Annotated in this window: 56 protein-coding genes, 1 tRNA gene, 1 pseudogene and 1 riboswitch (1 of these 59 running past the window's edge); of the genes and pseudogenes, 27 read left to right on the top strand and 31 right to left on the bottom strand. The window is 65.8% G+C overall.

Translation table 11 applies throughout. The features are described from left to right. Positions 1–338: 338 nt before the first annotated feature. The 4 genes from FHG66_RS12185 to FHG66_RS12200 all read left to right on the top strand — a co-directional run bounded on the left by FHG66_RS12185 (position 339) and on the right by FHG66_RS12200 (position 4,086). On the top strand, positions 339–1,565 hold the full coding sequence (locus tag FHG66_RS12185; protein ID WP_139077362.1) for a putative DNA modification/repair radical SAM protein: 1,227 nt from the start codon (positions 339–341) through the stop codon (positions 1,563–1,565). Positions 1,566–1,640: 75 nt separating this feature from the next. Then, the gene (locus FHG66_RS12190) at positions 1,641–3,089 is read left to right on the top strand and encodes a UdgX family uracil-DNA binding protein (RefSeq protein WP_139077363.1); all 1,449 of its coding nucleotides are present in this window, start codon (positions 1,641–1,643) and stop codon (positions 3,087–3,089) included. 77 nt (positions 3,090–3,166) lie between these two features. Beyond that, positions 3,167–3,466: an ATP-dependent Clp protease adapter ClpS gene (gene clpS, locus FHG66_RS12195; RefSeq protein WP_139077143.1), complete on the top strand. Its 300-nt coding sequence runs from the start codon at positions 3,167–3,169 to the stop codon at positions 3,464–3,466. A 56-nt stretch (positions 3,467–3,522) separates the two neighbouring features. After that, complete coding sequence (locus FHG66_RS12200; RefSeq protein ID WP_139077145.1) at positions 3,523–4,086, top strand: putative glycolipid-binding domain-containing protein; 564 nt, start codon at positions 3,523–3,525, stop codon at positions 4,084–4,086. Positions 4,087–4,110: 24 nt separating this feature from the next. Here FHG66_RS12200 and ychF read toward each other — a convergent pair whose 3' ends face one another. Both ychF and FHG66_RS12210 read right to left on the bottom strand, forming a co-directional pair. After that, positions 4,111–5,208 carry a redox-regulated ATPase YchF gene (gene ychF, locus FHG66_RS12205; protein ID WP_139077147.1) on the bottom strand — a complete coding sequence of 366 codons (1,098 nt, stop codon included), beginning with the start codon at positions 5,206–5,208 and terminating at the stop codon, positions 4,111–4,113. 59 nt (positions 5,209–5,267) lie between these two features. Continuing rightward, a complete protein-coding gene (locus tag FHG66_RS12210; RefSeq protein WP_139077149.1) occupies positions 5,268–5,459 on the bottom strand; it encodes a hypothetical protein in 192 nt (63 codons plus the stop codon). A 1,610-nt stretch (positions 5,460–7,069) separates the two neighbouring features. Between FHG66_RS12210 and FHG66_RS12215 the strand changes: the two genes are divergently transcribed. Continuing rightward, positions 7,070–8,050, top strand: a complete 981-nt coding sequence (locus FHG66_RS12215; RefSeq protein ID WP_139077151.1) for a sodium-dependent bicarbonate transport family permease — start codon at positions 7,070–7,072, stop codon at positions 8,048–8,050. After that, positions 8,050–8,358, top strand: coding sequence for a P-II family nitrogen regulator (locus tag FHG66_RS12220; RefSeq protein ID WP_139077366.1), 309 nt, complete (start codon positions 8,050–8,052; stop codon positions 8,356–8,358). Before FHG66_RS12215 ends, FHG66_RS12220 begins: the two co-directional genes overlap by 1 nt. Positions 8,359–8,492: 134 nt before the next feature. On the opposite strand, the gene FHG66_RS12225 is transcribed toward FHG66_RS12220, so the two are convergent. Together FHG66_RS12225 and FHG66_RS21900 are read right to left on the bottom strand one after the other, a co-directional pair. Then, the gene (locus tag FHG66_RS12225; protein WP_218013840.1) at positions 8,493–9,779 is read right to left on the bottom strand and encodes a methyl-accepting chemotaxis protein; all 1,287 of its coding nucleotides are present in this window, start codon (positions 9,777–9,779) and stop codon (positions 8,493–8,495) included. Beyond that, a complete protein-coding gene (locus FHG66_RS21900) occupies positions 9,776–10,087 on the bottom strand; it encodes a hypothetical protein (protein WP_218013841.1) in 312 nt (103 codons plus the stop codon). The genes FHG66_RS12225 and FHG66_RS21900 overlap by 4 nt, the downstream gene beginning before the upstream one ends. A gap of 434 nt (positions 10,088–10,521) precedes the next feature. On the opposite strand from FHG66_RS21900, the gene FHG66_RS12230 reads away from it, so the two are divergent. Next, positions 10,522–10,815: a hypothetical protein gene (locus FHG66_RS12230; RefSeq protein ID WP_139077155.1), complete on the top strand. Its 294-nt coding sequence runs from the start codon at positions 10,522–10,524 to the stop codon at positions 10,813–10,815. A 171-nt stretch (positions 10,816–10,986) separates the two neighbouring features. Here FHG66_RS12230 and FHG66_RS21605 read toward each other — a convergent pair whose 3' ends face one another. The 3 genes from FHG66_RS21605 to FHG66_RS12240 form a co-directional block, all read right to left on the bottom strand. Then, complete coding sequence (locus FHG66_RS21605; RefSeq protein ID WP_176556236.1) at positions 10,987–11,169, bottom strand: hypothetical protein; 183 nt, start codon at positions 11,167–11,169, stop codon at positions 10,987–10,989. A gap of 213 nt (positions 11,170–11,382) precedes the next feature. Beyond that, positions 11,383–11,589: a cold-shock protein gene (locus FHG66_RS12235; RefSeq protein ID WP_139077157.1), complete on the bottom strand. Its 207-nt coding sequence runs from the start codon at positions 11,587–11,589 to the stop codon at positions 11,383–11,385. Between the two features lie 284 nt (positions 11,590–11,873). After that, the gene (locus FHG66_RS12240) at positions 11,874–12,080 is read right to left on the bottom strand and encodes a cold-shock protein (RefSeq protein WP_139077159.1); all 207 of its coding nucleotides are present in this window, start codon (positions 12,078–12,080) and stop codon (positions 11,874–11,876) included. Between the two features lie 586 nt (positions 12,081–12,666). On the opposite strand from FHG66_RS12240, the gene FHG66_RS12245 reads away from it, so the two are divergent. From FHG66_RS12245 to trpA, 3 genes are read left to right on the top strand one after another with little or no spacing between them, the layout of a single operon-like run. Further along, on the top strand, positions 12,667–13,095 hold the full coding sequence (locus FHG66_RS12245; RefSeq protein WP_139077161.1) for a VOC family protein: 429 nt from the start codon (positions 12,667–12,669) through the stop codon (positions 13,093–13,095). Continuing rightward, positions 13,095–13,556: a VOC family protein gene (locus tag FHG66_RS12250; protein ID WP_139077163.1), complete on the top strand. Its 462-nt coding sequence runs from the start codon at positions 13,095–13,097 to the stop codon at positions 13,554–13,556. Before FHG66_RS12245 ends, FHG66_RS12250 begins: the two co-directional genes overlap by 1 nt. Positions 13,557–13,614: 58 nt before the next feature. Next, on the top strand, positions 13,615–14,406 hold the full coding sequence (gene trpA, locus FHG66_RS12255) for a tryptophan synthase subunit alpha (RefSeq protein ID WP_139077165.1): 792 nt from the start codon (positions 13,615–13,617) through the stop codon (positions 14,404–14,406). 16 nt (positions 14,407–14,422) lie between these two features. On the opposite strand, the gene FHG66_RS12260 is transcribed toward trpA, so the two are convergent. Then, positions 14,423–16,006, bottom strand: a complete 1,584-nt coding sequence (locus tag FHG66_RS12260; protein ID WP_139077167.1) for a putative bifunctional diguanylate cyclase/phosphodiesterase — start codon at positions 16,004–16,006, stop codon at positions 14,423–14,425. Positions 16,007–16,204: 198 nt separating this feature from the next. Here FHG66_RS12260 and FHG66_RS12265 point away from each other — a divergent pair, with 198 nt between their 5' ends. The 5 genes from FHG66_RS12265 to FHG66_RS12285 all read left to right on the top strand — a co-directional run bounded on the left by FHG66_RS12265 (position 16,205) and on the right by FHG66_RS12285 (position 21,523). Next, on the top strand, positions 16,205–17,377 hold the full coding sequence (locus FHG66_RS12265) for an alpha-hydroxy acid oxidase (RefSeq protein ID WP_139077169.1): 1,173 nt from the start codon (positions 16,205–16,207) through the stop codon (positions 17,375–17,377). A gap of 74 nt (positions 17,378–17,451) precedes the next feature. Next, positions 17,452–19,419 (top strand): amylosucrase, encoded by a 1,968-nt coding sequence (locus FHG66_RS12270; protein WP_139077171.1) that lies wholly within the window; start codon positions 17,452–17,454, stop codon positions 19,417–19,419. 185 nt (positions 19,420–19,604) lie between these two features. Continuing rightward, positions 19,605–20,213, top strand: a complete 609-nt coding sequence (locus tag FHG66_RS12275) for a 50S ribosomal protein L25/general stress protein Ctc (protein ID WP_139077173.1) — start codon at positions 19,605–19,607, stop codon at positions 20,211–20,213. Positions 20,214–20,368: 155 nt separating this feature from the next. Continuing rightward, positions 20,369–21,064 (top strand): aminoacyl-tRNA hydrolase, encoded by a 696-nt coding sequence (pth, locus tag FHG66_RS12280; protein WP_139077175.1) that lies wholly within the window; start codon positions 20,369–20,371, stop codon positions 21,062–21,064. Positions 21,065–21,151: 87 nt separating this feature from the next. Then, entirely contained in the window at positions 21,152–21,523 is a 372-nt protein-coding gene (locus tag FHG66_RS12285; RefSeq protein WP_139077177.1) for a DUF2237 family protein, read from the top strand. Here FHG66_RS12285 and FHG66_RS12290 read toward each other — a convergent pair. The 19 genes from FHG66_RS12290 to irr all read right to left on the bottom strand — a co-directional run bounded on the left by FHG66_RS12290 (position 21,508) and on the right by irr (position 41,027). Then, positions 21,508–22,005 carry a helix-turn-helix transcriptional regulator gene (locus tag FHG66_RS12290; protein ID WP_139077179.1) on the bottom strand — a complete coding sequence of 166 codons (498 nt, stop codon included), beginning with the start codon at positions 22,003–22,005 and terminating at the stop codon, positions 21,508–21,510. The genes FHG66_RS12285 and FHG66_RS12290 overlap by 16 nt on opposite strands. Positions 22,006–22,041: 36 nt before the next feature. Beyond that, complete coding sequence (locus FHG66_RS12295) at positions 22,042–22,851, bottom strand: hypothetical protein (protein ID WP_139077180.1); 810 nt, start codon at positions 22,849–22,851, stop codon at positions 22,042–22,044. A gap of 414 nt (positions 22,852–23,265) precedes the next feature. Then, the gene (gene trpB / locus FHG66_RS12300) at positions 23,266–24,492 is read right to left on the bottom strand and encodes a tryptophan synthase subunit beta (RefSeq protein ID WP_139077182.1); all 1,227 of its coding nucleotides are present in this window, start codon (positions 24,490–24,492) and stop codon (positions 23,266–23,268) included. A gap of 71 nt (positions 24,493–24,563) precedes the next feature. Beyond that, a complete protein-coding gene (locus FHG66_RS12305) occupies positions 24,564–25,238 on the bottom strand; it encodes a phosphoribosylanthranilate isomerase (RefSeq protein WP_139077185.1) in 675 nt (224 codons plus the stop codon). Continuing rightward, positions 25,238–25,600, bottom strand: coding sequence for a LapA family protein (locus tag FHG66_RS12310; protein WP_139077187.1), 363 nt, complete (start codon positions 25,598–25,600; stop codon positions 25,238–25,240). The genes FHG66_RS12305 and FHG66_RS12310 overlap by 1 nt, the downstream gene beginning before the upstream one ends. 87 nt (positions 25,601–25,687) lie before the next feature. Continuing rightward, positions 25,688–26,008: an integration host factor subunit beta gene (gene ihfB, locus FHG66_RS12315; RefSeq protein WP_139077189.1), complete on the bottom strand. Its 321-nt coding sequence runs from the start codon at positions 26,006–26,008 to the stop codon at positions 25,688–25,690. Between the two features lie 221 nt (positions 26,009–26,229). Further along, positions 26,230–27,897, bottom strand: coding sequence for a 30S ribosomal protein S1 (rpsA, locus tag FHG66_RS12320; protein WP_139077368.1), 1,668 nt, complete (start codon positions 27,895–27,897; stop codon positions 26,230–26,232). A gap of 694 nt (positions 27,898–28,591) precedes the next feature. Continuing rightward, complete coding sequence (locus FHG66_RS12330; protein WP_139077192.1) at positions 28,592–29,608, bottom strand: FUSC family protein; 1,017 nt, start codon at positions 29,606–29,608, stop codon at positions 28,592–28,594. Between the two features lie 17 nt (positions 29,609–29,625). Beyond that, entirely contained in the window at positions 29,626–30,240 is a 615-nt protein-coding gene (locus FHG66_RS12335) for a (d)CMP kinase (RefSeq protein ID WP_139077194.1), read from the bottom strand. A gap of 40 nt (positions 30,241–30,280) precedes the next feature. Further along, positions 30,281–31,624, bottom strand: a complete 1,344-nt coding sequence (aroA, locus tag FHG66_RS12340; protein WP_139077196.1) for a 3-phosphoshikimate 1-carboxyvinyltransferase — start codon at positions 31,622–31,624, stop codon at positions 30,281–30,283. 36 nt (positions 31,625–31,660) lie between these two features. After that, entirely contained in the window at positions 31,661–32,350 is a 690-nt protein-coding gene (trmB, locus tag FHG66_RS12345; RefSeq protein WP_139077198.1) for a tRNA (guanine(46)-N(7))-methyltransferase TrmB, read from the bottom strand. 39 nt (positions 32,351–32,389) lie between these two features. Continuing rightward, complete coding sequence (locus FHG66_RS12350) at positions 32,390–33,652, bottom strand: Gfo/Idh/MocA family protein (protein WP_139077200.1); 1,263 nt, start codon at positions 33,650–33,652, stop codon at positions 32,390–32,392. Positions 33,653–33,745: 93 nt separating this feature from the next. Further along, the gene (gene metK, locus FHG66_RS12355; protein ID WP_139077202.1) at positions 33,746–34,939 is read right to left on the bottom strand and encodes a methionine adenosyltransferase; all 1,194 of its coding nucleotides are present in this window, start codon (positions 34,937–34,939) and stop codon (positions 33,746–33,748) included. 6 nt (positions 34,940–34,945) lie between these two features. Then, a riboswitch (SAM-SAH riboswitch) is annotated at positions 34,946–34,993 on the bottom strand. A gap of 10 nt (positions 34,994–35,003) precedes the next feature. Beyond that, positions 35,004–36,521: an apolipoprotein N-acyltransferase gene (gene lnt, locus FHG66_RS12360; protein ID WP_246082578.1), complete on the bottom strand. Its 1,518-nt coding sequence runs from the start codon at positions 36,519–36,521 to the stop codon at positions 35,004–35,006. Continuing rightward, positions 36,518–37,384 carry a hemolysin family protein gene (locus FHG66_RS12365; protein WP_139077204.1) on the bottom strand — a complete coding sequence of 289 codons (867 nt, stop codon included), beginning with the start codon at positions 37,382–37,384 and terminating at the stop codon, positions 36,518–36,520. Before FHG66_RS12365 ends, lnt begins: the two co-directional genes overlap by 4 nt. Continuing rightward, entirely contained in the window at positions 37,377–37,928 is a 552-nt protein-coding gene (gene ybeY, locus FHG66_RS12370; protein WP_139077206.1) for an rRNA maturation RNase YbeY, read from the bottom strand. The genes FHG66_RS12365 and ybeY overlap by 8 nt, the downstream gene beginning before the upstream one ends. Positions 37,929–37,933: 5 nt before the next feature. After that, positions 37,934–39,043: a PhoH family protein gene (locus FHG66_RS12375; protein ID WP_139077208.1), complete on the bottom strand. Its 1,110-nt coding sequence runs from the start codon at positions 39,041–39,043 to the stop codon at positions 37,934–37,936. A 139-nt stretch (positions 39,044–39,182) separates the two neighbouring features. After that, the gene (gene miaB / locus FHG66_RS12380) at positions 39,183–40,481 is read right to left on the bottom strand and encodes a tRNA (N6-isopentenyl adenosine(37)-C2)-methylthiotransferase MiaB (protein WP_139077210.1); all 1,299 of its coding nucleotides are present in this window, start codon (positions 40,479–40,481) and stop codon (positions 39,183–39,185) included. 126 nt (positions 40,482–40,607) lie between these two features. After that, positions 40,608–41,027 carry a Fur family transcriptional regulator Irr gene (irr, locus tag FHG66_RS12385; RefSeq protein WP_176556237.1) on the bottom strand — a complete coding sequence of 140 codons (420 nt, stop codon included), beginning with the start codon at positions 41,025–41,027 and terminating at the stop codon, positions 40,608–40,610. A 164-nt stretch (positions 41,028–41,191) separates the two neighbouring features. Here irr and fabA point away from each other — a divergent pair, with 164 nt between their 5' ends. The 8 genes and pseudogenes from fabA to FHG66_RS12425 all read left to right on the top strand — a co-directional run bounded on the left by fabA (position 41,192) and on the right by FHG66_RS12425 (position 48,379). Then, positions 41,192–41,707, top strand: a complete 516-nt coding sequence (fabA, locus tag FHG66_RS12390) for a bifunctional 3-hydroxydecanoyl-ACP dehydratase/trans-2-decenoyl-ACP isomerase (RefSeq protein WP_139077214.1) — start codon at positions 41,192–41,194, stop codon at positions 41,705–41,707. A gap of 3 nt (positions 41,708–41,710) precedes the next feature. Beyond that, positions 41,711–42,937, top strand: a complete 1,227-nt coding sequence (fabB, locus tag FHG66_RS12395) for a beta-ketoacyl-ACP synthase I (RefSeq protein WP_139077216.1) — start codon at positions 41,711–41,713, stop codon at positions 42,935–42,937. A gap of 13 nt (positions 42,938–42,950) precedes the next feature. Then, positions 42,951–43,733, top strand: coding sequence for an enoyl-ACP reductase FabI (locus tag FHG66_RS12400; protein WP_139077219.1), 783 nt, complete (start codon positions 42,951–42,953; stop codon positions 43,731–43,733). A gap of 129 nt (positions 43,734–43,862) precedes the next feature. After that, on the top strand, positions 43,863–44,303 hold the full coding sequence (locus FHG66_RS12405; protein ID WP_139077221.1) for a VOC family protein: 441 nt from the start codon (positions 43,863–43,865) through the stop codon (positions 44,301–44,303). Further along, a complete protein-coding gene (locus tag FHG66_RS12410) occupies positions 44,303–44,977 on the top strand; it encodes a haloacid dehalogenase type II (protein ID WP_139077223.1) in 675 nt (224 codons plus the stop codon). Before FHG66_RS12405 ends, FHG66_RS12410 begins: the two co-directional genes overlap by 1 nt. Further along, complete coding sequence (locus tag FHG66_RS12415; RefSeq protein WP_139077225.1) at positions 44,974–45,816, top strand: alpha/beta fold hydrolase; 843 nt, start codon at positions 44,974–44,976, stop codon at positions 45,814–45,816. Before FHG66_RS12410 ends, FHG66_RS12415 begins: the two co-directional genes overlap by 4 nt. A gap of 66 nt (positions 45,817–45,882) precedes the next feature. Continuing rightward, positions 45,883–47,106, top strand: coding sequence for a TCR/Tet family MFS transporter (locus FHG66_RS12420; protein WP_139077227.1), 1,224 nt, complete (start codon positions 45,883–45,885; stop codon positions 47,104–47,106). Between the two features lie 49 nt (positions 47,107–47,155). Further along, positions 47,156–48,379 (top strand): annotated as a pseudogene (locus FHG66_RS12425) (mandelate racemase/muconate lactonizing enzyme family protein). Between the two features lie 197 nt (positions 48,380–48,576). On the opposite strand, the gene FHG66_RS12430 reads toward FHG66_RS12425, so the two are convergent. Then, positions 48,577–48,653 (bottom strand) — tRNA-Arg (locus FHG66_RS12430). Positions 48,654–48,752: 99 nt separating this feature from the next. On the opposite strand from FHG66_RS12430, the gene FHG66_RS12435 reads away from it, so the two are divergent. Continuing rightward, complete coding sequence (locus FHG66_RS12435) at positions 48,753–49,601, top strand: superoxide dismutase family protein (RefSeq protein ID WP_139077229.1); 849 nt, start codon at positions 48,753–48,755, stop codon at positions 49,599–49,601. Between the two features lie 48 nt (positions 49,602–49,649). Here FHG66_RS12435 and FHG66_RS12440 read toward each other — a convergent pair whose 3' ends face one another. Continuing rightward, a complete protein-coding gene (locus FHG66_RS12440) occupies positions 49,650–49,961 on the bottom strand; it encodes an NADH dehydrogenase ubiquinone Fe-S protein 4 (RefSeq protein WP_139077231.1) in 312 nt (103 codons plus the stop codon). A 149-nt stretch (positions 49,962–50,110) separates the two neighbouring features. Between FHG66_RS12440 and uvrB the strand changes: the two genes are divergently transcribed. Then, complete coding sequence (gene uvrB / locus FHG66_RS12445) at positions 50,111–52,288, top strand: excinuclease ABC subunit UvrB (protein WP_246082586.1); 2,178 nt, start codon at positions 50,111–50,113, stop codon at positions 52,286–52,288. Between the two features lie 90 nt (positions 52,289–52,378). Further along, complete coding sequence (locus FHG66_RS12450; RefSeq protein ID WP_176556238.1) at positions 52,379–53,131, top strand: S1 family peptidase; 753 nt, start codon at positions 52,379–52,381, stop codon at positions 53,129–53,131. Between the two features lie 518 nt (positions 53,132–53,649). Here the strand turns inward: FHG66_RS12450 and FHG66_RS12455 are convergent. Further along, the gene (locus tag FHG66_RS12455) at positions 53,650–53,967 is read right to left on the bottom strand and encodes an antibiotic biosynthesis monooxygenase family protein (protein ID WP_139077237.1); all 318 of its coding nucleotides are present in this window, start codon (positions 53,965–53,967) and stop codon (positions 53,650–53,652) included. 139 nt (positions 53,968–54,106) lie between these two features. Further along, a complete protein-coding gene (locus FHG66_RS12460) occupies positions 54,107–54,493 on the bottom strand; it encodes a DUF1801 domain-containing protein (protein ID WP_246082579.1) in 387 nt (128 codons plus the stop codon). 115 nt (positions 54,494–54,608) lie between these two features. On the opposite strand from FHG66_RS12460, the gene FHG66_RS12465 reads away from it, so the two are divergent. Continuing rightward, positions 54,609–54,686, top strand: partial view of a CsbD family protein gene (locus FHG66_RS12465; RefSeq protein WP_139077240.1) — the 5' end (the start) only. Its footprint extends 99 nt past the window's final position; 78 of the gene's 177 nt are visible here — the first part of the coding sequence; it begins with the start codon at positions 54,609–54,611; its stop codon lies off the right edge, out of view.

Raw genomic sequence — 54,686 nt, forward strand, 5'->3', positions numbered from 1 at the left:
CCCCAGTCGTAGCGCCCAAGCCGGTCATGCACTAAGTCTGAACCCGGACCACCCGATTGGGGCAGGCCACCGGAGCTTGGCCACGATCTCCTCGGGCTTGTGCTTCTTCTGGGGCATTCCTTCGTCCTCCTCAGGCCCGAAAGCCTACTTCAGGGAGGACCACTTTTCAGGGGGCAGACCAACTCTGCAGAACACCCAGCCTTACTAGCGGCTCCCACGAACACCCTGAGAGTGTGTCAGGGCAGGATCGGGCTGACACGTCAGAGATTAAGGATCTCTCAGAGAGGCTGGATGTCGCACCCATTGCCGCCCGGTTGTCTGAACATTACATGAACGTCATGCCAGCCCTGACCCTTCAAGAAAAGCTTGCCGTGCTGTCGGATGCAGCACGTTATGATGCGTCCTGCGCCTCCTCCGGCACGTCGCGGCGCGACTCCCGGGATGGCAAGGGCCTGGGCAGCACCGACGGCAACGGCATCTGCCACAGCTTCACGCCGGACGGCCGCTGCGTGTCGCTCCTCAAGATCCTGATGACGAACTTCTGCATCTTCGATTGTGCGTATTGCGTGAACCGCGTGTCGTCGAACGTGCAACGGGCGCGCTTCACGCCCGAGGAGGTCGTGGACCTGACGCTCGAGTTCTACCGGCGCAACTACATCGAAGGGCTGTTCCTGTCCTCGGGCATCATCAAGTCCCCGGACGACACGATGCGCGACATGGTCCGCATCGTTCGCACGCTGCGCGAGGTGCACGACTTCCGGGGCTACATCCACCTCAAGACCATTCCGGGCGCGGATCCCGATCTGGTGGCCGAGGCTGGCCGTCATGCCGATCGCTTGTCGGTCAACATCGAACTCCCCACCGAGGCCAGCCTTGCCGCATTCGCGCCCGAAAAGGACCCGGCCGAGATCCGCAAGCACATGGCCGACATCCGGCTCCGGCGCGAGGCCGCGGGCGATGCGTCGCACAAGGGCACGCAGGCGCCCAAGTTCGTACCCGCCGGCCAATCCACGCAGATGATCGTGGGCGCCGACGCGACCGACGATGCCACGATCCTGAAGCAGAGCGCGCGCTTGTACGGCTCCTACGGGCTCAAGCGGGTTTACTACTCCGCGTTCTCGCCCATCCCTGATGCCACCGCAAAACTGCCGCTGGTCAACCCACCCCTCCTGAGGGAGCACAGGCTTTATCAGGCTGACTGGCTCATGCGCTTCTACGAATTCTCTGCCGATGAGATCGCCTCCGACGGCAACCTCGATCTGGCCATCGACCCCAAGCTGGCTTGGGCGCTGCAGAACCGTCAGCACTTCCCGCTCGACGTCCAGCGTGCCCCGCGCGAGATGCTGCTTCGCGTTCCGGGCTTCGGCACCAAGACAGTGGAGCGCATCCTTTCCGCGCGCCGCCATCGCGGATTGCGCTACGACGATCTCTTGCGCATGGGCGCCTCGCTCAGGAAAGCGCAGCCTTTCATCACGCTGGCGGACTGGAGCCCGGGCGCCCTGACCGACAGCGACACCCTCAAGGCCAAGTTCGCGCCGGCTCCGACGCAACTGAGCCTGTTCTGACGCGCCGGACCCCGCGAAGGTCCGGGGCGTTATCTCCTTGTTGCGACTCAAGGCAGCGAACAATACATGAACACCATGCCCCATGTGACGCTTCCCAAGGTCGGCACCGATCAGGCCTGGCGCGAGGCCGCTCGTGCCTGTCTGTCCGCGCGCATTCCACCCGAGGCGATCACCTGGACGCGCGGCCCGGCGGAGGCCGTGCTTTGGGCCGAGGACGAGCCGCCGCCCGCGGCCAAGATCGGCGCCATCCGCGTCCCCGAAAGCTTTGTCCATCTCGCCGCACAGGTCGTCTGGCATAAGGACCCCGAGCGGTTCTCGCGCCTTTACGCCGTCCTTTGGCGCCTGCGGACCGAGCCTGCGCTGATGCAGGATGCCGCCGACAAGGATCTGGTGGGCCTTCGCCAAATGGAGCGGGCCGTCCACCGCGATCTGCACAAGCTCAAGGCGTTTGTCCGTTTTCGTGAGATTGGCGACCGCGGTGCCCCCCGCCGCCGCTTTGCCGCTTGGTTCGAGCCCGCGCATTTCACGCTTGAACCCGCCGCCCCGTTCTTTGCCCGGCGGTTTGCCGACATGGACTGGCTGATCGCCACGCCCGACCTCCTGGCCCGGTTCGATGATGGCGTGACGACCTTCGCCGAAGGGGTGGAGAAACCCGATCTCCCCGAGGATGCGGCCGAGGATCTCTGGCTCACCTACTTCCGCAACATCTTCAACCCGGCCCGCGTCAAGACCGCGCGCATGCTGGCCGAGATGCCCAAGCGCTATTGGAAGAACCTACCCGAAACGGCGGCGATCCCCGACCTCCTCGCCAATGCCGAGAGCCGTGTCCGCGCCATGGCCGAGGCTGCCCCCACCCGCGCGCCCTTTTATGCCAAAGCGATCGCAGCCCGCCCTGCCCCGCCCAAAGCCGTCGTCGCCGCCCCCGGCCTGATCTCGGCTCTCAGGGAGGAGGAGGACGCTTGCACCCGTTGCCCCCTTCATGCCCAGGCGACCCAAGCCGTTCCCGGCGAAGGCCCCCTGGATGCCGCGCTGATGATGGTGGGCGAGCAGCCGGGCGATCAGGAGGATCTGGCGGGCCGCCCCTTTGTCGGGCCTGCCGGCCAGCTCTTCGACCAGATCCTGCGCGACACTGGCATCGACCGCTCCAAGGTGTTCCTCACCAACGCGGTCAAGCACTTCAAGTACACGATCAAGGGCGTCCGTCGCATCCACGCCAGCCCCAACTCCGGCGAGATCAGCGCCTGCAAGTGGTGGCTGCAGCAGGAGGTATCGCTGGTGAAGCCCAAGCTCCTCGTTGCTTTGGGGGCCTCGGCAGCCGAGTCACTCACCGGCTCGCGGGACGGTATCCTGAAGCGCCGCGGTTCCATCGAGGCCGGACCCGACGACATCCCGGTCTTCCTGACGGTGCATCCGAGCTTCCTGCTTCGCCTGCCCGATCCCGTCGCCAAGGAGCTGGAGACGGAGAAGTTCCGACAGGACCTGACAGCCGCCCGCGAGCATCTGGAGCGGCTCGTGGCAGCGTGATCCCGGGGGACTTTCGCAGCGGCCGAAGCGTGCTATCCTTCCGCCCGACCGCCTCACGTCCAGGACCCGACGCGGCCATGCCAGACATTCTCCTGCTCCCCAAGCCCAAGACCCGGACCGAGCGTCCCCGCCTTTACAAGGTGATCCTGCTCAACGACGACTTCACCCCCCGCGACTTCGTGGTGAAGGTGTTGAAGGCCGTGTTCCGCATGTCGGAAGGCGAGGCTTTGGGTGTCATGATGACGGCACACCGCAAGGGGGCCTGCGTGGTGGCGGTCTACACGCAGGAGGTTGCGGAGACCAAGGCGAGGCAGGCCACCGACATGGGTGGTCAGGCAGGATATCCGCTGGCCTTCACCACGGAGAAGGAGGAGTGATCCGGCTTTCCCGTCCCCTCCATGCCGGGTGTGCCGGCGACAGAGGGTGACCTGACATGACCACGACCGTCCTGTTCTGGCGACGGCTCGACGTCCAGGGGCTTGAGCGGCTCGAACTGTCAATCGAGCCAGACGGCATCGTCGCCACCTCGACGGTGCTGTGCCTGGAGAACGGGGGCTTCCGCCTGGATCATCAGTGGCAGCTCGACCCCGAGTGGCAGGCGCGATCCGTCACGGTCGAACGATGGGGCCTTGCGGGTCACGGCGTCCTTCGGTTGCAGCGCACCAGACAGGGCTGGCAGGTGAACGGCTCTCCCCGGTCCGACCTCGACGGCGCGGAGGAGCCGGATCTTTCGGTCACCCCGTTCTGCAACACCTTTCCCATTCGCAGGACTCCGACGGTCGCAGGTCAAAGCCTGACGCTCGATACGGCATTCATCGATGGGTCTGCGTTGACGGTATCCCGCTCCCGCCAGCGCTATGATTGGCAAGGTCCCGGACGGGTGCGATTCGTGGACCTTGGTCTGTCCATGGGCTTCGAAGCCGACCTCGTGGTGGACGAGGCCGGGCTGGTGGTCCGCTACCAATACCTTTTCGAACGGATCGCGCTTCCCGCCTGAATGGCCGACGCGCCCCTGTCCTTGTCAAGTGTTGAACAGGAAATGCAGCACGTCGCCGTCCTTGACGACGTAGGTCTTGCCCTCGGCCCGTAGCTTGCCCGCATCCCGCGCGCCGGTCTCGCCGCCCAGGGCGACATAATCGTCATAGGCGATGGTCTCGGCCCGGATGAAGCCCTTCTCGAAGTCGCCATGGATCACGCCCGCCGCTTGCGGTGCGAGTGTTCCTTTAGCGATGGTCCAGGCCCGCGCCTCCTTGGGCCCGACCGTGAAATAGGTCTGGAGATGCAGCAGCTCGTAGCCCGCGCGGATCAGCCGGTCGAGACCCGCCTCTTCCAGTCCCATGGTTTCGAGGAACTCGGTCTGCTCCTCGTGCGGGAGTTGGGCGATCTCCTCCTCGATGCGGGCGGAAATGACGACATGGCTGTTGCCCTCGGCCTTCGCCATCTCGGCCACACGGGCCGAGAACGCGTTCCCCTCGGCCGCGTCTTCCTCGTTGACGTTGCAGACATAAAGGACGGGCTTGGCGGTCAGCAGTTGCAGCATCCGCCACTGACGCTGCTCGTCGTCCGACACCGTGACCGTCCGCGCGGGCTTGCCTTCGGAGAGCGCGGCCTGCGCGAGCTTGAGGAGCCGTTCCTGCTCCACGGCCTCCTTGTCGCCGCCCTTGATCTTGCGCTGGATGTTCTGGAGCCGCCGCTCGACGCTCTCCAGATCCGCGAGCATCAGTTCGGTCTCGATGGTTTGTGCGTCCGCGACCGGATCGACCCGCCCCTCGACATGGGTGATGTCCCCATCCTCGAAGCAGCGCAGCACATGGGCGATGGCGTCCGTTTCACGGATGTTGGCCAGGAACTGGTTCCCCAGCCCCTCCCCCTTGGACGCCCCCTTCACCAGCCCCGCGATATCGACAAAGGTCATCCGCGTCGGGATGATCTGCCGGGATTTGGCGAGGTCCGCAAGCTTCTCCAGCCGCGGGTCGGGCACCGCCACCTCGCCCACATTGGGCTCGATGGTGCAGAACGGAAAGTTGGCAGCCTGCGCCGCGGCGGTGCGCGTCAGCGCGTTGAACAGGGTGGATTTGCCCACGTTGGGCAACCCCACGATCCCCATGCGAAAGCCCATGCATCCCTCCGTGGCCGAACCGACCCGCCCTTAGCGGTGCGTGGTCCGGCCCGCAAGGCTCAGAGGCGACGACGCTCCTGCTGTCCCTGATAGATGATGATCCAGGCGAGCAAGATGAAGATCGGGTGGCCAAGACCACCCGAAAAGATGATGGCGGGCAGCCAGAACAGGAAGACCACGATGGCCAGGAACGGCCGACCCGCGAACAGGATCGACAGCGGCGGAAGGAGGAGAGCGAGAACGTAGTTCATGACCGATATGTAGGCAGGCCATGTCGTTCGTTCATCCCCTCTGACGGCGAGCAGTGAAACTTCTGACCCGGCGGCCTCCAGGCAGGAGCGGCACGCAGGAACGGGCGGGACCGGGGCGCGGGCCGGTCGCAGCGGAGCGCGGCATCGCCTGGATGGAACAGGGAGCCTGAGACCAGTGAAGATGTGGCGCGGCAACCACCAGAGGGGCTGAACGAAGCCACGACGCCCGAGTGCGACCCAAGGGCGGTCTGCCCAGAACAGCGCGATCCTGACCAGGATTCGCATGTTGCCGAGGGACGGAGCACAGTGTTCCACTCTGTGCTTTCAATCTGAGCGCCGAAGGGACGTCATTCTTCGGCTTATGCTGCACGTGCATAGCGGATCTGCAGCACTGTCCGTTGTGCACGTGCAGCATTAGCGCTAACTTCCACTCACACGATGTGATGGGCCATCCTCCTCCCGGCCTGATCACACACTGTATCGGATCGGTCGTTCTCTCCTCCTCCCTGAACGGTCTCTACCGAACCAAGGCGGCGCTCCTCCTCCCGGAGCTGCCGCCTTTTTTCTTGTTCCGTTTCAGGTTTTCTCACGGGTGGGATGCGAGTCTTCCCTGTCGCCAAGGGTTCAGCATTCGCTGCGCGGGGTTGTCCATCTGTATGCCCGAAGAACGGATCAGAGTACGGGCAGAGTCTCTTCCCCACCCATACCCGATCAGGATGGTCCTGCGGATGCGGGCCCGGGTCCATGATGGTCTACATAGAGCAGAGTCCCCACGCCATTCGGCGACTTGGCGCCTGACCCTGTGCTGCCCGACAACGCCGCCAGATAGGAAGCAGATAGCTGCAAGGCTGTCGCCAGCGCATCGAGTCGATCCCTCCACATCAGACACGACCCCCGGCCCGGGTCGACTGATGGGACGTGAGGGATTGGCTCTGAACCCGCTGGCCGCTCCCTTGGAGTAGAGCCACGACTCCGCGCGTTGAACTCCACTCGGCCGCCTCTCAGAATTTGAAGATATGGGCAACTGCTAGACAGCCGCGCACGGCTTCCATGACCGGTCCAGGTCTGACTTGGGAACTTTGAAAGGGGCGCCTCGTGGCTCGAGCCCTGCTTCTCAAGGAACAGCCCGCGGCTCAGCTACCATGGCCGAAAACTATTTCAACACGCTGGATGGTGGATTGGGGCGCTTGCTTCCAATTCCTAAGCGTGGGGCCAACCACTGACGTTCCAGGCGGGCTCCCCATAGAACTCGGTTCGCTTCGAGCCAAGGTGGACAGAACTTGAACGTCTGTGCCGATGCTCGCTCTCAAGATAGAGGCACGTGCCAGCCCAATCGATAGCATGCATGTCCGGGTCCATGCTGTTGGTCGCCCAAGACCACGGGCCACTCGCGACTTGGTCCTCGAACACGAACGTCGCGCCGCATGGCTGGGCCTGTCGGCTGAAATCTGTCGCGTCATCCGAGCTTCGGTGGCGACGCAAAATGCTGTTCATAGGGTACGCTGCGGCGGCAGGAACACGCGCCAGGCGCCGTTCAGCCACAAGATGTCGCCTTGCTGCTTCCCAAGGGTCAGGGCGCTTGCTAGGACCTTTCGAAACATAGGGAACAGATGGACGGCATCCTTTCGCTTGCGGCGGCCAACCTTGGCTCGCCTATCATCCTGAGCTTCGTTTTGGGCCTTTCGGCGGCTCTGGCGCGGTCGGACCTCTCGGTTCCCGAAGCGGCGGCCAAGACGCTCTCGCTGTATCTGCTGTTCTCCATCGGCTTCAAGGGCGGCGCGTCGGTTGCGGCGCACGGCCTGGATGTCCGGCTCGGCGCGGCGGTGCTGGCCGGGGTCGTGTTGTCCTTCGGGCTGCCTTTCGTGGCTTTTGGTCTGCTGCGTGTCATGACCACCCTGTCCCGGATCGATGCAGCGGCCGTTGCCGCTCATTATGGCTCGATCAGCATCGTGACTTTCGTGGCAGCGACCTCGGTCGTCGCCGGGCGTGGGCTCGAGGCCGAAGGCTACATGGTGGCCGTCGCCGCCGCCATGGAAGCGCCGGCGATCCTGTCGGCCCTTTGGATCGCTTCGCGTGGCGGAGAACGGACCGATGCCGAGCCTGACCTATGGCGGGAGATCCTGCTCAACGGGTCCATCGTCCTCCTGATCGGCTCTTTCGCGATCGGGACCATCACCGGAGAGGATGGCCTGGCCCGGATCGAAAGCTTCATCGTGGCACCGTTCCAGGGTGTGCTTTGCCTGTTCCTGCTCGACATGGGCCTGGTCGCCGGACGTGGCCTGCGGGACCAGCGGGCCGCATTGCGACCTGGGGCCGTGGCTTTCGGCGTGGCGATGCCGCTCATCGGGGGCACCCTCGGCTTGGGCTTCGCTCTGTTGATCGGGTTGTCGCAGGGCGGCGCGGCCTTGTTGGCGACGCTTGCCGCCTCGGCCAGCTACATCGCGGTACCGGCCGCCATGCGGGTGGCCCTGCCTGAGGCGAATCCATCGGTGTATCTGACCCTGTCGCTCGGGGTGACCTTTCCGTTCAACCTGACGGTGGGCATCCCCATATACGTGGCTGCCGCCACAACCCTTGTCGGAGCGTCATGATGCAGACCCACAGGGCCAAGCGTGTCGAGATCGTCATAGAAGCCCCACTGGAACGCCGGCTGACGGAAGCGCTCGAGAAAGCGGGCGTCACCGGCTATACGATCCTTCCCGTCCTGGGCGGAGGAGGCCGTTCGGGTCACTGGAGTCGCGAGGGGCAGGTCGGCCGCTCCGGCATGGTGGCGGTGATCTGCCTGATCCGGCCAGAGCGGCTGGAGCCCCTCTTGGAGGCGGCGTTCGCGGTGGTGGAGCGGCATATCGGCGTGGTCAGCATCACCGACTGCGAGGTGCTGCGGGCCGAGCGGTTCTGAGAAGGCCGCCGAGCGGACCGACCGCTACGCTGACCTTCTCGTTCCGGAGCTTGGGCTTACAGACGGGTTAGCTGAGACTGACCCTGCTCGGCAGAGCTAGCCTCCAATCGAGATGCCGGATCAGCCCCACGCCATCAGGCGGCGCGCCAGGTTCGATCCCTCGCGACGGACTTCTTGGACCAGGTGGCCATCGCAGGCTGCGCCGCGACCACAGCCCCCGTCTCTCCACCCTGGGCGATGTGATCGATATGGACGATGGCCGCGTTGACTTGGTCAAGGCCGATGGCTTGCTCTGCCGCGCCGGCGGCGATGGTGTTCATCAACCCGTTCAGATCGGAGACCGCAGCCACGATCCGGTCCAAGGCTTGGCCAGTGTCGCCCACCAGGCTTGTGCCTTGCCGAACCTGCTCGGACGAGGTCTTGACCAGCCCACGGATCTCCTTCGTGGCATCTGCAGATCGCTGCGCCAGTTTGCGCACTTCGCCGGCGACAACGGCAAAGCCTCGTCCCGCCTCCCCGGCCCGTGCCGATTCCACCGCCGCATTGAGGGCGAGCAGGTCGGTCTGCCGGGCAATCTCGTCGATGACAGCAACGATCTGGCCGATTTGAGCCGACGATCCTTCGATGGCGGTCATGGCGCTTGTCGCGCGATGGACGACCTCGCTCGACCGCTCCGCATCGGAGTTGGCGCGAGCCACCGCATCGCGGGCATGGGCGGCGCTCTCGGCGACGGCCTTGGCATTGGCCGCGATCTCCTCGACCGCAGCGGCTGCTTTCTGGCTTTCCCCCCGCGTCCGTTCGGACGCAGCCATCACGCGCTCCCGGGCGGCGTCGGCTTCGGCCCGCGCCGCGGCGGCCTCTTCCACCTGCTGCGCCAGTTCGGCGCGGCTGGCACTCACTGCGATACGGGCTTTGGCGCTCTGGACCATGGACCAGATCAATACGGCCGCCTCGAACACCACGATGCCGCCATGAAGCGCCGTCCGCCCGATATCCTCAGTGAGGCCGTTGGAAGGATAGACCAGCTCCGGCAGTACCAGGGCCAGCAGCAGATGATGAAGAGCGGTGACGACCACCGCGAGCACCACGGCCGGAATGCTTCCCATGGTGGACACGATGGCCAGCACGGCGAAGAACAGCATGTGCGAGTCGAGCTGCATCCCATGGCCGGTGAGGGCGGCCGTGAACGCGATACACTGGCCGATCAGGGCCACCGCCAGGAGCAAGGGCTGGAAGCCGGGCTTGAGGCTGCGCGATACGAAGGCCAGCATGACCATCATGAGAGAGGCCAGCAGCACCGGCAGCATCGGTCCACTGGCAAGGAAGGCTGCGCCCGGCGGAAAGACGGCCAGTCCCAGAACCACCATCCGCGCCATGCCCGTCCCGGACGTTAGCGCCGCGTCTTCGTGAACCGTCGTCATCCCTCGAACTCCCAGTCGCAGATTGCGTTCAGGGCTGCGGCATCCAACACCATCCAAGCGCCAGCTTGCCGGAAGACCTCGGGAGAGGCGCCCGTCGCGAGCACGGACAACGGAGCGGCGGTCGGCCCGATGATCTGGCCGCCGGCGATCTGGACCACGCCGGCCGCACCGCCGTCCCATGGCGGCGCGATCACGAGGACCGGGCCGTCGCCGGACGGGGACGCGCTCAGCGCAAACACCATCGGTCCGGTGACCAGACACATGAGCACGCCCAGGGTAATGAGGGAGTAGGATGCCACAGCCTTCATGCGACTGGCTTGCATCGAAACAGGTGTTCAAGCCGTGAAGGCCGAAGGGGGAAATACCGAAGGTTCGAGTCAACTGCGGTCCGAGCACCGGGTTGAGCCCATGCTCTGACAAGATGGAGGACCTCGCGGGCCAGCCTGCCAGTTCTCCTATCGGCGGTTGGATCTCGCGAAGGGAGCGGCAGATGACACTTAGGCCGACCGATGCTGGCTCCTACACTCCTTTCGGAGGTCGGTCACCCAGCGTCTCCCCGCTCGGACACTGTCCGTCGGCGCCTGCCATTTCCTGCTTCACCGATGGAAACATCGACTTCACAGGACACCCGGCTGGCTGCGAAGGCGCTTGAGGAGCTGGATAGGCTCTGCAATGGTCGAGGGGATACCCGCTGGGCTGACCGCGCAGCGCGGGACGAACGACTAGGCGTGAGGCGGAACTGATGAAGCAGCGCTTGCTTGAAGAGCTGGAGGCCCTCAGGGAGGCACACCGGACGGCGAAGACGCAGGACGACTTCGATGCCCTGCGGCAACGAGTGCAGGTGATCGAGGAACTTTCAGCATCGACCGCCGAGCGTTCGAAGGCCGAGAAGGCCTCCCTGGAACGGGTAAAGGGCGTCGTGTCCGAGGCCATCCGTGCCCGACAGCAGCAATCGGATCAGCCGAGCAACTTCTCCGCGACGGTGTTCGCCCTCATGCAGGCGGTCAGGCGCGGAACTTCGGGCTATGACGGCTGACCTGGTGAAGAGCTTTTAGCCTGCGAACTCTGCTGCTCGCCCGCCGCGCCCTTGCCGGATGGATGTCATCCCATGATCAGCGGGCCATGATGCCCTAGCGGCTCGGTGGCGCAGCGCCGCTGCTAGCGGGTCCAGAATCTCGGCTGGATTGCTGGCTTCCCCTTAAGGGGATCAGGACCGACCAGCCAGCGTTGCCAAGTCCTCGGGCGTCAGCCGCCGCCCTGCGTCGTCCTTGATCACCATGTTGGCAGCCTCTCGGTTATAGGTCGTCCACCATCGAAGCGCATCGGCCGGTGTTTCGGCCTTTTTGCGCACGGGACCAGTCGGCCCCTTCCATGATACTGTGAATGGCATTGCTGATCTCTTGAGTTCTTTGCAAAGGCAAGCTTAGGGCTGAGCTTCGGGAAGGGCATGCAAGCACAGCCAACGTCGTGTCGAGTTGCTGTCACACCTGACGCGGTCCGGCGCGGGTGCCCGAAAATGGGCAAGAGGGCGAACGGGCCGCCCCCTTGCCCCCTGGAGTTGCAGAGTCAAGCGGTTCCGCGAAGGGACCACCATGTCACCGGCTTACGCCAGTTGGAGGTTTTCCGCCGCTTCACGGCCATCGCGGCCGGAGACGATGTCGAAGGTGACCTTCTGGTTGTCGCTCAGGCCGGTCAGGCCCGCCCGCTCCACGGCCGAGATGTGCACAAACACATCTTTGCGGCCGCCATCGGGGGCGATGAAACCGAAACCCTTGGTGGTGTTGAACCATTTCACGGTGCCACTGGCCATCGTGATGTCTCCTGTCTGATCTGCTGCCCACAACATGCGGCAGCCCGGCTCGGTCAGCGTCACAACGAGAAACTGAAGCCGATGACGGAGACAGTGGATCGAGGGAGAATAACGTTCGCACAACAAAGATGGGGCGTGCGTCGCTGGAAAGCAAGGACCGGTCGTCTCAGTCCAGTCTGCTTGCCGGAGCGGTCGGGCCGTGCCGGACCTTGAACGGTCCGGCACATTGACGCACCGGCGGCCGGTCCGACCCTATTTGAGCCGCCCACCGCCTCTGCGCAAGTTCAGGACAATTTCAGGTTGGCTGCGGACTCTCGGCCGTCGCGGCCGGACTCGACGTCGAATGTGACCTTCTGGTTGTCCTGCAAGCCGGTCAGACCCGCGCGTTCAACGGCAGAGATGTGGACAAAGATGTCCTTGCCGCCGCTGTCGGGCGCGATGAAGCCGAAACCTTTGGTCGCGTTGAACCATTTCACGGTGCCACTGGCCATCGTGAAGTCTCCTCTCAGATTGCTGCCCGCAAGGTGCGGCAGCCCGGCGCCGTCAGTGTCACTTCGATGAACTGCAGCCGGTGAAGGAGAACAGCGGGTCGAGGTCGAATAACGTTCGCAGGCTGTGCACATGGGCCGGAGTCGGACCGAGGCAAGGGTCATGGCACGATTGCTTGTGCTTCTGCCGTCCTTAAGCGATCCGTCCTGCAGCCGCCTTGTCCCATTTCCCTGAAAGCCCACGGGGGTTCTGCCACTGTTCGACAATTTTCCTTCGGTCTTCGCTTGCTTAACGGCTGCGCATGCGTCCGGCGACCCGGCTCACGGATGCGAACTGCGGACAGCCTTCCAGGATCCGACTTGGCCGCGTTGCATGGTCTTCCCACGAACCTGATCCCTCTCGCCCTGTCGACCTGGTGCAAGCGGCCGGTGCATCGGCAGCCTTTTGGCTAAAGCGTCATGAGACTGTGGGTAAGCGTTTTGCTGCGCCCTTTGGACCTCGGCGGAAAATGGTGCATCCGGCAACGCGGCGCTTTGGAACAAAGCAAGAACATGTTAACCTTGCGTCATCCAAGCGGAGGAATCACCTATGCAACCTGTTCCCTATCTCTTCTTCAAGGGCACCTGCGAAGAGGCCCTGCGCACCTATGCCCGGATCTTCGGCGCTCCCGAGCCCGAGATCATGAGGTCGTCCGAGGCCCCCGAAGGCGAGACGATGGGCGATCCAAACAGCGTCATGCATGGATCGGTCAAGATCGGCGACGGGCTTCTCTATGCATCCGACTACTCCCAGGCGGTTCCCATGGCCGGCAATTCGATCTGCCTGTCGGTACCGAACACGACTGAAGGGCAGCGCCTGTTCGAAGCCTTGTCCGAGGGCGGCGCCATCGAGATGCCGTTCGAGCCGACCTTCTGGGGTCCGGGGTTCGGCAGCCTGACCGACCGTTTCGGCACCCGCTGGATGATCGACACCGAATCCGCCCCGGCCTCGGCCGAACCTGCGGAAGCGGTAGCCTGATGCCGACGATCCCATACCTCCACTTCCAGGGCCAGTGCGCCGAGGCGCTGGCCTTCTATGCCTCAGCCCTGGGCGGTTCGGATCTGGCCATCATGCGTTATTCCGAGAGCCCACAGGCTCCCGAGGATTGGAAGTCCCTGGACCGCGTCATGCATGGTCAGGTTCGGATCGGTGAAGGCATCCTCATGGCTTCGGACTTCCCGCCCGGGAGCGATGGTCATCCCCAGGCCGGTGTCAGCGTCATGCAGACCTTCGGAGATTCCGAATCCGCCCGCTCCACCTTCGAACGACTGTCCGAGGGTGGAGCAGTTATCCAAAGGTTTGCCCCGACCTTCTTCTCTCGCGGGTTCGGGATGCTGCGTGACCGGTTCGGCACGCACTGGATCATCTCGGCCGAGCCGGAGAACGGCACCGCGCGCGACCAGGCCGCCGATGCGGAGCCAGAGGCTCACCCCACCTGATCGTCTTGCATTTCCCGATCCCCTGTCGCATCCCCCGTGAAAACGGGGGATGAGGCCTATGACACGCATCGATGACACCTTCGCGCGGCTCAGGGCCGAGGGGAAAAAGGCCTTCGTGTCCTATATCATGGCCGGAGATCCCGACTTCGAGACCTCGCGCGAGATCGTGCTGGGCCTGCCCGGGGCCGGGGTCGACATCATCGAGCTCGGGCTGCCCTTCACTGATCCGATGGCGGACGGGCCCACGATCCAGTTGGCCGGGCAGCGGGCGCTGGCGAATGGCCAGACCCTGGACCGGACGCTGCAGATTGCCCGCGACCTTCGCGTCCGGGACGACCGTACCCCGATCGTGCTGATGGGCTACTACAACCCGATCCACTCGCGTGGCGTGCCTCTCTTTCTGGAGCAGGCTAAGGCGGCCGGGATTGACGGCCTCATCGTGGTGGACCTGCCGCCCGAGGAGGATGCGGAACTCTGCATTCCAGCACAGAAGGCCGGGCTGAACTTCATCCGTCTCGCCACGCCGACCACGGATGACCGCCGGCTGCCGACGGTGCTGCAGAACACGTCCGGTTTCGTCTATTATGTCTCCATCACCGGGATCACCGGGGCTGCTGCCGCGCAGGCGACCGATGTCGGACCCGAGGTGGCCCGGATCAAGGCTGCCACGAACCTTCCCGTGATCGTGGGCTTCGGCATCCGCACCCCCGAGTCAGCCCGCGCGATCGCCGAAGTGGCGGATGGCGCGGTCGTCGGGTCCGCCATCGTGTCCGAGGTCGCTCAGGGCCGGACCCCGGCCGAGATCCTTGCTTTCGTCAAATCCTTGGCCGACGGCGCTCACTCCGCCTGACAAGGCTGACCGGACCCTACCAGGCCACGCGCGTCAGAGAGGCGCCGATCGCCTGGTCAGCGCTTGCCTCGATCAGTTCCGCGATGCTCGGGGCGGGCTGGGGGCGGCCAAGAAGATAACCTTGCCCAAGAGCGCAGTTCTCCCGTGCGAGAAACGCGAGCTCTTCGTCCCGTTCGATCCCTTCGGCGGTAACATCAAGCCCGAGCGAGTCCGCGAGCGCGAGGACGCCCGAGACGATCTTGGCCTTGTGCGGCAGGAGATCGACCTCGTGGATGAAGCTTCGGTCAATCTTGAGCTTGTCGATGGGTAGTTGCGTCAGCAGCGCGAGGCTGGAAGTTCCGGTTCCGAAGTCGTCGAGCGAAATCCGCACCCCTGCGTCGGCCAGGTCGCCTATGATCCTGCGGGCGATGTCGAGGTCGGCCAGCACCGCCCGCTCCGTGATCTCGATCTCGAGCCGATAACCAGGAATGCCGTGCCGTTCCAGGATCCCGAGGATCCGGTGCGGAAGGCCAAGATCCGCGAATTGTCGCGGCGACAGGTTGAAGGACATGGGAAGATCGGTGCGCCAGCCGGCCAGCGCGGAACAGGCCTTGTCCAGCACAACGTCCGACAGCTGCTCGATCAGGCCGATCTCCTCGGCCAGGGCGACGAAAACATCGGGGGGAATGAAACCCCGCTCGGGGTGGCTCCAGCGGGCGAGCACCTCGAAGCCGCGCAGGCCACGGCCCGTGATATCGTAGATGGGCTGGAAATACGGGATGATCGCCCCTTGGAGGAGAGCGCGACGGAGATCCTGCTCCAGCGCGGCCTGTTCGCGCAGGGCTGCGCCGAACGCCTCGTCATAGTGCGTGTAGCCGCCCCGCCCGGCCTGCTTGGCGCGGTACATGGCCTGGTCGGCGCGGCGGAGCAATTCGGACGAGATCATGCCATCGGACCAGACGGCAATCCCGATCGAGCACGAGATGGTCGCCGACCAATCATCGAACTCGAACGGCTCGGACAAAGCCTGGACGATGCGGCGGGCCAGACTGCCGCCATGGTCCGGGCAGTCCCAGGCCCTGAGGACAACCGCGAACTCGTCGCCGCCGAGGCGGACGATCAGGGCGTCCTCCGGACAGATCCGCCGCAGGCGGGCGGCCGTCGCACAGAGCAGCAAGTCCCCGGCCTGGTGCCCGCGAAGATCGTTGACCGGCTTGAACCGGTCCAGATCGAGGAGAAGCAGGATCGGCCCTTCATTCCGGGTGTTCAAGCTGCCGGTACCTGTGGCCTCCTCCATGCGGAGATGGAAGCAGCGCCGGTTAGGAAGACCCGTCAGCGGGTCGTGCAATCCGACGTGCTGCGCCTCGGCTTCGGCTTCGCTCGTTTCCCTGTGTGCTCGGGCCAGCGCGCGGTTCCAACGGACAAGGAGGATGGGCACGGCCAGTGCGACAGCGATCAGGCCGGAGAACAGCTCATCCAAGCTCCACCCCTCGTAGGAGCGGGACACCTCGTAGAGCCACTCGAACAGGTCGATGCGGGCCAGCGCGGTGCCGGCAAGCGCCACCAGAACCAGCCCAGCCAGATTGGCCGGAACGAGCAAGGTTCGCAAAAGACGCCGCATGGCCAATTACTCGCGCTGGATCCTCGGACACCCTGCGCCGGGATGGCAAAGAGGGCGTTAACGCCTGAGTTTCAATGCCTAAAGTTGAACGGGACATGTCCGGCTCGCCCACTATCAAGCCTTGGCTGCCGCTGGCGAAGGGCTTTCCATGATGCGCTAAAGCGGGATACAGCAGGGCATACCCTTGCGAGAACTGCCATGCCCGTCATCACCAGCATCGACGACCTTAGGCACCTGCACCGCCGCCGCACACCGAAGATGTTCTTCGACTACTGTGAAAGCGGCTCATGGACCGAGCAGACGTTTCGCGAGAACAGCTCGGATTTCGACAAGATCCGCTTCCGCCAGCGCGTCGCAGTGGACATGTCAGGGCGCACGCTCAAGGGCACCATGCTGGGTCAGCCGGTGACCATGCCCGTGGCCCTTGCCCCCATCGGATCGCTCGGCATGCAGAACGCCGACGGCGAGATCAAGGCTGCCCGCGCGGCTGCCCGCTTCGGCGTGCCCTATACGCTCTCCACCATGTCGATTTGCTCGATCGAGGACGTCGCGCAGAACAGTGCCGACCCGTTCTGGTTCCAGCTTTACGTGATGCAGGACACGGGTTTCGTGGACGAGATCATCGAACGCGCCCGTGCAGCGAACTGTTCGGCTCTCGTCTTGACGCTCGACCTCCAGATCCTTGGGCAGCGGCACAAGGACATCAAGAACGGCCTGTCCGCACCGCCCAAGATCACGCCGCGCAACGCCTTCGACTTTGCCACCAAATGGCGTTGGTCCTTTGGCATGGCAGGCACCAAGAGGCGCACCTTCCGCAACATCGTGGGCCATGCGAGCAGCGTGGGCGACCTCACCTCCCTGTCCGCTTGGACGGCCGAGCAGTTCGATCCCCGCCTCGACTGGGCCAAGGTCGAGCGCATCCGCGAGCGTTGGGGGGGCAAGCTCATCCTCAAGGGCATTCTCGACGCCGAGGATGCCAAGCTGGCGGTGAAGGCCGGCGCCGACGCCATCGTGGTTTCGAACCACGGCGGGCGGCAGCTCGACGGGGCGCTGTCCTCGATCCGGATGCTTCCCTCCGTCGTGCGCGCCGTGAAGGGCGAGACGGAGATCTGGCTCGATTCGGGCATCCGCTCGGGCCAGGACATCCTCAAGGCCATCGCGCTGGGCGCGGACGCCACCATGGTCGGGCGGGCCTATGTCTACGGGCTGGGCGCCATGGGCGAGGCGGGCGTCACCCGCGCGCTGGAAATCCTGCAAAAGGAAATGGACGTCACCATGGCGCTTTGCGGCCGGCGCACCCTCCGCGAGGTCGCCCGCGACATCCTGCTGGTGCCCCGCGACTTTGAAGGCGACTGGGCCGAGAACGCCTGACTTCGCGCGGCTCGCTTGCCGGGCGGAGCGACCTACCCTAATCCCCGCGCGACATGCGAGACGGGAACCCCGCCATGGCGAGATCGACGAACCCACCCAAGAGCGCGGGTGCACCGAAGCGCAACGCTCCGTCATCCGCGTCGACCGGCTCAGCGCCGCCGAGCCTACGCCCAGACCCGCTCTTTGAGCTTCGCTGGCGCCGTGCCCTCCGTGACCTGCGCGGCCCCCTCGCTCGTCTCTATGGCGGCGAGCATGACGTGCCGGCCCTCCTCGGCCGCATCCGCGACATCGCGGCCCGCCATCACCGCGAGCGGCCCGAGGATCTGAAGGCCTTGGACCTGCTGCGCGACGTGGATCCCGAATGGTTCCTTTCGCAGGAGATGGTGGCCTATGTCGCCTACACCGACCGTTTCGCGGGGAGCCTCGCCGACCTGCCCGCGCGGGCGCCTTACCTCAAGGATTTGGGTGTCACCTATCTCCACCTGATGCCCTGCCTCATGCCTCGCCCGGGTCAGTCGGACGGCGGCTACGCGGTCATGGATTACCGCAGGATCGACCCGAAAGTCGGCACCATGGAGGATTTCGAGGTTGCTGCCCGCGCGCTGCGGGACCAGGGCATCTCGGTCTGCCTCGACCTCGTGCTCAACCATACCGCCAAGGAGCATGATTGGGCCGAACGGGCCAAGGATGGCGACCCTTACTTTCAAGCGTTCTACCTGATGTTCGAGGATGACGTTCTCCCCCGCGAGTACGAGGCGACGCTGATCGACATCTTCCCCGACCAGGCACCCGGCAGCTTCACCTTCTACCCCGACCTGGGAAAATGGGTCTGGACCACCTTCAACGAATACCAGTGGGACCTGAACTGGGCCAACCCGGAGGTGTTCCTCGCTGTCCTCGATACCATCCTCCACCTCGCCAACAAGGGGGTGGAGGTGTTCCGCCTCGACGCCGTGGCCTTCATGTGGAAGCGGCTTGGCACCAGTTGCCAGAACCTGCCCGAGGTGCACGACATCCTTCAGGCGATCGTGCAGGCCACCCGCGCCGCGGCGCCCGCGGTGATCCACAAGGCCGAGGCCATCGTCGGCCCCCGCGATCTGGTCCCCTACCTGGGCCAGGGCGGGCACGAAGGGAAGGTCGCCCAGCTCGCCTACCACAACAACCTCATGGTTCAGTTCTGGTCATCGCTGGCCAGCCGCGACACGCGCCTCATGACCCATGTCCTGCGGACGCACTTTCCCGAGCGCTTCTCCCGCGCGAGCTTCGCCACCTACATCCGCTGCCACGACGATATCGGCTGGGCCATCACCGAGGAGGACGCGGCCCAGATCCCCCACATGCTGGCCCACGCCCACCGCAACTTCCTCGCCGACTTCTACAACGGCAACTTCCCCGGCAGCTTCGCACGGGGCGCGGACTTCCAGTCCAACGCGGAGACCGGCGACCGCCGCACCAACGGCAGCTTCGCCTCCCTGGCGGGGCTCGAACAAGCCTTGGAGGCCGGCGACCCTGCTCTTGTCGACCATGCCATTGACCGGACCCTCATGGGCCACGCGCTGATCGCCAGCTTCGGAGGCATTCCCCTGCTCTACATGGGGGACGAGATCGGCCTCCTGAACGACCATGGCTACCGCGACGACCCGGACCGCGCCTCCGATGGCCGCTGGATGCACCGGCCGCGCATGAACTGGTCCCTTGTTGCTTCGCTTCAGGACCAGCCGGACAGCCCGGCCGCCCGCCTGCACGATGGAACTCGCGCCATCCTTGCGGCTCGAAAACGGATCGATGCCTTCGCGGCCTATGTTCCGACACGCATCCTGGATACAGGGCACCCGGCGCTTTTCGCCTTTCTGCGCGCGGACGAGCAGACGCCGGTGACTTGCGTCCTCAACTTCACCGAGCATCCCCAGCGCATCGCGACTTGGGCTCTTCGTCTGGAGGACGGCTTGGAAGATGCCCTGTCCGGCCGCCGGGTAGGAGTGGTGGAGGGCGAGTTGTGGCTTTCCCCGTACCAGACGCTCTGGCTCAGGCGGGCGACGTAGCGCCTGGACCCGTGGCGAATTTCAGGGAAGCACGAATAGCCAAGACCCGCGCCTCGCTAACGGAGAGAAACGACAGGACTCGGCCAGCCCCCTTCCCATCGGCTCGTGCCTGCGCTAAGGGAACGCCCTCGGAACCGGGCCGCACACCCTTGGAGGGCGGCCCCTTTTATATTTGGAGAATACCCATGGCTGGTGAGGTCATCGATCTCGTGGCCCAGGTTCGCGCGGGGACGGGCAAGGGGGCCGCTCGCGCTGCTCGCCGTGAAGGCGCAGTACCTGGGATCATCTATGGCGGCGGGCAAGAGCCGCTGCCCATCAATCTCGAATTCAACGCGCTGATGAAGCGCCTGAAGGCGGGGCACTTCCTGTCCACGATGTTCAACCTCAAGATCGAGGGTCAGGTCGACCAGCGCGTTGTTTGCCGTGGCGTCCAGCGCCACGTGGTCAAGGACCTGCCGACGCATGTCGACTTCCTGCGCATCTCGCCCACGACCCGGATCAACCTTCTGATCGACGTGGTCTTCACGAACCACGGGGCCTCCCCGGGCCTGAAGCGCGGCGGCACCCTTGTGGCCGTGCGCCCGCAGGTGCAGCTCGAAGTTACCGCCGGCGAGATCCCCGACCATATCGAAGTGGACCTGACGGGCCGCAACGTGGGCGATGTCATCCACATCAACGACATCCCTCTCCCGGCCGGCGTCAAGCCGACCATCGAGCGGAACTTCGTGATTGCCAATATCTCGGCGCCCTCGGGCCTGCGCTCGGCGGACAACGTGGAAGAAGCCGCCTCCTGAGCGGCAGTCCATGACGCGACCGGACGGGGCCTTTCGGGGCCCCGTTTTCGTTTCCGCCCCTGTTCAGCAGGTTGCGATCAGCACGGCCCGGGCTTCTGACCCACTGGCAACCGATCTGGTTGGCCCCGGACGCAGGGGGCGCTAGAACTGCGCTCATGAAACTCCTCGTGGGCCTTGGAAATCCCGGCGCGAAGTACGCCGGTCATCGTCACAACATCGGCTTCATGGCCGTGGACCGCATCGCGGAGGGTCATGGCTTCGGCCCTTGGCGGTCGCGCTTCCAGGGCATGACCTCCGAAGGCGTGCTTGGCGGCGAGAAGGTCCTTCTTCTCAAGCCGCAGACCTTCATGAATGAGTCCGGCCGCTCGGTTGGAGAGGCCATGCGCTTCCTCAAGATCGCCCCAGCCGAGTTGTGCGTCTTTCATGACGAGATCGACCTTGCACCCGCCAAGCTCAAGGTGAAGACCGGCGGCGGTCACGCGGGGCACAACGGCCTGCGCTCCCTTCATGCCCATATCGGCGACGCCTATCATCGCGTTCGCATGGGCGTGGGCCATCCGGGTCACAAGGACGCCGTGCCCGGATACGTGCTCCATGACTTCGCCAAGGCCGACGCGGCTTGGCTCGATGACATGCTGCGTGGCATCGAGGATGGGGCCCCAGCCCTCGCCCAAGGGGATTTCGCGACGTTCCAAAACCGGGTCGCCCTTCGCCTCAATCCACCCCGGCCCTCGAAACCAGCCCTAGGCGCCATACTGCCTGATGCAACCGCGCCTGCTCGCGCGGCACCGTCCAAGGCACAGGACGATCAACGCTCACCTCTTCAGAAACTCGCTGATCGCTTTCGATGACGAGGGTTCGGGCCCTGACGCGAGCATGACCCCCTTGGCCGCATGGTTTGCGGCAATTCCACAGGACGTTCACCCACGGAGGCCAGGATGCAGAAAGACCCATCCATCAATGTCCTGGGCGCAGCACTGGTCCCTTGCTCGGCGGATCCGCTGACCGGGTTCTTCCGCAACAGCGCCTGTGACACATGCCCGGAAGACCGTGGATCCCACACGGTCTGCGCGGTCATGACGGCCGAGTTCCTGGCCTACTCCAAGTATGTCGGGAACGACCTCAGCACGGCGCGCCCGGCATCCAGATTTCCCGGCCTCAAACCGGGCGATTCGTGGTGCCTTTGCGCCGGCCGGTTCCTGCAGGCCCATGAAGAAGGCTGCGCTCCTCGCGTCAACCTGGCCGCCACCCATCGGCAGGCCCTGGAGGTCGTTCCCTTGGATATCCTCCGCTCTCACGCCCTGGAGTGACGGCTGTCCAGCGGACCGGCCATCAGATCCTCGATGAACAGCGACAGGAGCTGGGGCCGACCCGTAACCCCCGCCTTTCGATAGATCGCGGCGGTCTGGGCCTTGACCGTCCCTTCGCTCGTCTGGCGAATCCGTGCGATGTCCTGGGTAGACATTCCCTTGATGGCGAACAGCGCCACGTCCCGTTCGGCAGGGGTCAGCCCCCAAGCCGCGAACTTTTCGTCCAGAAGCTCCATGAAGGCACCAGAGGCGGCGCGCAGCTTGGCCTCGGCCTCGCGGGTGCGGATCTGGCTCCGGCGCAGGGCCAGCCCGCCCAGCACCGTCCCCAGGACAAGCCCCACAGCCGCCCCGATTTCCGTGATCTCGTGCACGACCCAGGCCACGGGTGCCACGCCCAGAACGGAAAAACCTATGTTGGCAACGAACAGAACGGCCGACACCGCCTGCACCGCCAGAATGGCGACAACACCCGACTGCTTCACGGCGCTCCTCCCGCCCCTTGACCTAGCGGTCAAGGATCAGTCGTCACCTTTGTCCGGGCCGCGGTTCCCATTGGAACCCTGTCCTCTTCCGGAACGACCTGAACCGCCCTCAGAGTCCGAACCGTCTCCGCCACCCTGACCACGACCCTGGCCGTTCCCGCCGCCATTGCCATTCCCGCCACCATTGCCGTTCGAGCCCTGGCCCTGGTTCTGACCTCGCCCTTGTCCGTTCCCGCCGGAACTCCGATCCTCGTCGTTCGCGCCCGAGTTGGAGCCATCGTCCGAACCGGCAGATCCCTGGTCGCCGTTCTCCTCTTGATCCCCTGCATCATCAGCGCCCGCATCGGCTCCGCTGTCGCGATCCTGGTCAGCATCGGGTTCAGCATCCACGCTGTCCTGCCCCTCCCCTCCCGGGTCGGCGCCGGGATCCTCCGGATCGCTGCGGTCGGGCTTGGTTGCCGGTTGCTCCATTGCCGGTTCATTGGAGGGGACAGCCGACGCTTCGGGTTCCTCTGGTTCACCACCGTCCGATGCCACGACGTCTTCTGCCGCTGCAGGATCAGAAGGCGGCGCAGGCTCTGCAGCATCCAGCTGGGGATCAAAGATCCTCGGTGTCCCGGCATCATCCGGGGCCTCAACATAGTCGCGGAGGATCTCGCCCGTCGAAGGGTTGAACACGATTTCCCGGCGGCCGTCAGGGCTGACAGCCACCACGCGGATGCGGCCAAGCAGGGTGCGGGATACCTCGAACTCGCGATAACCCTGGGCTTTGAGCTGGTCCACGACCCCGTCTGCCGCGGACTGCGCCAAGGCCGCGCCCCCGAGCATGGTCAGAGCGGCGGCCATCAGGATGCATCTCCGCTTCGGCGACATCATCGTCTCCACGCCCCAGGCTCTGGCGCCTCCAGGCGCGAGCCCTGTCCCATACCGAGGCAGACGGCACCTGCCCCATTGAGCCTTACCTTGGACACGACTGTGGCGGTTGTCACTCCGACCCATTCGTAGGGTGTTCGCTTTCGCCGCGTAATCGTCACCGGTGCCATGGTGTTGGGCAAGGCTCGGGCATCCTCCTGCTGTCAGTCTGTCCTGCTCTGCCGCCCAGCCGAAGCATGCAACCGTGTACGGCACCATAGGGCCATGGGTTAGCCACGCCGTAGGTACGGCTGTACGACGGTCCAGCCCAAAGTTTAGGGCCAGCACGACGATGCTGACCCAAGCCAGAACGACAGAAGACTGGGGTTCCTCCGCCGCCCGTCCGTGTCAGGCCGAGACTTCGACTCCCAAGTGCCGCGCCACCGTGAAGATGTCCTTATCGCCTCGTCCGCACAAATTCATGATGATCAGGTGATCCTTGGGCAGGTCCGGCGCGATCTTCATGACATGGGCCAGCGCGTGGCTGGGCTCCAGCGCCGGGATGATCCCCTCCAGCGCGCAGCAAAGCTGGAACGCCTCCAGCGCTTCCTTGTCGGTGATCGCCACGTACTCCGCCCGGCCGATGTCATGCAGCCACGCATGTTCCGGCCCGATGCCCGGATAATCGAGCCCCGCCGAGATCGAGTACCCTTCCAGGATCTGCCCGTCGTCGTCCTGGAGCAGATAGGTCTTGTTCCCGTGCAGCACCCCTGGCCGTCCGCCGGTCAGGGAAGCGCAATGTTCCATCTTCTCATCCACACCCTTGCCGCCGGCTTCCACGCCGATGACCCGCACGGATGGATCGTCGAGGAATGGATAGAACAACCCCATGGCGTTCGAGCCGCCGCCGATGGCTGCGATGATCGTGTCTGGCAGCCGTCCCTCGGCTTCCATCATCTGCGCCTTGGCTTCCTTGCCGATGATGGACTGGAAGTCGCGCACCATCGCCGGATAGGGATGCGGCCCCGCCACTGTGCCAATGCAGTAGAAGGTGTCACGCACGTTGGTCACCCAGTCGCGCAGTGCGTCGTTCATGGCGTCCTTGAGCGTGCCACGCCCCGACGTGACCGGGACCACCGTCGCCCCAAGCAGCCGCATGCGGAACACGTTGGGCGCCTGACGCTCCACGTCGTGCGCGCCCATGTAGACCACGCATTGCAGCCCGAACTTGGCGCAGACCGTCGCCGTCGCCACGCCGTGCTGGCCCGCCCCGGTCTCGGCGATGATACGGGTCTTGCCCATGCGCCGCGCGAGGATGATCTGCCCCAGCACGTTGTTGATCTTGTGCGCGCCGGTGTGGTTCAACTCGTCGCGCTTGAGGTAGATCTTGGCCCCGCCTAGATGCTCGGTCAGCCGCGGCGCATAATACAGCGGCGAGGGGCGGCCCACGTAGTTCGTCCAAAGGTCGTACATCTCGGCCCAGAAGGACGGGTCCGTCTTGGCCCTCTCGTACTCGGCTTCGAGGTCGAGGATGAGCGGCATCAGCGTCTCGGAAACGAAGCGGCCTCCGAACTGACCGAAACGCCCAGCCTCGTCCGGCCCAGTCATGAAGCTGTTCTGGCGTGTATCCGGCATCGCGCGCCCTCCCCTTCTATCAGGAAGCGCTTCTACCCCGATCCCCTGTCAGGCGAAAGCCGCAACGGCTGTTATCGTGCGGACGCGACGGCGCCCACAAACGCACGGATCAGATCGGAATCCTTGATGCCGGGCGCGCTTTCGACCCCGGAGGAGACATCGACCTGCCGCGCCCCGGACACGCGCACGGCCTCGGCCACGTTTCGAGGCCCCAATCCGCCGGCCAGCATCCAGGGACGGCTCCAGGACAGGCCAGACAGCAACCCCCAGTCAAAGGAAACCCCATTGCCACCCGGCAGGGTCGAACCGGCCGGGGCTTTGGCATCCAGGAGAAGCTGGTCAGCGACAGCTTCATAGGCTCGCGCCCGTGCCACATCCTCCGGACCCGAGATGCCGACGGCCTTCATGACGGGAAGACCCCACCGCTCACGGATCTCCGCCACGCGGTCGGGCGGTTCATGACCGTGCAGTTGCACCATGTCGATGGGCACAGTGTCCAGCACCGCATCCACCTCCGCATCGCTCGGATCAACGAACAGGGCGACCTTGGCCACCCCTACAGGCGCAGCCAGCGCGAGGTCACGCGCGACGGGCAGGGCCAGCGACCGAGGTGAGCGGGAATAGAAGACGAGACCGATATACGCCGCCCCGGCGCTGGCCGCGGCCTCGACCTGCGCCTCGGTGGTGAGCCCGCAGACCTTGACGCGCACAGGTCCGGTCGGGCGCGGGTTCACGCGAAAGGCCATCAGCGCCGCGCAGGGATGGTCGGTGCATCCAACACCGCAAGCACGTCGTTCTTGGGGGCCGCTGCAGCCCGTTGCTGAACGACTTCACGGCGCAGGCGCTCCAGTTCCCGCGCGGTAGCGCGCCCTTGGGCGCGCTCCGGAATCTCGCGGATCCATTCCCAGACGAACCCCACGAGAAGGCCCAACGCAAAACCCAGCAGGATCACCAGGAACAGCGGGAGGTCGATATCGGGGGACACTCCGAGCCATCCGCTGATCGCCTCGGGTAGCACGCGCAGGGTCACGATTCCCCGGTTGGCCAAACCCATCGTAACAAGGGCAATGGCCACGAGGCCCCAGAAAGCGGTCTTGAGAAGTCCCATGGAACGAGCCTCGTGGTTGCGGACGACGTTGGCGCCCGGAGCTATAGCCGCCCACGCGCGCCTTCCGCAACCGGTCCCGGTCGGCGATCAGAGGCCTTCGGCCGGGAGGTCCTCCTCGGGAACGATGCCCTTGTCGTTCAGCCGATCCCGCAGGAGCTTGCCGGTCTTGAAGAAGGGAACGTGCTTTTCGTCGACATCCACCGCTTCGCCGGTACGGGGATTGCGCCCGGTGCGGCCGTCCCGCTTCTTGACGGAGAAGGCCCCGAACCCACGCAGCTCGACACGGTTGCCCTGGGCCATGGCCTCGACGATCCGGTCGAAGATCACGTTCACGATCTTCTCGACGTCCCTTTGGTACAGATGCGGGTTCTCTTCCGCGATCTTCTGGATCAGTTCGGACCGGATCATCTCACCCCCAAGACAGTTGATCGAACACGCAGGTTGGCCCTGCTTTACCGGGAACTATAGGGGGTTAACACGTTCCGACAAAGAATTTCAAAGCATTCCGGGACGGCAACTGCGCGCTTCGGACGGCAGGATCGCCGCCGTTTGCGGCCGTGGTCCATGCAACGAAAAGGGCCCTGCCTTTCGGCAGGGCCCTTTCCATCGTTTTCGTCACAGCCCGAGGCTTAGCCGCGGTCACCGCCACGAAGCGCCGCGCCCAGGATGTCGCCCAACGATGCACCCGAGTCGGACGAGCCATACTGTTCGACGGCCTCCTTCTCTTCGGCGATCTCGCGGGCCTTGATCGACAGGCCGAGCTTGCGGGTCTTGGCGTCCACGGAAACCACGCGCACGTCGACCTTGTCGCCGACCTGGAAGCGCTCGGGGCGCTGTTCCGCACGGTCACGGGACAGATCCGAGCGGCGGATGAAAGACTTCATCCCCTCGTACTCGACCTCGATGCCGCCATCCTCGATCTTCGTGACCGCGACGGTGATGATGCCGCCCCGCTTCACGCCACCGATGGCTTCGGCATAGGGATCGTTCTCCATCGCCTTGACGGAGAGCGAGATGCGCTCCTTCTCGACGTCGACCTCGATAACCTTGGCCTTGACGTGATCGCCCTTGCGGTAGTTCTGGATCGCATCCTCGCCACGGGCATCCCAGCTCAGGTCCGACAGGTGGACCATGCCGTCGATGTCGCCCGGAAGGCCCACGAACAGACCGAACTCGGTGATGTTCTTGACCTCGCCCTCGACGTTCGCACCCTCGGGGAACTGCTCGGCAAAGACTTCCCACGGGTTGCGCTGGGTCTGCTTGAGGCCCAGGGACACGCGGCGCTTCTGGCTGTCGATCTCGAGCACCATGACCTCGACCTCCTGGGAGGTGGAGACGATCTTGCCGGGGTGCACGTTCTTCTTGGTCCAGGACATTTCCGAGACGTGCACGAGGCCCTCGATCCCCGGCTCCAGCTCCACAAAGGCGCCGTAGTCGGTGATGTTGGTGACGCGGCCGGTGTGGACGGACCCGTAGGGGTACTTGCGTTCCACGGTGTCCCACGGATCCTCCTGGAGCTGCTTCATGCCCAGGCTGATACGGTGGGTTTCCTTGTTGATCTTGATGACCTGGACCTTGATGGTCTCGCCGATCGACAGGATCTCGCTCGGGTGGTTCACGCGGCGCCACGCCATGTCGGTGACGTGCAGCAGGCCGTCAACGCCGCCCAGATCGACGAACGCACCGTATTCGGTAATGTTCTTGACCACGCCTTCGATCGTCTGGCCCTCGAAGAGGTTGCCGATGACCTCGGCGCGCTGCTCGGCGCGGGATTCTTCCAGGATGGCGCGGCGCGACACGACGATGTTGCCGCGGCGACGGTCCATCTTGAGGATCTGGAACGGCTGCTTGAGGCCCATGAGGGGGCCGGCGTCGCGCACGGGGCGCACATCGACCTGCGAGCCCGGCAGGAACGCCACGGCGCCGCCCAGGTCTACGGTGAAGCCGCCCTTGACGCGGCCGAAGATGGCGCCGTCGACACGCTCTTCACGCTCGTAGGCTTTCTCGAGACGGTCCCAAGCCTCTTCGCGCTTCGCCATCTCGCGCGAGATGACGGCTTCGCCACGCGCGTTCTCGACGTTGCGGAGGAACACCTCCACCTCATCGCCGATGTTCACGCTGGGCTGTTCGCCGGGCTGGGCAAATTCCTTGAGATCGACGCGGCCTTCCATCTTGTAGCCGACGTCGATGATGGCCTGGCCCGCCTCGATGGCGATGACCTTGCCCTTCACGACAGTCCCTTCGGAGGGGGTGTCGAGGTCGAAACTTTCCTGAAGGAGTTCCTCGAACTCCGCCATGCTAGTGCTGGCTGCCAAATGCGTATCCTTTTGCACGGTTTTCGGGCCTGGCGGTTGTATCCGCCGGTCTGTGGGGGAATTTGTCCCATATGGGACGTGCCCCCCTACCGCACAAGGGCCGCGGGGGCAAGGCTCGGCTTGCCCCCTGACTAGCTGGTTCCATCTGCGATGCTACCACGGGCGGCTTCTGACCGAAGCCGAAACCGATCAGCGCCCGCTGTTTCCAGGACTGGAGAGACCTCATGACCACAATGACACGCGTCCTTGTCACCAGAGCCTCCGCCGGCATCGGCCAAAGCTATGCCGAGCAACTCGCAAAGGCTGGCGCGGCGCTCGTGCTCGTTGCCCGTCGGGCCGACCGGGGGAGCCCGTGTGCATCCCCTCCCTGCCCGACATCCAAGACTGGGAGGCCTACGTCGTCGCCGAACAGGCTGCGGCAGCGAATGCGTCGCGCGACCGCGCAGCCGACCGATACCAACTTGGCCAATGATCTGTCCAGCGGACCTTCAGCGGCATTGAGCTCTGCCCGGGAAAGGCCTCTGAGGATACCGGCATGGGCGCAGAGCAGCACTGGTCCGAGCTGCTTTTGAACGTGTCACGGTGGTGCCGATCGGCTCAGGCCTTGCAGCTGCACGGCTCAGGCTGCGGAACGTCATGCGCCGATGAAGATGTCTTGCAAGGTCGGCCGGACCAGTCAGGCGGTGACGTCCTTCCGAGCCTCGATCAGCGCGGCGAGGTTGCGCCGCACCTCTCTCAGGCCAAAGGCGACCGCGCTGTGGACCTCGTGCTCCGGAGAGGCGGGGTCTTCTGCCTCCAACGCCGAACGCAGCTTTTCCAAGGTGGCGTCGATGGCGTCGATGCGGCGGCCAGCCCGCCGTCCTTCGGCCATGCCGTTCAGGACATGGCAGGCGTCCTGCCGCAGCACGTCCACCTGCCCTCGCATGATCTCGACGGACAAGGGCGGGTCCTGCACCTCGGCGGCCCGATCCAGGATGATGACCGAGTCATGAAGTTCGCGGAGTGCGTCGAGCTGCCGCTGCATCTTTTCCCGGTTCACGAATTTTGCGTCGGACAGCGCCTCCTGCGTCAGCCAGACCGACTCGTTCCAAGCGCTCACATGCTCCTGGATGCGAGGCGTGTGACCGCTCTCGACGGTGGCCTTGATCGCGTCCGACAGTCGCGTTGCCGTGGCGCGCAGGGCGCGGCTGTAATGCCGCTCGAAGCGCCACTCGGCCCGTTCAGGCCAGACCAGCAGAGAGACGAGGGTTCCGATCGCCGCCCCGAGAAGGATGCCCGAGCTGGTCACCAAGGCCGTGTTGACGAGATCCTCCTTGCCCTCCAGCGACATCCCGACCGCCGGGACCACGGCAAGTTGCCAGGAGGACCGAAACGTGGTGGCCGCTCCTACCGCGAAAAGGGCAACGGACAGGGCGACTGCCGTGCCCCAGCCGGACGGCAGCAGTGCAAGGCACAGGAACCCGATCAGGCTTCCGGCGATCGCCGACTGGAGACGGATCAGGGCCTGTCCCATCGTGCCGCCGATTGACCGCTGGAGGCTGGTGACGGCCATCATGATGACAAGGAAATGCTCGAGATCGCCGATCCTTTCAGCCGCGACATAAGCGAGGCATGCAGCCACGCCAGACTGGAGCCCCAGCCGTCCAGCATCGCGCCAGTCATCGGGATGGATCGATCTCAGCGCTTGGAACATCGCCCGGCATCCCTGCTTCAGGCGCCTGCGAGACGCCTCCTGACCACTGACAAGGCCGCCGCCACGGCATCGTCCACCTTCAGATCGGAGGTGTCGATCGCCACGGCGTCGGACGCGGCGCGCAGAGGAGCGGTCGCGCGGGCCCCATCGCGGGCATCGCGCGCGCGCACCTCCTCCAGGGTCCCGTCAAGGGTGACTTCCTGACCTGCCGCACGCAGTTCGTCGTAACGCCGCGAGGCACGGGCAAGGTCCGAGGCGGTGACGAAAAGCTTCACTTCAGCCTCGGGACAGATCACCGTGCCGATGTCGCGCCCGTCCAGGACCGCGCCGCCTTCCCGCCGGGCGAAGGTCCGCTGAAACTCCAGAAGAGCCGCCCGAACCTCGGGGAGGACGGCCACCCGGCTCGCGGTCTGCGCGACGTCGGCATGCCGCAGGCGAGGGTCGTCGAGGCTCGTGGGATCCAGGCTCCGGGCGGCCCGTACGGGATCGTCACCCTCCAAGACGCGTAAGCCGACGGCCCGGTACAGAAGCCCGGTGTCGAGATGCGCGAACCCCGTTTCGCGGGCGATCGCGCGGGCGATGGTGCCCTTGCCCGCCGCTGCCGGGCCGTCGATGGCCACCGTGAAGATCATGCGCCCGCCCCGGCCGCCACGCCAGAATAGTCCTTGCGGCTCATGCCCGTACCAGATCCGCGCCAAGGTTCCGCATCAGCGTCTCGAAGATCGGAAAGCTCGTGGCGATAGGCGATCCATCGTCCACCTGCATGGCCTGCCGAGAGGCGAGACCCAGGATGAGGCAGGACATGGCGATCCGGTGATCGAGACGACTTTCTGCCGTGACGCCGCCCTGCACCCCATCCGCGCCACGTCCATGGACGATCCACCAGTCGGGGCCTTCCTCAACCTCCACGCCCGCCGCGCGCAGGGCCTGGGCCATGGCGTCAATGCGGTCGCTTTCCTTGACCCGCAACTCCTTGACGCCACGCATGACGGTCGGACCTTCGGCGAATGCCGCGACGACCGACAGGATCGGGTATTCGTCGATCATGGAGGCTGCGCGTTCTGGCGGAACCTCGATCCCCTTGAGGCTGCCGCTGAACCGCGCCCGAAGATCGGCAACGGGTTCGCCGCCCTCCTCGCGCTGGTTCTCGTAGGACAGGTCCGCGCCCATCTCCCGCAAGGTGGTGAACAGCCCGGCGCGCGTGGGGTTGAGGCCGATGTTCGGCACCAGCACATCCGATCCCGGCACGATGATCCCGGCGCAGACCGGGAACGCCGCCGAGGACGGATCGCGCGGCACGACGATGGTCTGGGCCCGCAGTTCCGGTTGACCAGTCAGGGTGATAACGCGCCCCTCTGCGGCATCCTCCACCCGCACCGTCGCGCCGAACCCGGCCAGCATCCGCTCCGTATGGTCGCGGGTGGCCTCCTTCTCGATCACTACGGTCTCACCGGGGGCGTTCAGCCCGGCAAGCAGGATCGCCGACTTGACCTGAGCCGAGGGCACGGGCAGCACATAACGGACCGGCACCGGATCCTTTGCGCCGACGATGGTCATGGGAAGCCGCCCGCCCTGGCGCCCATAGGCGCGGGTTCCGAACAGCGACAACGGATCGGTCACGCGTCCCATGGGGCGGCCACGGAGGCTGGCATCGCCTGTGAAGGTCGCCGTGACCGGCGAGGTCGCCATCGTCCCCATGATCAGCCGGACGCCGGTCCCCGAGTTCCCGCAGTCGATCACGTCCGACGGCTCGGCAAAGCCGCCGACCCCGACGCCATGGACGATCCAAGTGCCGTCCTGCCGCTCCACCGTCGCGCCAAAGGCCCGCATGGCTTCGGCCGTATCCAGCACGTCCTCGCCCTCAAGGAGCCCCGTGACCCGCGTCTCACCGACCGACAACGCGCCCAGGATCAACGACCGGTGCGAGATGGACTTGTCCCCCGGAACATCGGCGATGCCCTTCAAGGGATTGCCCGCCCGGGCGGTCATGGGAATGGGTGTGCCGTGGCCGGACATGGAGCCTCCTTGGTTCGGAGGCCTTCTAGCCCGGCGTCACAGGCGACGGAAGGTCATGTAATAGGGCCGGCGCCCCTCGCGCAGGGCCTTCTGCTCGTAACGGGTGGACAGCCAGTCCGGCCATGCCTCGTCGGTTGGGCCCTTTTCAAGGGCAAAGCCAGCCGGGGGTACCTCCTCCAGGGTCTGCCGCACATAATCCTCGATGTCCGTGGCAACACGAAGCTCTGCGCCGGACGCCATGGCCCGAGCCAGCAGCGCCAGCGGCTCGGGCGTCACGAAGCGGCGGCGGTGGTGGCGCGCCTTGGGCCAGGGATCGGGGTAGTTGAGGAACACCTTCTCCAGCCGGCCTTCGGGCAGCAGTTCCAGCAGGTCTCGCGCGTCGCCGGGGTGAAGGCGAATGTTGCCCACCGGATCCTTGGCCAGCTTGCCCAGGAACTGCGCAATCCCGTTCACGAAGGGCTCCGCCCCCAGGATGGTGACCCCCGGATAGGTTCGCGCCATATGCACCAGATGCTCGCCACCACCAAAGCCGATCTCCAGCCACAGCGGGACGCCCAGCCCCGGCAGACGCAGCGGCGTCCGTTCCGGGTTCTCCTCCCGTGTCACGCCGCGCAGCACCAGCGCCGGGAGGTCGCCCTCCAGCCGGGTCTTCTGGAGCGGGCGGAGCGTCTTGCCGCGCACGCGGCCATAGAAGTTGCGCCAGGGGCGTTCAGGGGTGTCGGTCATGGGACCGGGCGGATAGGAGCCGCCCGCGTCCCCGTCAAGTCAGCCCGCGACCGAGCCGTCCGCGTTCAGTTCAATCCACCGCCCCGTTTCGGCCGCCGCTTGGTAGATCGCCTGGATCAGCCGCACGTCGCGCAGCCCCATCTCCCCAGGGGTCAGCACATCCGTGTCATTCATGATGGCCTGAGACAGGTGATCGATCTCGCGGGTGAACTGCTCCTGGCTGCCGAACTCGGACTGCCGGTCCTCCGTCCCCTCGCTGGTCGAGACCCGGAGTTGGTTGCCCATGTACTCCGTGGCCGGGTCAAGCACCGCCACAGCCTGTGATCCCCAGGCGTCGATGCGCTTCTTGTCGGCGATGTAGCCCGAGCTGAGCGTGGCAAGCCGCCCCGACGGAAAGCGAAGCTGCACCGTGCAGACGGCCTCCACCTCGGCAAAGCGCTCGTCGCCTTCAGGGCTCCAGGTCCGGGCGGACAGGGCAGAAGGCACCTCGTCCATGAACCAGATCGTGCCGTTCAGGGCATAGATCCCGATGTCGATGAATGACCCGCCCCCCGACAACTCGCGCCGCATCCGCCACTGGTCCTTGGGGGTCGAAGGATCAAGGGGCCGGTGGTGGTCCGAGGACATGAAGGTGAGGTCCCCGAGCTGCCCCTCACGGATCATGGTCGCGGCCATGAGGTTCACGGGCTCGAAATGCGCGCGGTACGCGACCATGAGCTTCTTGCCCGCCGCGTCCCGCGCCGCGATCATCGCCTCGCAGTCCTCGGGCGTGGTCGCCATGGGCTTCTCGACCATGACGTGCTTCCCGGCCTCGAAGGCCCTCACCACGAGGTCGCGGTGCAAGGAGTTCGGCGTGATGACATAGACCACGTCGATCTCCGGATTGTCGGCGATCTGGTCGAAGGTCTCGTAGGAATAGACGCTGCCCTGATCCACCCCGGTGCGCCGTGCGATCTCGGCCGCCTTCTCCGGGTTGCCGGACACGAGGCCCTTTAGCTCCGAATACCGCGTCCGGCCCAGAGCCGGGATCTGGTAGCTGGTCGCGAAGTGGCCGAGGCCCGCCACCGCCCAGCCCAGGCGTCGCGCCTCGGGCTGGCGCAATTCGTTCTGGATCTCGGCGGGGCGGCCGACCAATTCATTCGGGACATTGGCATCGCGCACCACGCTACCAGCCGGCGCCTGCCCCTCCTGCGCGGTGGCCGGGCCGCTGGCCCCTGCCAGAACGGCTCCGGCCGCAAGCCCGCTGGCCCCGACCATGAAGCCGCGCCGCGACACGTCCGCCGTCCAGATCTGTTCTGCCATTGCCCTGATCTCCGCGTGAAACAACACGCGGTGAACAAGGGCGGCTGGACCATTCGGCAACGCACGCCGTCGTGAACGGTGTGCGTTGCCGCCTCAGGCCGCGAGGCTTGCCGCAGTCCGGCGCAAGGCGTCCGCCAGATCGGTCCTCTCCCACGAGAATCCCCCATCGGCTTCGGGCGAGCGTCCGAAATGGCCGTAGGCCGCCGTGCGCGCGTAGATTGGACGGTTCAGCCCCAGATGTTCGCGGATGCCGCGAGGGGTGAGGTCCATGACCTGCGGGATCGCCCGCTCGATCTCGGAAGCATCCACCGCTCCCGTTCCATGCAGGTCGGCATAGATCGTGAGGGGCCGGGCCACGCCGATGGCATAGGATAACTGGATCGTGCAGCGATCCGCGAGCCCGGCCGCCACGACGTTCTTGGCCAGGTAGCGCGCCGCATAGGCGGCCGAGCGGTCCACCTTGCTCGGGTCCTTGCCACTGAAGGCCCCACCGCCATGCGGCGCCGCGCCCCCATAGGTGTCCACGATGATCTTGCGCCCTGTAAGGCCCGCATCCCCGTCGGGCCCGCCGATGACGAAGGTGCCCGTGGGATTGACCCACCAACGGGTCGCGTCGTTGATCCAGCCATCCGGCAGGACCTCATGGATGTAGGGCTCCACGATGGCGCGGATGTCGGCGCTGGTCTGCGCCTCGCTTTCGTGCTGCGTGGACAGGACGATGGAGCTCACCTCCACGGGCCGCCCGCCCGCGTAGCGCAGCGAAATTTGGGACTTTGCATCGGGCCGCAGCAGCGGCTCGGCCCCCGTCTTCCGCGCTTCGGCCAGACGGCGCAGGATCGCGTGGGCATAGTGGATGGGCGCGGGCATGAACTCGGGCGTCTCGCGGGTGGCATAGCCGAACATGATGCCCTGGTCGCCGGCCCCCTCCTCGCCCCGTTCGCCGGTAACACCCTGGGCGATGTGGGCAGACTGCTCGTGGAGCAGGTTCGTGACCTCGCAAGAGTTCCAGTGGAACTTCTCCTGCTCGTAGCCGATGTCGCGGATGCATTCACGCGCGATCCCTTCGACCCCGTCCTTGAAGGCCCGCAGGCGGCTCTGGTCGGTCAGGCCCACCTCGCCGCCGATGACCACGCGATTGGTGGTGGCGAAGGTCTCGCAGGCGACGCGCGCCAGGGGATCCTCGGTCAGGAAGGCATCGAGGACGGCATCCGAGATGCGGTCGCACAGCTTGTCGGGATGCCCCTCGGACACGGACTCCGAAGTGAACACATAGTCGAGGCGGGACATGGGGGTTGCTCCATTAAGGTCGCCCGTCACGCCAGGAAGCCGTTGTGACGAGGGTCCGTCTTGGCTAAGCCCCCCTGCCCTTTGGGTCAATCCCCCGCTGCCAGAATGCCACGGCAGCCAACCCCACCAACAACGTAAAAAGCGGGATATCGCCCCAGCGGGCATAGGGTGTGGGCGCCAGTGCCGGTGGGAGCGGCACATCCAGGGCACCGGCCTGATGCAGCGGCAGCGAAGCGAGGATGCGTCCCTTGCCGTCGATCATGGCCGAGATGCCGGTGTTCGCTGCCCGTATCAGTGGCAGTCCCAGTTCGATGGCGCGCAACCGGCCCAGCGCAAAGTGCTGCTCGGGCCCGGCGCGGCGGCCGAACCAGGCGTCGTTGGTGACAAGGAGGAAAAAGCGTGGTCGGTCCGGGCCGATCTCCTCGGGAAAGATCCCTTCGTAGCAGATCAGCGGGCGCGCGGTGCCGATGCCGGGGATGTCGATAAGCCGGCCGCTCGTTCCCGTGGCGAAGCCCTGGCCCTGGATCTCGGCCAGGGCGCGCAGGCCCAAGCGCGACAGGACGTCGCGATAAGGCATGTACTCACCAAAGGGAACGAGGTGGACTTTGTCGTAGAGGTCCGTCACCGCACCCTGCCCGTCCGTGACCACCAGGCTGTTGAAGTACCGGCCCTGCTCGTCCTGCCGCACGACCCCGGTCGCCAGAGGCGCGCCACCTGCGGCTTCAGCTCCCATGGCGAGCGTCGGTCCGGCCCAGTCCAGGAGGTCCGCCACCGCCGTCTCGGGCCAGACCACGAGGCTGACCGGCCTTGAGCCGCCCGTCGCCGGCCCAGACAAGGAAAGGAGCCGCCGCAGATGACCGGGTTGCAGGACCGGGTCCCACTTCTCGTTCTGGGGCACATTCGGCTGGACGATGCGGACCAACAGAGCGTCTGGCGCGACCGGAGGCGCCGGGCCGGGATCGAGCAGCACAGCCCCGCCCACGAGACCGAGGATCACCGCGCCACGCAAAAGCCCGGCGACCGGAGCGGCGATCAGCGCCGCCACCCCGAGCGTGAGAAGGGTCAGGCCATGAACCCCCATGACGGAGGCGAGCTGGATCAACGGAGTGCCGCTCCAGACATGACCGATCATGACCCACGGAAAACCCGTCAGGGCCAGCGCACGCAACACCTCGGCCGCCGTCCATAAGGCTACCAGTCCCAGGACCCCCAGGCGGAGCCGTCGCGCAAGGCCGAACGCAGCCCCCCAGAACAGCGCAAGTCCCCCGGCCATGAGGACCAAGGCGAAGGGGGCCATCCAGCCGGTCCGCTCGGGCTCCACGAGGAAGGGCTCCACGATCCAGCGGAGCGACAGGGCAAAATGCCCCATCCCAAAGGCCCAGCCGTCCCAGAACCGCGGACCCGACCGGCGCACCAAGGCGAACAGGAGTACCAGCGCTGCCAGGGTGGCCACCGGCCAGGATGCAGGCACCTGGCCCAACGCCGCGATCGCCCCAAGCGAGGCAAGGCCGGCCAGCCGCACGGGCCAGGGCCAAGCCGCGACGCGCGCGGGGCTCCTCGCGATCGCCTCGACGAATGTCACCGGGCTTCGACGGGCAGACGGATCCGAAGCCGTTTCACGCGGCGGCTGTCGGCATCCAGCACCTCGAATATCGGCCCGTCGGGGTGAACGATGACCTCGCCAGTCTTGGCGACGTGGCCGGCCAGCAGGAAGACGAGCCCGCCCAGCGTGTCGACCTCCTCGGCGTCGATCTCCTCATGGGCCGTGAGGTCCATGCCAAGGACTTCCTCGAATTCCTCGATTGGAGTGGTGCCGTCCACGACCCAGACCCCTTCGGATTCGCGCGACACATGCTCGGGCTCGGCGATGTCGTGCTCGTCGTCGATCTCTCCGACGACGGTCTCGAGAAGATCCTCGATGGTGCACAGACCATCGGTGCCGCCGTATTCGTCGATGATCAGCGCCATGTGGATCCGCTCGGCCTGCATCTTCTGAAGGAGGGTGGCCAGCGGCATGGACGGCGGTACGTAAAGCAGGGGGCGCAGCAGTTCGCGCAGGTTGAAGTCGCCGCCGCGCCCGAAGCCGTGCCGCAGCGCCACGTCCTTGAGATTCACGATTCCCAGGGGCTGGTCGAGGGTTCCCTCATAGACCGGTATGCGCGTCCGACCGGACTCGCGGAACTCCTCCACGAGGTCGGGGAGCGGGATCGTCACCGGTACGGCCACGATCTCGGAAGTCGGGACGGCGACATCCTCGGCCCGCATCCGCCGGAGGTTGAGGATGCCTGGCACCGACGCAAGCCGAGGGAACGCCGGCTTGTCCTTGTCGTCCTCGGAGGAACTCAGCGCCTCGATGATACGCGAAAAGAAGCCGCGACTCTGGCCCTCGGTCGTATCATCGCTACCCTCGTCGCGGCGCGGCGCGGGGTTGCTCGCGTCAGCCATCGCTCATCCTCGTCATGGCGGCCCCTTCTGCCCCAGGAGCATAGGGGTCCGCAAGTCCGAGTTCCCTCAGGATCTCGGTCTCCAGGCCTTCCATCAGATCGGCATCGCCGTCCCGCTCATGGTCGAAACCCAGCAAGTGCAACGTGCCATGCACAAGGAGGTGCGCTGCATGGTCCTCCAGCGACTTGCCGGCCTCCCTAGCCTCTCGGGCACAGGTCTCGTAGGCGATGGCGATGTCGCCCAGACCCACGGGCATCGGGGGCTCGGGCGGGGGGAGATGCGGCATCTCGCCCGCCTTGTCCGCGCCCCGCTCGTCCGAAGGCCAGGACAGGACGTTAGTCGGCTGCGGCTTGCCGCGGAAATCTTCGTTCAACTCCGCGATGCGCTTGTCGTTGCAGGCTAGAAGGCTGATCTCGTAGGCGGCAGGCTCCAACCCCAGCCGCACGAGAGTGGCCCGGCAGGACCGTTCCGCAAGGTCCTCAAGGCCGAGAACCTCCCAGCGGTGGTCCTCGGCCAAGGTCTCGACAAGAGGATCGTCCGTCATCTGTGTCAGCCAGAGGCCTCTGACCTGTCGGTGGCGCGCGCATCGGCGTCATAGGCCTCGATGATGGCGGCGACCAGCGGGTGCCGGACCACGTCGCGGGCCGTGAAGCGGGTGAAGCTGATCTTGGACACGTTGTGGAGCAGCCGTTCGGCCTCGATCAGACCCGAGGGTACGCCGCGCGGGAGGTCGATCTGGGTGCGATCGCCCGTCACCACCATCCGCGATCCCTCGCCCAAGCGGGTGAGGAACATCTTCATCTGCATGGAGGTGGCGTTCTGCGCCTCGTCCAGCACGATGAAGGCGTTGGACAGCGTCCGACCCCGCATGAAGGCGAGCGGCGCGATCTCGATGATCTTTTCCTCGATCATCTTCTGCACCTGCTTCTGCGGCAGGAAGTCGTTCAGCGCGTCGTAAAGCGGCTGCATGTACGGATCGACTTTTTCCTTCGCGTCACCGGGAAGGAAACCCAGTCGTTCGCCAGCCTCAACGGCGGGGCGCGACAGGATGATCTTGTCCACATGGCCGCCCAGGAACATGCTGACGCCCACGGCCACGGCAAGGTAGGTCTTGCCGGTGCCGGCAGGGCCTATGCCGAAGGCCAGCTCGTGGTCGAACAGCGCGCGGACATAGGCCTTCTGCGCCTCGGTCCGGGGCTCCACGACCTTGCGGCGGGTGCGGATCTCGACGCGGTCGGACGGTCCGCCGCGGCCGAACATCTCGGTCTGGTCACCCGCCTGGGGGCCCGTCTCGCGCAGGGCGGGGCCCATGCGCAGTTCGCGGTCGATGTCGCCCAAGTCCAGACCTTTCCCCGATTCGAGCCGCTGATACAGCGCACGCATCACCTCGGCGGCACGGCCGCGCGCCTCCGCCTCGCCCATGATGGCCAAGCGGTTGCCCCGTCTCAGGATCTGCACGCCGATCCGGTCCTCGATCACGGCGAGATTGCGGTCATGTTCGCCGCAAAGATCGATCAGGAGGTAGTTGTCTGGGAACTCAAGCAGGGTCTCGCCATTCGCGGATGCAGCGGCGGACGCGTTCAGCGCGGTCACGGGCAGGGTCGTTTCTCCTTCCTGCGTTCGGCGCCTCCCAGCGCCGGGCGGGCAAAGGCGCCACATGGGTCCATGGTGACGCGGCCCGGACCATGGCGCAAGCATTCCGAGGGGCCGCCGTGTTATTGAACGCACGAGGAGGCCAGAGGGTCCGGCCACAACCGCGACGGATGCACAAATCCTGCTCACCCCTCCGTCAACACGCTCAGGACGCCAACTCGCCCCCCAGCGAGTTCGTCAGGGCCGCCGTCACGCGCACGGGCCGGATCTGCCCACGCAGGTCGTCGGGGGCCGTTACGGCCACGGCCATCAGATGCCCGGATTTGCCGGTCATCTGTCCGGGCATCCGGCCCGGCTTCTCGAACAGCACGGGCAGGATGCGGCCGACCATGGCCTTCTGCGTCTCGCGCTGCTGCCGGGTGATGAGGGCCTGCAGCCGCAGCAGACGGTCGTGCGCCTCGGGCTCCGGCACGCCAGTTCGTTCGGCGGCCGGCGTTCCCGGACGGGGCGAATAGGTGAAGCTGAAGGCCGAGCCGAACCCCACGGCCTCGATCAAGGCCAGCGTTGCCTGGAAATCCTCCTCGGTCTCGCCGGGGAAGCCTACGATAAAGTCCGAGGACAGGACGAGGTCCGGTTGTGCCGCCCGCAGCCGTTCGACCAGCCTCAGGTAGTCCTCGGCTCGGTGCTTGCGGTTCATGGCCTTGAGGATGCGGTCCGACCCCGACTGCACGGGCAGATGCAGGAACGGCATGAGCTTGGGTTCTTCCCCATGGGCGGCGATCAGCGCATCATCCATGTCGTTGGGATGCGAGGTCGTGTAGCGGATGCGATCCAGCCCATCGATGCCAGCCAGATCGCGCACCAGTGCCGCAAGGCCGCCCTCGGCCCCGTGCCACGCGTTGACGTTCTGGCCCAGCAGCGTGATCTCGCGCACGCCCTGCTCCACAAGACCCCGCGCCTCGGTCAGGATCCGCTGGGCGGGGCGGCTCACTTCGGCCCCGCGGGTATAGGGGACGACGCAGAAGGCGCAGAACTTGTCGCACCCTTCCTGCACCGTCAGAAAGGCGGTGGGCGCGCGAAGCTTGCGCGGCGGCAGGTGAGCGAACTTGTCCTCGGCCGGGAACTCGGTTTCCACGACTTTCTCGCCCGCGTCGACGCGCGCCATCAGCGCGGGAAGGGTGTGGTAGCTCTGTGGGCCCACCACGAGGTCCACGATCGGCGCCCGCGCCAGGATCTCCTCGCCTTCGGCCTGCGCGACACAGCCTGCGACCGCGATCCGCAGGTCGGGCTTGGCGGCACGCAGCGGCTTCAGCCGCCCGATGTCGGAATAGACCTTCTCTGCCGCCTTCTCGCGGATGTGGCAGGTATTGAGAAGGACCATGTCGGCCTCCTCCGCCTTGTCCGTCGCTTCATAGCCCTGCCCGGCCAAAAGCTCGGCCATGCGCTCGCCGTCATGAACGTTCATCTGGCAGCCGTAGGTCTTGACGAACAGCTTCTTGGTCATGGGACGGGCCTTGCGCTGGGGCGTGTCGGGCATAGGCGCTCGGCCACGGTCTTGCAATGCCGGGACCCGCTCCCCCCGGGCCAGGGCGCATCACGTTCGACGGATGCGGATGGGCCCGTCGGGCCCTCAGACGCGCCGCAGCCGGATCACCACGTCCACGGCAGCGATCTCCGCGCCCTCGGGGGCCACGGGCAGGCGCCGGATCTCCAGTTCCGTCGCGGGCGCGTCGGTCAGGCGGCACTCGTCTTCCCAGAAGAAGTGCGGATGGTCGGTCATGTTGGTGTCGAAGTAGCTCTTCGAGCCATCCACGGTGATCTCGCGCATCAGGCCCGCCTCGCAGAAGGCACGCAGCGTGTTGTACACGGTCGCGAGGCTCACGGGCTCTCCGGCCCGCACGGCGGCATGATGCAGGCTTTCGGCGGTCACGTGCCGGTCGAGGCCATCGCCGACAAGGAGCTGGGCCAAGGACACCCGCTGCCGCGTCGGGCGCAGGCCGCCGCGCGCAAGCCAGGCCTTGCCCCGCCCTACGGCCACAACCCCGGTCATCGTGTCGTCATGCATCGGACCCGCGTGCCCTTTATCCCAAGCCTCACAAGCATATGTCGTCTGGGGTCCGGGATTCAACCGGTACCCGGCCCGCCCTTGCCCCCATCGCGGGCCGGGTGATAAGGCATCGACCGGCGCGCAACAACCGGATGGACCCTCGGCCTATGCCCGACTTCCCGCGACACTTCGACAGGGAGGCCCTTCTCGCCTGCGCCCGAGGCGAGTTGTTCGGCCCCGGAAATGCCCAGCTTCCCGAACCGCCCATGCTGATGATGGACCGCATCACCGACATCTCGGGCGATGGCGGCGCGAACGGCAAGGGGCACGTGGTGGCCGAACTCGACATCCAGCCCGACCTTTGGTTCTTCCCGTGCCACTTCCCCGGGAACCCCGTCATGCCGGGCTGCCTCATGCTCGACGGCCTGTGGCAGCTCACCGGCTTCAACCTCGGCTGGCGCGGCTGGCAGGGCCAGGGTTTCGCGCTCGGCGTGGGCGAGGTGAAGCTGTCCGGGATGATCCGCCCGGACCGCAAGCTCGTCAGGTATGTCGTGGACTTCACGCGCGTGATCGACCGGCGGCTCAAGATGGGCGTGGCCGATGGGCGTGTGGAGGCTGACGGCGAACTCGTGGCCGAGGTCAAGGACATGCGGGTCGGCCTCGCCGTGGCACAGGGGGGCTGAACGATGCGTCGTGTCGTCGTCACCGGGATCGGGATCATCTCGCCCATCGGGAACAGCGCCGCCGAGGTGCTGGACGCGCTCAAGGCCGGCCGCTCGGGCATCGAGCGCTCCGAGGAGATGGTCGAGCACGGCTTCCGCTCCCAGGTTGCCGGAACGATCAAGATCGACCCGGCGCAGCACATCGACAAGCGCAGGATGCGCTTCATGGGCCCGGGAGCGGCCTACGCTTACCTCGCCATGGAGCAGGCCATCGCCGATTCCGGCCTGACCGAGGGCGAGGTGAGCCACGAGCGCACCGGCCTCATCGCGGGATCGGGCGGGCCGTCCACCTCGAACCTGTTCGCGGCGGGGCAGACCGTGCTCAGGACTGGCAGCCCCAAGAAGATCGGGCCCCTCATGGTGCCGCGCGGCATGTCGTCGACGGTGTCGGCGAACCTCGCCACCTCCTTTCGCATCAAGGGGATCAACTACTCGATCACCTCCGCCTGCTCGACCTCGCTCCATTGCATCGGCTCCGCGGCCGAGCAGATCCAGATGAACAAGCAGGACGTCATGTTCGCCGGCGGCGGAGAGGAGTTGGACTGGACCCTGTCCGCCCTGTTCGATGCCATGGGCGCCATGTCCTCCCGATTCAACGACGAGCCGACCCGTGCCTCGCGCGCCTTCGACCGTGACCGCGACGGCTTCGTCATCGCGGCAGGCGGCGCGATCGTCGTGCTGGAGGAGCGCGAGCGGGCGCTGGCGCGCGGCGCGAGTATCTATGCCGAGGTGACGGGCTTTGCCGCGACCTCTGACGGCGCCGATATGGTCGCTCCATCGGGCGAGGGCGGAGAGCGGGCGATGAAGGTCGCCTTGGCGACCCTGCCCCAAGGACGCCAGGTCAGCTACATCAATGCGCACGGCACTTCGACGCCTGTGGGCGACGTGACCGAGGTCGAGGCCGTCCGCCGCGTCTTTGGCGACGACCACCCGCCTATCTCCTCGACCAAGTCGATGACCGGACACAGCCAGGGGGCAACCGGCGCGCAGGAGGCGATCTACTGCCTGCTGATGCTCCAGGACGACTTCATTGCGCCGTCGATCAACGTGGAGAACCTCGATCCCGCCCTGCGGGAGGGCGAGATTGCCACGCGGCTCGTGGAAAAGGCCGGGCTGGACACGGTCATGACGAATTCCTTTGGCTTCGGCGGCACGAACGGATCGATGCTCCTGAGCAAGCACCTCGATTGAGCGGACTCCTTTCATGAACCTTCAGGGTAAGCGCGCGCTCGTCATGGGCGTCGCCAACAGCCACTCCATCGCGTGGGGCATCGCCAAGGCGCTGCACGAGGCAGGCGCCGAACTGGCCTTCACCTACCAGGGCGAGGCGTTCGGAAAGCGGGTGGCCCCGCTCGCAGCCAGCGTTGGGTCGGACTTCTTGGTGGATGCCGACGTGACCGACGACGCTTCGCTCGACCGCGCCTTCGACCAGGTGGCCGAGCGCTGGGGCGGGCTCGACATCCTGATCCACGCCATCGCCTTTTCCAGCAAGGACGAGTTGCAGGGCCGGTTCATCAACACGAGCCGCGAGAACTTCAAGACCTCGATGGTCATCTCCTGCTACTCGCTCATCGAAGTGGCGCGTCGCGCCCGCCCCTTGATGCCGCAGGGCGGAAGCATCATCACCCTGACCTACCAGGGTTCGAACCGTGTGACACCGCATTACAATGTGATGGGCGTGGCCAAGGCCGCGCTGGAATCCGCCGTGCGCTACCTCGCCAACGACCTTGGGCCCGAGGGGATCCGCGTGAACGCCATCTCTCCGGGTCCCATGAAGACGCTTGCGGGCGCGGCGATCGGCGGCGCGCGCGCGACCTTCCGGCACACCGAGGCGAACTCTCCGCTCCGTGCCAACGCCACGCTGGAGGCCATCGGCGGAACGGCGGTCTGGTTGTCCTCCGAGGCGGGCTCCTGCACGACAGGCGAGGTCGTGCGCGTGGATGGAGGCTTCCACGTGCTGGGCATGCCGCAGGCCGATCAGCTCTGACCTCCCGGTCCTTGGACCAACTGCCGGTCCCGCCAGATGAGCCAAGGCCCGCTCCAGCCCAAAGGCTTGCCGCCGTTCCGCTTGGCCGGCTCGCGGACCTCCTCTAGGGTCGCCCAAGGAGGAGCCCTCATGTCCCAGCACATCTTCGTCAACCTGCCTGTCGCTGACCTGTCCCGCGCCCGGTCCTTCTATGCCGCACTGGGCTTTTCCTTCGACGAGCGGTTCTCGGGCGAGACCTCCGCTTGCGTCGTGGTGTCCGAGCAGATCCACATCATGCTCCTGCTCCGCGAGTACTTCGCGACCTTCACCCCTCGTCCCATGGGGGAGCCAGCGCGTGACACCTCGGTCCTGATCGCGCTGTCGCGCGACTCGCGCGAGGCGGTGGAGGCCTTCATGCAGGCGGGCCTGAAGGCCGGGGGCACCGACAATGGCAAGGTGCAGGACTTCGACTTCATGTACGGGCGCTCCATCTCGGACCCGGACGGCAACGTGCTGGAACCCATGTGGATGGATGTCACCGCCTTTGAGCGGACCCTGGGGGACGAGATCAACAGTGCCGTCGACGCCTGATGCGGGTCGCCGTCTTCGACGCCTATGGCACGTTGTTCGACGTGGGCGGGGCCCTGCGCGCGGCGGCCGAGGCTGAACCGGAAGCGCCTTGGGCCACTGACTGGGCGGCGTTGGCGCGGAACTGGCGACAGAAGCAACTGGAGATCACTTGGCTCCGTGCCGTGGCGGGTCACCATGCCGACTTCGCGCAGGTCACCGCCGACGCTCTCGACTGGACACTCGCCCGCGCGGGCCTCTCCGATCCGGATCTGCGCGCCAGACTGCTCGACCTTTATGGTCGCCTGCCACCCTACCCCGAGGCGCGGGCGGCCGTGGAAGCCGTGGCCGCCCGCGGGCTCCCTTGCGCGATCCTGACCAACGCGACCCCTGCGATGGTCACGGGCCTGCTCGACGCGTCCGGTTTAGGGCCTCTCTTCGGTGAGGTGCTAACCGTCGAGGAGGCGGGCGTCTTCAAGCCTCACCCTTCGGTCTATGCCCTTGTCACGGCCCATTACGGGGTCGCGCCCGATGAGGTCCTGTTCGCATCGGCCAACGGGTGGGACGCGGCCGGAGCCTCGGGCTTCGGGTTTCAAACGGCTTGGATCAACCGCGAGGGGGCTCCGACGGACCGGCTCTGGGCCAAGCCCTGGCGCGAGCTATCCTCCCTGCGGGGCATCGCGGGACTGATCGGATGAGCTACGCATTGGCAGGCGACGGCGCGCGCTTGTTCTACACGGACGAAGGCGCGGGGCTGCCCGTGCTGGCCTTGGCCGGACTGACCCGAAATGGCGGCGACTTCGACCACCTCGCCCCGCATCTGACGAATGTGCGCCTGATCCGGCTGGACGCGCGGGGACGTGGCAGGTCCGACTGGACAGGACCATCCACCTATTCGATCCCGCAGGAAGCGGCTGATGTCGTCTCGCTCCTCGATCACCTGAACCTGCCCAAGGTCGCCATCCTTGGCACGTCGCGCGGGGGGCTCGTGGCGATGGGGCTTGCTGCCACGGCAAGGGACCGGCTCCTAGGCGTCGCCCTCAACGACGTGGGGCCGGTGATCGAGGCCAAGGGCTTGGGCGTCATCGCGGGCTATCTGGGCCGCCGCCCTGCCCAGCCCACCTGGGAGGAGGCAGCCCGCACCCGCGCCAAGCTTTGGACCCACTTCCGCGACGTCCCACACGAGCGGTGGCTGCACGAGGTGCGCAACCACTACGAGGAAACCCCCCACGGCCTCCTCCTGCGCTACGACCCCCGCCTGCGCGACGCGTTCCTGCCCGACGAAGGCGCCCCTCTGCCGGATCTTTGGCCCTTCTTCGACCTGCTGGCAGGCCTCCCGCTCGCGGTGATCCGGGGCGAGACCTCGGACATCCTGTCCCCCGAGACCTTTGCGGAGATGCAGCGCCGCCGCCCCGATATGGTCGGCACCGAAGTCCCGGGACGCGGTCATGTCCCGTTCCTGGACGAGCCCGAGTCGCTGTCCGCGATCCGGGCCTGGCTGGACCTCTGTCGCGGGGCCGCTGCCGCTCCGGCCTGATGCAGGAAGGCCAGGAAGCGCGCAGACCTGCTGGCCACGCGGGTCAGGCCAGGCTAGCTCCGCCCCATGCGCTCTCCTTTCGTCTTCATCATGGCGGTCATGTTCCTGGACGCGGTCGGGATCGGGCTCGTGTACCCGGTGATGCCCGATCTCATCGCACAGATCGAAGGCGGGTCGATCGGGAACGCCGCGCTCTGGGGCGGGCTGCTGGCCACGGCCTATGCGCTCATGCAGTTTCTTTGCACGCCGGTGATCGGGGCGCTGTCCGACCGCTTCGGGCGGCGGCCGGTGCTTCTGGTCGCCTTGGCGATCATGGCACTGGACTACCTGGGCAGCGCGCTGGCGCAGTCCATGGGCTTGCTGCTGGGGCTGCGGGTGCTGGCGGGCATCACCGCCGCGACTCACGCCACCTGCAACGCGGCCATCGCCGACATCACCCCGCCCGAGCAGCGGGCGCAAAGCTTCGGGCTTTTGGGCGCGGCCTTCATGGGGGGCTTCATCCTCGGACCGGTCATCGGCGGCTTATTGGGCGAACTCGGCCCCAGGGCGCCGTTCTGGGCGGCGGCAGGGATGGCTGCGGCAGGCTTCGTCATCGGCTGCTTCATCCTTCCCGAGACGATGCCCCGCACGGCTCGCCGGCCGTTCGGGCCTGGCCGCGCGAACCCTTTGGGTGCGATCCGGTCGGTCGCGCGGCTGCGGGGCGTGGGTCCTCTGCTGGTCGTGCTGGCGCTGACTGAACTCGCTTTCCTGTCCTATGGCACGATCTGGGCCTATTGGGGCAAGGCAGCCTTCGGCTGGTCGCCAACCGAAACCGGCCTCTCGCTCGCGGCGTTCGGGATCGCCGCCGTCGTCGTGCAAGGCTGGGGCATACGCCTTTACCTGCGTTGGTTCGGAGAGCGGGGAACGATCCTTTACGGCTTTGTCTGGAGTTTCGTCACCTTCCTGGTCTTCGCCGCGCTGCCGCCGACCGAATGGGGCGGCTGGCTGGCCATCCTGCTTTGCCCCATCTCGGCGCTGGGCGAGGTCGTGATGCCAGCCCTTCAGGGCCGCATCTCGCGCCTTGCGCCGCCTGACGCGCAGGGCGAGGCGCTGGGGGTCGTGGCTTCGGCCCGCTCGGGCGCTCAGGTCTTCGGGCCGCTTCTGATGACGGGCATCTTTGCCTGGGGGGCCTCGGTGCCGGGCGGGTATCTTTACGGCGCGCCCTATTACCTCGGCGCCGTGCTGATCGTCGTTTGCTTCATCCTGTTCCGCCGCGCCGAGGATCACGAACCTGCGCCTGCGACGTCCTAGGTCAGTTTCTTCCCTGCGCTCGAACCGGGCCATAGGCAGGATCTAGGCCATGACACTCGACAGCCTCGACGTCGTCGTGACCTCCCCGCCCGCGCCGGGCTGAGGAGGGCGGTACTGGATCCTCGTGAAGCTGTCCTCGGACACCGGGGCCGTGGGACGGGGCGAGGTTATGCCGCTGCCGTGAGCCCGGACGCGATGCGCGCGGTGGTTCATGACGTCTTCTCGCGCCATATGTCGGGCAGGAATCCGGAAAACGTGGAGTTGATTTTCTGCCGAGCCTATTCGGCAGAGTTCACCTAGCGCCCTGATCCAACAGTCATGGGGGCGTTCTCCGAGCTCGAGATCGCCTGTTGGGACACGGTGGGCAAGGATCAGGGACGCCCGGTGCACGCCCTTATCGGCGGGCGAGTGGACGACCGCATCCGCGCCTATACCTACCTGTACCCCACCCGCCCGGACCATCGGCTTCCGTGGTTCTGGGCCGATCCGGGTCAGGCAGCCGAGGCGGCGCTGGACACCGTCGCACGGCGCTACACGGCTGTGAAGTTCGACCCCGCCGGCCCCTACACCATCCGCTCAGGCCATATGCCGTCGATGGACGACATCGACCGGTCCGCCGACTTCTGCCGCTTCATCCGAGAGGACTTGGGCGACCGCGCCGACCTGCTCTTTGGCACGCACGGCCAGTTTTACACCGCCGGGGCGCTCCGCATGGCCGCCGCCATCGAGCCCTGGTCGCCCCTGTGGTACGAGGGGCCGGTGCCGCCGGACCACATGAAATCCTGGCCCAGGTCGCCCGCGCGCTGGCGATCCCCATCGCCACCGGCGAGCGCCTGACCACCAAGCGCGAGTTCGCCCGGGCCCTTGCCGCCGGGGCCACGATCCTGCAGCCGGCTCTGGGGCGCTCGGGCGGAATCTGGGAAAGTCGCAAGATCGCCGCATCGGTCGAGGCCGCCAGTGCCCAGATCACGCCGCATCTTTACGCTGGACCGGTTGCATGGGCCGCGAACATCCAGCCCGCCGCCGCCATCCCCAATCTCCTCATGGCCCAAACGATCGAGACCGACTTCCACGCTCGGCTGATCAAAGGCACGATTCGCGTGGAAGAGGGTTTCATCCGTCCGAACGCCCTGGCCTTGGCATTTAGGTAGACGAGGACGTGGCCCGCGCTCATCCCTTTACCGGCACGGGCCTGCACCTCCAGATGCATGAGGCCGAGGTGGACTACCGCAGCGATACCATCTTGGAAGGAGGAGCACCGAGAGAGGCGTGACTGACGCGGCGGTCGGCGCAGCCGCTAAGGACGCGCCTCTCGGCTTCATAAGGCAGGTCCGGAACGCCACCGATCTGCAGATGACTCCTGACATTGCCAAGATCATCAACAGCGCCCCTGATCGACATTATCCATCGCCCGACCCGATGGAGAGGCGGCACGAGGGGCAGGGATCGGCATCAAGGACGGCTTGTGTCTGGCGATCCCACGAGGACTCGAACCTCGAACCTGCTGATTAGAAGTCAGCTGCTCTATCCAGTTGAGCTATGGGACCGCTGCCCCTCCCCTACCCTGTCTTGCGCCGCAGGAAAAGCGCCGGGAACGCGAAGCGGGCCTTTCGGGTTGGGGCGGGTCAACCCCGGAGGAGGCCCCCATGACACGCAGTCCGATCCTGGCGCTCGCGCTTGCCGCGCTTGCCGCGCCTGTAATCGCTCAGGACGCCACACGTCCGGCCGAGAACCAGCCCCAGACCGAAAGCCAGGAAACCCGTCCGACCAACCAGACGAGCCAGGAAACCACGGAAGGCCTGACCGAGCAGCAGGCCGCTGCCGACCAACCCGAGGACGCGATGCCCGCCGGGCAGGAAAGCCAGGGTGGAACCGGTGGCCTCGTGGACGCAGAGGGCAACGAGATCGGCAACGTCTCCGTTTCGGCGACCGCCTCGGGACATGCCTTGGTCCTGGTCAACGCGGAAGGCCTGCCCGAAGGCATCCACGGCATGCACCTGCACCTTGTAGGGGCCTGCGAAGGGCCAAGCTTCGAATCGGCCGGGGAACACATCTCGGGTGGGAAGGAGCACGGGGTCATGACGGACACCGGCCCTCATCCGGGCGACATGCCCAATGCCCAGGTGGGCGCGGATGGGGTGCTGAACCTGGAAACCTTTGCCATCGGCCTGAGCATGGACATGGTGTTCGACGAGGATGGCAGCGCGCTGATCATCCATGCCGACCCGGACGACTACACGACGCAGCCGGGCGGCAACTCGGGGGACCGGATCGCTTGCGCCGTCATTCAAGCCGCACCTGGCACCATGAGCGATGAGACCACCGACGCCTCGGTCGTAGGGGGCGAGGCGGCCGGGGGCGACCTGGACGAGGACGTTCAGGACGGCAACGAAGGCGCGCAAGCCCAGGACCCCGCGCTTGAGGACGGGGCCGAAGCCCAGCAGGACGAAGCGCAGGAAGGACAAGGCGACAACGGCGAAGCCGCCTCGGAGTGATGCGGCTCGGCTGAACGTTCGGGGGGCTCCGAAGCGGGCCCCTCGGCCTCAGTGCGTCCAGGGCTGGCGGCGCGAGGAGGAGAAATTCTCGCCGTAGCCACCCGGACGGATGTTGGCCTTGCGCGGCTGCTCGGGCTGCACCACGACCTCGATGCCGTGCTTGAGGGCGTAGGCCAGCGCCGATTCCTTGCTGTCGAAGGTGATCCGCACTTCGGTCTGCATGTCCGAGGAGGCGGTCCAACCCATCAATGGGTCGATATGCCTCTCGGAGGCGGGCTCGAAATCGAGCACCCAGTCGCCCTTGATCTCGCTCCCGATCTGGGTGTTGTTCCGAGGCATCTTGGTGATGCGTCCGCGCATGGTGTCATCTCCTCAACCGGTCCGGGGCCTTGTGCCGCAGGGGCGTCCCGCACGCAAGCGTGCCGCTTGCACCGGAACGAAAAGGGACCAAATATAGGGACCTTCCCCCACGTCCGGTCAGCCCCATGCACAACAACGCGCCCGAGCAAATGCCGATCCTTTTCGGCCCCAGGAAACCGCTCGCCGAAAAGCGCGAGAAGCTGGAAGGCGGCAAGCGGTTCGTTCTGAAGACCGACTTCGATCCCGCAGGCGACCAGCCCACGGCCATCGCCGAACTGACGCGCGGCATCGCCGAGGGCGAGCAGAATCAGGTCCTGCTGGGTGCGACGGGCACGGGCAAGACCTTCACGATGGCCAAGGTGATCGAGGAAACGCAGCGCCCCGCGATCATCCTTGCCCCCAACAAGACGCTCGCGGCCCAACTTTATGGGGAGTTCAAGGGCTTCTTCCCCGACAACGCGGTGGAATACTTCGTCAGCTACTACGACTACTACCAGCCCGAGGCCTACGTGCCGCGGTCGGACACCTTCATCGAGAAGGAGTCGCAGATTAACGAGCAGATCGACCGGATGCGACACTCGGCCACCCGGGCGCTGCTCGAACGAGACGACGTCATCATCGTGGCCTCGGTGTCCTGCATCTACGGCATCGGCTCGGTCGAGACCTACTCGGCCATGACGCAGGACTTCTTCGTGGGCCAGCCCTACGAGCAGCGGAAGGTCCTCGCAGACCTCATCGCCCAGCAGTATCGCAGGAACGACGCGGCCTTTGCGCGGGGCTCCTTCCGCGTGCGCGGCGACGCGCTGGAGATCTGGCCCGCGCACCTTGAGGACCGCGCCTGGCGCCTGTCCTTCTTCGGCGACGAGCTGGAGTCGATCACCGAGTTCGACCCTCTGACCGGTCATAAGGAAGGATCGTTCGACCGTATCCGCGTCTACGCCAACAGCCACTACGTGACCCCACGTCCGACGATGGCGCAGGCCATCAAGGGCATCAAGGAAGAGTTGCGCGTCCGCCTCGCCCAGCTGGTCGGAGAGGGCAAGCTCCTCGAGGCCCAGCGGCTGGAGCAGCGCTGCACCTTCGATCTGGAGATGCTGGAGGCCACCGGCGTCTGCAACGGCATCGAGAACTACTCGCGATACCTCACCGGCCGCCAGCCCGGCGAGCCGCCACCCACGCTGTTCGAGTTCATTCCCGACACTGCCATCGTCTTTGCGGACGAATCCCACGTCTCGGTTCCCCAGATCGGCGGCATGTACCGGGGCGACTTCCGCCGCAAGCTGACGCTGGCCGAGCATGGCTTCCGCCTGCCCTCCTGCATGGACAACCGTCCCCTCAAATTCGAGGAATGGGATGCCATGCGCCCGCAATCCGTCTTCGTCTCGGCCACCCCGGCGGCGTGGGAGCTGGAACAGGCGGGCGGCGTCTTCACCGAGCAGGTCATCCGGCCCACCGGCCTTATCGACCCGCAGATCGAGATCCGGCCCGTCTCCATGCAGGTGGATGATCTGCTGGACGAGATCCGCAAGGTCAGCGCCGCGGGGTTCCGCACCCTCGTCACCGTGCTGACCAAGCGCATGGCCGAGGACCTGACCGAGTACCTGCACGAGCAGGGCATCCGCATCCGGTACATGCATTCGGACATCGACACCATCGAACGGATCGAGATCCTGCGCGACCTGCGCCTTGGCGCCTTCGACGTGCTGGTGGGGATCAACCTGCTGCGCGAAGGACTCGACATCCCCGAATGCGGGCTCGTGGCGATCCTCGACGCCGACAAGGAGGGCTTCCTGCGCTCGGAAACCTCGCTCGTCCAGACCATCGGCCGCGCCGCGCGGAACGCCGAAGGCCGGGTCATCATGTACGCCGACCGCATCACCGGCTCCATGGAGCGCGCCATGCGCGAGACTGAGCGTCGGCGCGAAAAGCAGATGGCCTACAACGTCGAGCACGGGATCACGCCGCAGACGGTCAAGAAGAACGTCGAGGACGTGCTGGCCGGCCTTTGGAAGGGCGACACCGACCAGGCGCGCGTGACGGCCAAGGTGGACCGCATCACCAGCGGCTCGAACCTCAAGGCGGTCCTCGACGGCCTCCGCGCCGACATGCGCAAGGCCGCCGAGAACCTGGAATTCGAGGAAGCCGCCCGCCTGCGCGACGAGGTCAAGCGTCTGGAAACCGTGGACCTCGTCCTCCATGACGACCCGATGGCGCGGCAGCAGGCTGTCGAGAAGGCCGTGGAGGATGTGGAGAAGGCCAGCGGGCGCAGCACGGCTGGACGACCCGGGCAAAGAGGGGGGAATGTGAAGAGGAAAGGGAGGCGGTGAGCTTTGGTCCTAGACACCTCTAAACTTACAATACACGAAGAAATAATCGATGTAGCGACATACTCTAGGTGTTGCTGCAGGATTGAGGCGTTGCGGATCAGTGAGGACGGTAAAGAGATTGGCAATGCGGCAGCATCGGGTTTCTATTGGACGCATGCGGGTAATCTCTACCTAGTAACCAATTGGCACGTCGTTACCGGAGTCAATCCTGATACTGGCATTAGCTTGGGCCCTTTCAGCCCAAACGCATTGCGAGTAACCTATTTTGCAGAGCGGCGAGTTACTGAGGACAGCGAGACCAGCCCGTATGTTCTTGCCTCGTTCAGCGCGATCATAGAACTGGACCCTCATGATCCCATTCAGGGCTGGTTAATCCATCCAAAAGGGAAGACGATTGATCTTGCAGCGCTTCAAATCGCTTGGGATCAGGATACAGGCTATTACCCCAACTGCCTAGATTTAACAGAACTGACACTTGAAACATCTAAAGAGGTTGGCGATGATGTATTCATCATCGGATTTCCTGAGGGCTCATCGTTCAACAGAAGACTTCCAATGTGGAAGCGCGGGTCCATCGCAACCGACCCCGGCCTAAGCCAAGATGGGAAACCTCAATATTATGTAGATACAATTGGCAATGCCGGACTGTCAGGTGCCCCTGTGATCCACGTTCGACAGCAACTTGATTCCTACGATGCGGAGTTGGGAACTCGATACAAGCTGTCCAAGAAGACAGCATTTGCTGGAGTTTACGCCGGACGACTTGGAGATAGCGGTCTTAGATCCCAGATCGGACGGGTGTTTCACCCTGACACCTTAGCGCAAATTTTTGAAGGCTTGTAGCAAACGGTTGGGTGGTCGCAGCCTACCCGATGCTTTCTTTCCCCCAGCTCTGCGTATGGCGCTAAGATCCGTTTCTCGAACACCCTCTGGGCACCCTGCCCCCTCAATACACCCCTCCACCTCATACATCACTGACTATAAACCCCGGCACAGCGCGTTGTTGGCGCGCCTCCGTCCCACCCTGCTCGGGCAGCCTCGCACGTTATCGGCCGAAAACAGGCCCCCCGCCACCGGCAGGGGGCCCCTCTCACTCCTCAGTCCCGGTCCCGATACGCCCGGCGGCGCTGGCCCCGTCCTGCGAACTTCTTGACGATCCACCCGACCGCCAGACCCTTGAGAATACCTTTGAGCATCGCTGCATCCTTTCATCGACATTGTCGTCCTGCCAACGAAACGCGCGGGTCACCGGATGGTTGCGAACAACCGGCCGCCAGCCAGCCGTAGGATGGGACCGCTCCGATCAGTTAAAAGGTGGTGGCAGGACAAGGACCCGCGCTGTCAGAGACCCGCAGCGTGCCTCAATACACCCCCTCCACCTCATACATCACCGGCTCGAACCCCCGGCACAGCGCGTTGATCGCGCGGTTCCGCTCCCGCATCTCGGGCGTGCGCAGCATAGCCTGATAGTCCTTGCGGCTTGCCCACTGGGAGTAGTTGCACACCCGCGTCCGGGCGTCGTTGACGTGGAGCGCCGCGCTTAGGAAGCCCGGCTGCTTCGAGATGCATTCGGCAAAGGCCGCCTGCAGCGCCTCGATCAGGTCGAAGGCCGTGGCGGGCGTGGTCTCGAAGGTGGTGATGATGGTCTGTCCGCTGAAGTCCCGACGGATTTCTGGCATGGCGGCCTCCCCTGACGACCCAAGGATGCCACGCCGGGCGTTCGGTCGCCAGCATGGGTTGAAGCCTCCGCGCACCCTACGTCACAGCCTCTTCCCTTCCACCGCACTCGCCTGCCTCACCCACTCCGCAAACAGCCCCTCATCCAACGCCTCCTCCCCCCACATCGTGACACCGCACCTCCGGCATCTTCGACGGGCCCGGCGGCGGGGGCTCCAGCCGCGCGCCCTTGAAGAACGTCACCTTCACGGTGCGGTCGAAGCAGTGGAGGCTCAGGAACCACGTCCCCGGCTCCACCCCGTAGAGCGGCGACTTCCACTTCACTGCCTTCCGCACCCCCGGCACCGACTCCACGATCAGCGCATCGAGCCGCCGGGCAGGTCTCCCTTTCACCCCGGAGCCGCTGCGATCCAGGCCTGCACCGGCCGATCGTCCTCCCCTTTGGGATATCTGCGGGTTGCCCCCGGACAGGAGACGAGGCGCGGCGTCGTCCGTCCGGTCCGTGGGTCGGGGCGCGTCTTGGCTCATGGCGTTGTCCCCAGAGGCCCGCGCCATGCTAGGGCAAGAGGCCCCCTCCGGGCCAGCGCGGAACCCTGGGCCTGTCCGCTTCGTTCCCATCTGCAATCCATCGGGAGAAGCCATCATGTCCAGCGAAGACGACCACGCCAAAGGCACCGCCAACAACCTTGGCGGCAAGGTCAAGGAAGGCTTGGGCAAGCTG

The sequence above is a fragment of the Rubellimicrobium rubrum genome (genome assembly GCF_006152115.1).
Taxonomy (GTDB): domain Bacteria; phylum Pseudomonadota; class Alphaproteobacteria; order Rhodobacterales; family Rhodobacteraceae; genus Rubellimicrobium; species Rubellimicrobium rubrum.

Coding starts and splice junctions, on each gene's coding strand:
- FHG66_RS12185 (WP_139077362.1), top strand. CDS start 339: ATGCCAGCCCTGACCCTTCAAGAAAAGCTTGCCGTGCTGTCGGATGCA.
- FHG66_RS12190 (WP_139077363.1), top strand. CDS start 1,641: ATGCCCCATGTGACGCTTCCCAAGGTCGGCACCGATCAGGCCTGGCGC.
- clpS (WP_139077143.1), top strand. CDS start 3,167: ATGCCAGACATTCTCCTGCTCCCCAAGCCCAAGACCCGGACCGAGCGT.
- FHG66_RS12200 (WP_139077145.1), top strand. CDS start 3,523: ATGACCACGACCGTCCTGTTCTGGCGACGGCTCGACGTCCAGGGGCTT.
- ychF (WP_139077147.1), bottom strand. CDS start 5,208: ATGGGCTTTCGCATGGGGATCGTGGGGTTGCCCAACGTGGGCAAATCC.
- FHG66_RS12210 (WP_139077149.1), bottom strand. CDS start 5,459: ATGAACTACGTTCTCGCTCTCCTCCTTCCGCCGCTGTCGATCCTGTTC.
- FHG66_RS12215 (WP_139077151.1), top strand. CDS start 7,070: ATGGACGGCATCCTTTCGCTTGCGGCGGCCAACCTTGGCTCGCCTATC.
- FHG66_RS12220 (WP_139077366.1), top strand. CDS start 8,050: ATGCAGACCCACAGGGCCAAGCGTGTCGAGATCGTCATAGAAGCCCCA.
- FHG66_RS12225 (WP_218013840.1), bottom strand. CDS start 9,779: ATGACGACGGTTCACGAAGACGCGGCGCTAACGTCCGGGACGGGCATG.
- FHG66_RS21900 (WP_218013841.1), bottom strand. CDS start 10,087: ATGAAGGCTGTGGCATCCTACTCCCTCATTACCCTGGGCGTGCTCATG.
- FHG66_RS12230 (WP_139077155.1), top strand. CDS start 10,522: ATGAAGCAGCGCTTGCTTGAAGAGCTGGAGGCCCTCAGGGAGGCACAC.
- FHG66_RS21605 (WP_176556236.1), bottom strand. CDS start 11,169: ATGCCATTCACAGTATCATGGAAGGGGCCGACTGGTCCCGTGCGCAAA.
- FHG66_RS12235 (WP_139077157.1), bottom strand. CDS start 11,589: ATGGCCAGTGGCACCGTGAAATGGTTCAACACCACCAAGGGTTTCGGT.
- FHG66_RS12240 (WP_139077159.1), bottom strand. CDS start 12,080: ATGGCCAGTGGCACCGTGAAATGGTTCAACGCGACCAAAGGTTTCGGC.
- FHG66_RS12245 (WP_139077161.1), top strand. CDS start 12,667: ATGCAACCTGTTCCCTATCTCTTCTTCAAGGGCACCTGCGAAGAGGCC.
- FHG66_RS12250 (WP_139077163.1), top strand. CDS start 13,095: ATGCCGACGATCCCATACCTCCACTTCCAGGGCCAGTGCGCCGAGGCG.
- trpA (WP_139077165.1), top strand. CDS start 13,615: ATGACACGCATCGATGACACCTTCGCGCGGCTCAGGGCCGAGGGGAAA.
- FHG66_RS12260 (WP_139077167.1), bottom strand. CDS start 16,006: ATGCGGCGTCTTTTGCGAACCTTGCTCGTTCCGGCCAATCTGGCTGGG.
- FHG66_RS12265 (WP_139077169.1), top strand. CDS start 16,205: ATGCCCGTCATCACCAGCATCGACGACCTTAGGCACCTGCACCGCCGC.
- FHG66_RS12270 (WP_139077171.1), top strand. CDS start 17,452: ATGGCGAGATCGACGAACCCACCCAAGAGCGCGGGTGCACCGAAGCGC.
- FHG66_RS12275 (WP_139077173.1), top strand. CDS start 19,605: ATGGCTGGTGAGGTCATCGATCTCGTGGCCCAGGTTCGCGCGGGGACG.
- pth (WP_139077175.1), top strand. CDS start 20,369: ATGAAACTCCTCGTGGGCCTTGGAAATCCCGGCGCGAAGTACGCCGGT.
- FHG66_RS12285 (WP_139077177.1), top strand. CDS start 21,152: ATGCAGAAAGACCCATCCATCAATGTCCTGGGCGCAGCACTGGTCCCT.
- FHG66_RS12295 (WP_139077180.1), bottom strand. CDS start 22,851: ATGGCCGCCGCTCTGACCATGCTCGGGGGCGCGGCCTTGGCGCAGTCC.
- trpB (WP_139077182.1), bottom strand. CDS start 24,492: ATGCCGGATACACGCCAGAACAGCTTCATGACTGGGCCGGACGAGGCT.
- FHG66_RS12305 (WP_139077185.1), bottom strand. CDS start 25,238: ATGGCCTTTCGCGTGAACCCGCGCCCGACCGGACCTGTGCGCGTCAAG.
- FHG66_RS12310 (WP_139077187.1), bottom strand. CDS start 25,600: ATGGGACTTCTCAAGACCGCTTTCTGGGGCCTCGTGGCCATTGCCCTT.
- ihfB (WP_139077189.1), bottom strand. CDS start 26,008: ATGATCCGGTCCGAACTGATCCAGAAGATCGCGGAAGAGAACCCGCAT.
- rpsA (WP_139077368.1), bottom strand. CDS start 27,897: ATGGCGGAGTTCGAGGAACTCCTTCAGGAAAGTTTCGACCTCGACACC.
- FHG66_RS12330 (WP_139077192.1), bottom strand. CDS start 29,608: ATGTTCCAAGCGCTGAGATCGATCCATCCCGATGACTGGCGCGATGCT.
- FHG66_RS12335 (WP_139077194.1), bottom strand. CDS start 30,240: ATGATCTTCACGGTGGCCATCGACGGCCCGGCAGCGGCGGGCAAGGGC.
- aroA (WP_139077196.1), bottom strand. CDS start 31,624: ATGTCCGGCCACGGCACACCCATTCCCATGACCGCCCGGGCGGGCAAT.
- trmB (WP_139077198.1), bottom strand. CDS start 32,350: ATGACCGACACCCCTGAACGCCCCTGGCGCAACTTCTATGGCCGCGTG.
- FHG66_RS12350 (WP_139077200.1), bottom strand. CDS start 33,652: ATGGCAGAACAGATCTGGACGGCGGACGTGTCGCGGCGCGGCTTCATG.
- metK (WP_139077202.1), bottom strand. CDS start 34,939: ATGTCCCGCCTCGACTATGTGTTCACTTCGGAGTCCGTGTCCGAGGGG.
- FHG66_RS12365 (WP_139077204.1), bottom strand. CDS start 37,384: ATGGCTGACGCGAGCAACCCCGCGCCGCGCCGCGACGAGGGTAGCGAT.
- ybeY (WP_139077206.1), bottom strand. CDS start 37,928: ATGACGGACGATCCTCTTGTCGAGACCTTGGCCGAGGACCACCGCTGG.
- FHG66_RS12375 (WP_139077208.1), bottom strand. CDS start 39,043: ATGTGGCGCCTTTGCCCGCCCGGCGCTGGGAGGCGCCGAACGCAGGAA.
- miaB (WP_139077210.1), bottom strand. CDS start 40,481: ATGACCAAGAAGCTGTTCGTCAAGACCTACGGCTGCCAGATGAACGTT.
- irr (WP_176556237.1), bottom strand. CDS start 41,027: ATGACCGGGGTTGTGGCCGTAGGGCGGGGCAAGGCCTGGCTTGCGCGC.
- fabA (WP_139077214.1), top strand. CDS start 41,192: ATGCCCGACTTCCCGCGACACTTCGACAGGGAGGCCCTTCTCGCCTGC.
- fabB (WP_139077216.1), top strand. CDS start 41,711: ATGCGTCGTGTCGTCGTCACCGGGATCGGGATCATCTCGCCCATCGGG.
- FHG66_RS12400 (WP_139077219.1), top strand. CDS start 42,951: ATGAACCTTCAGGGTAAGCGCGCGCTCGTCATGGGCGTCGCCAACAGC.
- FHG66_RS12405 (WP_139077221.1), top strand. CDS start 43,863: ATGTCCCAGCACATCTTCGTCAACCTGCCTGTCGCTGACCTGTCCCGC.
- FHG66_RS12410 (WP_139077223.1), top strand. CDS start 44,303: ATGCGGGTCGCCGTCTTCGACGCCTATGGCACGTTGTTCGACGTGGGC.
- FHG66_RS12415 (WP_139077225.1), top strand. CDS start 44,974: ATGAGCTACGCATTGGCAGGCGACGGCGCGCGCTTGTTCTACACGGAC.
- FHG66_RS12420 (WP_139077227.1), top strand. CDS start 45,883: ATGCGCTCTCCTTTCGTCTTCATCATGGCGGTCATGTTCCTGGACGCG.
- FHG66_RS12435 (WP_139077229.1), top strand. CDS start 48,753: ATGACACGCAGTCCGATCCTGGCGCTCGCGCTTGCCGCGCTTGCCGCG.
- FHG66_RS12440 (WP_139077231.1), bottom strand. CDS start 49,961: ATGCGCGGACGCATCACCAAGATGCCTCGGAACAACACCCAGATCGGG.
- uvrB (WP_246082586.1), top strand. CDS start 50,111: ATGCCGATCCTTTTCGGCCCCAGGAAACCGCTCGCCGAAAAGCGCGAG.
- FHG66_RS12455 (WP_139077237.1), bottom strand. CDS start 53,967: ATGCCAGAAATCCGTCGGGACTTCAGCGGACAGACCATCATCACCACC.
- FHG66_RS12460 (WP_246082579.1), bottom strand. CDS start 54,493: ATGAGCCAAGACGCGCCCCGACCCACGGACCGGACGGACGACGCCGCG.